This is a genomic window from Mycolicibacter longobardus (genome assembly GCF_002102265.1).
Taxonomy (GTDB): Bacteria; Actinomycetota; Actinomycetes; order Mycobacteriales; family Mycobacteriaceae; genus Mycobacterium; species Mycobacterium longobardum.
The window spans coordinates 112,895-155,773 of record NZ_LQPG01000030.1 but is presented as its reverse complement, the minus strand read 5'-3'; the positions used below and the strand labels follow the sequence as shown (position 1 = coordinate 155,773).

Sequence of the window (42,879 nt, the reverse complement as noted above, 5' to 3'; positions counted from 1 at the left end):
ACCTGTCGCTGGCCGGGTTGTGACCGCCCGGCGGTTGACTGCGACATCGACCACACGATTCCCCGTGGCGATGGTGGCGCCACCCATGGGTCGAATCTCAAATGTTATTGTCGCACACATCATTTGGTGAAGACGTTTTGGGGCTGGCGGGACCAGCAGTTGCCGGACGGGACGCTGATCCTGACTTCGCCGTCGGGGCAGACCTATGTCACCACCCCGGGCAGTTCACTGTTGTTTCCGCGTTTGTGTGTGCCCACCGGGGGCCTGCCGGCACCGCGACGGCCCTCGGATGCCCGGTGCGGTGACCGCACCGCGATGATGCCCCGTCGCCGACGCACCCGCGCCCAAGACCGCGCGGCCCGAATCAACTCGGAACGCAACCAGAATCGGCAGGCCCGCCAAGCGCGGCGGGCCAACCACGCCGCCTGGGCGCCATGGTCCCACCGATTGCCGGCCGGCATCGGTGACGACGACCCGCCGCCCTTCTAGCGGCGTGGGTCTCTTGACACTTTGACACAAAAATATAGTCTTTGTGTCATACGAGCCGAGGAGGCCCTCCGATGACGGCAGCGACCAGCGAAGTCACCAGCATCGACCCCGCCAACCGGGTTCGCCCAAAGGTGATGGCCCAATTCCGCAGGCACTCCGGCAGTATCTTGTCCGGTCTGTTCGGTGCCGCGGCGTTCGACGAGGTGGCACTGGTTCCGGTAGCCGCCGCGGTGGACAGGACCGGGCGCTTCGAAAGCAACTTCACCGACCGCGCCATCCGCAGCGGATTCTCTGCGCTGCTTGCGATCTGGGGCGATGCCGAAGACCGCGCGGCCGAGGGGGAGCGGCTCAAGCGGATGCACCGCGACGTGCACGGCCAGGGCAGAGGCGACTTCGCCGATGTCCGCTACAGCGCGCTCAACCCTCGCCTCTGGAACTGGATCGCGGTCAGCGGCATGTTCGTGACCCTCAATTCCTTCACTCCGGTGACCGGCATCGAATGGAACGACGCCGAGCGTGAGGCCGCCTACCAGCAGCTGGTCAAGGCCTTCCGTGCCCTCGAACTGCCCGGAAAGTCCGGAAAGTTTCCGGCGACCTACGCCGAGGCTGTCGCGTACTACGACGAGATGGTCCAGACCGAGCTGGCGGCCAACCCGTTCCTGGACCGGGTCACCGCCGGCCTGGTCCGGCTGCCGCTGCCCTCGGCGCTGCCGGCCCCGGTTCGGGCCGCCGCCGCGCCGCTGTGGTCGGTGGTCAGCGCCGGAGCCGGCCGGGTGGTGAAGATCTGTTCGTTCGGGATCATGCACCCCGGTGTCCGGAAGCTCACCGGCTTTCGCTGGGAACCCCGCCACGACGCGGAGTTCAACTTCTACACGCAGTTGTTGCAGGTGGCGTGGCGGGTGCTGCCGGATCGGGTCGTGCTGGTGCCGCTGGCCTACAACCGGCTGCAGTACGAAAAGCTGGTGAAGCTGCACCGCTCGGTGGCGCTGGAATCCTTCGCGCCGCCCGACGGCTGCCCGATGGGATGACACGCTGGTGCCGATGACATCGCGACGCAGTACCGCGAGCCCCGCCGAACAAGAGGCGGCCATCCTCAAAGCGGCCGCCGAAGAAGTCGGGCTGGTGGGGGTGGGGCGCGCCAGCCTTGATGTCATCGCCCGCCAGGCGGGGGTCAGCCGCAGCACCCTGTACCGGCGGTTCCCCACTCGCGAAGTGCTGATCACCGAACTGGGCCGGCGGGCCTTCGACAAGGCCATGGTCCAGCTGCGCACGGTCGCGGTGGACTCCGGGCCGCAGGATGCCGCGGTGGCCGCTTTCTGCGCCGGGCTACGGCTGCTCACCACCGACCCGGTGGTGCGCAAACTGCTCCGGCTGGACGCCGGTGTGCCGACGATGGCCGGGATGTACCAGGAAGCGGAGGTGTTCCTGGACAGCGCGTCGACGGCTATGGCCAAGGCGCTGCGTGCCGCCGGGGCCACCATGCCCGACGAAGACCTGGTGGCCGCCGCCGAATTGCATGTGCGACTGGCCGCTTCGATCGCTCAGGTGCCGACGTCGGTGCTCGACGCGCGCGACGAGGCGGCGGTTCGTGCCTACGCGAAGAAGTTCTTGGCGCCGCTGGTCTGGTAGCCGCTAGGGCGCGACTTGCCTGTCCTGTACCGGTTTCGGGGTGGCACCGAGAAGGATCGCCATTGCTGCTGAGGCCAGCAAGAAGGCCCCCACCACCCACAGTCCGGCGTGGGCGTCGCCGGTCAGATCGGTCAGCCAGCCGGTGACGTACGGGCCGCCGAAGCCGCTGATGTTGCCCAGTGAGTTGATCAAGGCGATGCCCCCGGCCGCCGCCGCGCCGGTCAGGAACGTCGAGGGCAGCGCCCAGAACACCGGCATGGCGCACATGATGGAGCAGGTGGTCAACGTGATCGCGACCATCGCCAGATACGGGTTGGACATGTACAGCGCCGCCGGAATGCTCACCCCGCCGACGATCGCGGGGATCGCCACATGCCAGACACGTTCTCCGGTCCGGTCCGCGTGACGCGCCCACGCCACCATCACGACGGCTGCCACCGCGTAGGGCACGGCCGTCACCAAACCGCGCCCGATGATGCTCAGGTGACTGCCGTACTGCTGCTGAAACCCCGCGACAATGGTCGGCAGGAAGAACCCGACGGCATACAACCCGTAGACGATCCCGAAATACACGAACGCCAGTGCCAGGATTCGGGGATGGCTCAGCGCCTTCTTCAGCGGCCAGGGTCGACCTGCCTCGGCCGCCGCGCGCTCGCCTGCCAATGTCGTTTCCAGCCACTGCCTTTCGTCGGCGTCGAGCCAGCGTGCCTGAGCAGGGCGGTCGGTCAGATAGAACCAGCACACGAACGCGAGAACTATCGCGGGCAGCCCCTCGACCAGGAACATGAAACGCCACCCGGCCAGACCGAAAACACCGTGCCCCCAGTTGATGATGAGCGCGGACAAAGTCGAGCCGACAGCCGTCGACACCGGTACCGCCACCATGAACAATGACACCGCCTGTGCGCGCTGCTTGGCGGGAAACCAGAACGTCAGATACAGGATGATGCCGGGGAAGAAGCCCGCCTCGGCGACCCCGAGCAGGAACCGCAGCACCGCCAGGGTGTGTGCGTTCGGAACGAAAGCGATTGCGGTGCTGACGATTCCCCAGGTCAACATGATGCGTGCCAGCCAGCGCCGGCCACCGAACCTGTGCAGCGCGATGTTGCTGGGTATCTCCAGGAACAGGTAACCGAAGAAGAAGATCCCCGAGACGAACCCGAACATCGTCGCGGTCAAACCGAGTTCGTCGTTCATGCCGTTGGGCCCGGCAAAGCCGATATTGACCCGGTCCAGGTAGTTGACGAAGTAGAGCAGCGCCAGGAAGGGGACAAGACGACGAGTCACCTTGGTGATCGTCGCCCGGCCCACCGGCGATCCAGCGGGCCAGGCCCGCCCGGTGCTCAGCCCTTGTCCACCTTGGCCATCGCCAGCACATCGAGTCGCTGGTCCAGCTCCGCCTCCGACAGCTTCTCACCGATCAGACCGCGGTCGATCACGGTCTGGCGAATGGTCTTGCGCTCCTTGAGGGCCTGCTTGGCCACCGCGGCGGCCTCCTCGTAGCCGATCGCGGAGTTCAGCGGCGTCACGATCGACGGGCTGGACTCGGCCAGCTCCCGCAGGTGTTCCTCATTGGCGACCAGTCCGACGATGCAGCGCTCGGCGAACAGCTTCGAGACGTTGGTCAGCAGCTTGAAGGACTCCAGCATGTTGCGGGCCATCATCGGGATGTAGACGTTGAGCTCGAAGGCGCCGTTGCCGCCGCCCCAGGCGATCGCCGCGTCATTGCCGATCACCTGCGCGGCGACCTGGGTGACCGCCTCGGGCAGAACGGGGTTCACCTTGCCCGGCATGATCGAGCTGCCCGGCTGCAGGTCGGGCAGCTGAATCTCGGCCAGCCCGGTCAACGGACCCGACCCCATCCAGCGGATGTCGTTGGCGATCTTGGTGAGCGACACCGCGATGGTGCGCAGCGCCCCCGACGCCTCGACCAGGCCGTCGCGCGCCGCCTGGGCTTCGAACGAGTTCGCCGCGGTGCGCAGCTCGGTGATCCCGGTCTCGGCGACCAGCACCTCGACCACCTTGGCGCCGAAGCCTTCCGGGGCGTTCAGGCCGGTGCCGACGGCGGTGCCGCCGATCGCCAGCTCACCGAGGCGGGGCAGCGTGGCCTGTACGCGTTCGATCCCGGCGGCGATCTGGCGGGCGTAACCGGAGAACTCCTGACCCAGCGTCACCGGGACGGCGTCCATCAGGTGGGTGCGGCCCGACTTCACCACGGTGCGCCACTGCGCGGCCTTGTCGGCCAGCGCGTCATGCAGCACCTGCAGGGCCGGAATCAGGTGGCGCACCGCGGCTTCGGTGGCCGCGATGTGGGTGGCGGTCGGGAAGGTGTCGTTGGACGACTGCGACATGTTCACATCGTCGTTGGGGTGCACCGTGACACCGTTGGCGGCGGCGATCGAGGCGATCACCTCGTTGGTGTTCATGTTCGAGCTGGTACCCGAACCGGTCTGGAACACATCGATGGGGAACTGGTCGTCGTGCTTGCCGTCGGCGATCTCGGCGGCAGCGGCCTTGATCGCCGCGGCCTTCTCCGGGTCCAGCAGGCCCAGGTCGGCGTTCACCTGCGCGCAGGCGCTCTTGAGCAGGCCCAGTGCCCGGATCTGAGTGCGCTCCAGGCCGCGCCCGGAGATCGGGAAGTTCTCGACGGCGCGCTGGGTCTGCGCGCGCCACAGCGCGGTCACCGGCACCCGGACCTCGCCCATGGTGTCGTGTTCGATGCGGTATTCGATCTCGCTCATAGGTTCTAAGTCCTCGGTTGACGGTCAGGGCAGGGGATAGGCGGCGTGGGCGTCGCCGGTGAAGTCGACCGCCGAATACTCGTTGAGCTTCGACAGCCGGTGGTACGCCTCGATCATCCGGACGGTGCCGGACTTGGAGCGCATCACGATCGACTGGGTGGTGCAGCCGCCGGGGTAGTAGCGCACGCCCGTGAGCAGGTCGCCGTCGGTGACCCCGGTGGCGCAGAAGAACACGTTCTCGCCGGAGACCAGGTGCTCGGTGGTCAGCACTTCATCCAGGTCGTAACCGGCATCGAGGGCTCGTTGCCGCTCGGCGTCGTCGGTCGGCGCCAACTGGGCCTGGATCGCGCCGCCCATGCAGCGGATCGCGGCGGCGGCGATGATGCCCTCCGGGGTTCCCCCGATCCCGGCGAGCATGTCGGTGCCCGAGTCGGGCCGGCACGCCGAGATGGCGCCGGCCACGTCGCCGTCGGTGATCAGCCGGATCCGCGCGCCGGTGGCGCGCACATCGTGAATGAGTTGACGGTGCCGGGGCCGGTCCAGGATGCACACGGTCATGTCCCGGGGGGACAGGCCCTTGACCTTGGCCACCGCGTTGACGTTGTCGGCGATCGGCTTGGTGATGTCCAGTACGTCAGCGGCCTCGGGGCCGACGGCGATCTTGTTCATGTAGAACACCGCCGACGGGTCGAACATCGCGCCGCGTTCGGCCACCGCCAGCACCGAGATGGCGTTGGGCATGCCCTTGCTCATCAGGGTGGTGCCGTCGATGGGGTCGACGGCGAAGTCGCAGTCCGGGCCGTCGCCGTTGCCGACCTCTTCGCCGTTGTAGAGCATCGGAGCGTGGTCCTTCTCGCCCTCGCCGATCACCACCACGCCGCGCATCGACACCGAGTTCACCAGTTCGCGCATGGCGTCGACGGCGGCGCCGTCGCCGCCTTCCTTGTCTCCGCGGCCCACCCACCGGCCGGCGGCCATGGCGCCGGCCTCGGTCACCCGCACCAGCTCCAAGGCCAGGTTGCGGTCTGGGGCTTCCCGTCGAGATGGTCCCGTCATGCCAGTCACGGCTGATCATTCTCCCAGAGCCGGATCGGCACTACCCAGCTGGGATACTGGCAGCGTGACCTCTGAGCCTCAGCCGACGCCCAAGCCGGCCAAACCGCGCCTGTTGCAGGACGGCCGCGACATGTTCTGGTCGCTCGTGCCGTTGGTGCTGGCCTGCGTCGCGCTGGCCGGTCTGGCCGGGACGTGCTCGTTCCGGCCGGGCGGAATCACCGCGGGACCGGCGCCGACTTACGACGCCGTCGCCGCGCTGAACGCGGATGCGCAGACACTGGGCTTCCCGGTCCGGTTGCCGCAGTTGCCCGAAGGCTGGCAGCCCAACTCCGGCAGCCGCGGCAGCATCACCGACGGGCGGACCGGCCCGTCGGGCCAGCGACTGCGTGCGGTGACCTCCCGGGTCGGCTACCTCGGCCCGACCGGCAGGTATGTCAGCCTGACCCAGAGCAACGCCGATGAGGTCGCCCTGGTCGCCGCGATTCAGCCCGGTCTGCACCCGACCGGTACCGAGGACGTCGACGGCACTCGCTGGGTGGTGTACCAAGGCGACGGCGACCCGGTGTGGACCACCCGGCTGGCGGCCAAGGCCGGCGCGGCCCAGCTCGCGATCACCGGCGCGGGCGGGCCTGAGCTGTTCCGGGTTCTGGCGGCGGCTACCCAATCGCAGGCACCGCTGCCGGCGACCCGGTAGGGGACTACTGCGCCGCCTGCTCGGCGCGTCCCGGCAAGTAGCGGGCGAGAATGCGCGGCAGTGGGATTCGCCGCCGCGCCTTCGGCTCGTCGTCGTGGGTCTGCAACTCCACACCGTGGTAGACGGCCAGGTAGACGTCGATGGTGGTGACGATGATGATCATCAGCACCGGCCCGATCACGATGCCCCAGAAACCGAACATGCCGATCCCGGCGAAGACGGCCAGCAGCATCAGCGCCGAATTGAGCCGGGCGTCGCGTGGCACCAGCATCGGGCGCAGGAAGTTGTCGATGTTGGTCACCACGATCAGGTGGAAGAAGAACACGAACAATCCGCCGGCGACGTTGCCGAACAGCGCCATGCCGATGCCGAACGGCATGGTCACGATGCCCCCGCCGAGCGGGATGATCGACAGTGCGGTCAGCAGGATCGCGAAGATGAAGAACGCCTGGTGAAACCCGGCGATGTAGATGGACGCGGCGCCGGCCACTCCCTGACAGAACGCGATGACGAACTGCCCGCCGACGGTGCCGCGCACCATCGAACCCATCTTGGCCAGATAAAGGTCGGTGACCTCGGGGCCGAGCGGGTTGAGCTGGCGGATCAGGGTCTGAACCTCCTCGCGGTGGGTCAACAGCGCGAGGAACACGTAGAGAAAGATGATCGCCGAGGTGATCGCGCCGACCACACCACCCACAGCGCCCTGCAGCACATGCAGCAGCAGCTCGCCGCCCTTCTGTGCCACGTTCACCATCGCCTCACGCAGTGAGTCCATGGTCAATTCCACGTGCACGAACGGCACTCGGGCCAGCAGGCCGTTGGCGAACTTCAGCGCCTTGTCACCCAGCGCAGTGGGGTCGGCGGCCTGCACCCACTCCGCCACGTCGCCGGCGGTGCGGGAGATCTGCACAACGGCCAAGAAGACCGACAGGCTGACCGGGACGATCACGGCGATCAGCGCGGCCAACAGCGTCCCGGTGGCCGCCAGGCCGGTAGGCACCCGTCGGCAGAGCGCGCGGAACAGCGGGGTGAACAGGTAGGCGCCCACCGCGGCCACCACGATCAGCACGAAGTAGGTGCGTAGGAAGTAGGCGCCGAATGCCAGCGCGATGACGGTGAACACCGCCAGGGCGCGTCGTTGGTTGAGGGTGAAGTCCTGGTTCACGGGCGTGGGTCGTTCCACTTGTCGGCGATGGCTCCCCACGGGTCTGCGAACGTCCTGCCGGTGCGGTGGTAGGGGGCGCGCATCCGCAGCACGACCCGGGCCAGTGGCGCGACCATGCGCAAAAAGTACCGCTGTACGCCGGTCCGCGCCGCCGTCTCGGCCAGCATGTCGGGCCACGAGTGGTGCTGGAAGCCCAGTGCCTCCTGGGCGCGACGGGAATCCATCCAGTCGGTGTTGAACCAGTCCTCGTCGCGGTCGGGGTTGCCCGGCAACCCGGGGGGCAGACCGTTGACCAAGCCCATCGCGGCGGCCATGGCCGGGGCGACGGCGCCCTGGACCTGACGGTGCGTGTCGTCGCCGCCGATCAACAGGGTCTCACCGACGACGGGTGCGGTGGTGGCCGCGACGAATGCGGACGCGACGTCGCGGACGTCGACGGTCTGCAACCGGCCGTCGGTGGGGAGCAGTTGCTCGAAATACAGGTTGTCGAGCTTCATGTAGGAGCCCGGGTCGACGGTGAGCACCCCGCCCAGCCGCAGGATCACCCAGTCCAACTCGGAGTCTCGAACCAGCTGCTCGGCCTGAACTTTGTGGTCGCCGTAGACGTCTGCCGGCTTGGTCGGGGTGTCGGCGGTCAGGACGCCGGAGACCGTGTACGGGTTGCGTGACCCGTACACCGCGATGCTGGAGGCCAGCACGAAGCGCGGCGGTTTGGCGAGGCTCGACGGTTCCGGCTGGGCCGCCGCCGCCAGCAGGTGCCTGGTGGCATCGACATTGACCTTTTGTGCCAGGTCACGGCGCGTGTAGATGAACGGCGGGATCACCGCGGCCAGGTGAATGATCGCCCGGGGCCGAACGGATCCGACCAGGGCGTCGACCGCCGCGGCATCGGTCAGGTCGGCGTAGCGCACCTGCACCGACGCGGGCAGGGCGGCAACGGCCTTGCGGTTGGCCGGAATGTCGAGGTCGGTCGCGACAACGGGCCGTCCGTCGGCCGCCAACTGTCGCACCACCGCCGAACCGACCAGACCGAATGCGCCGGTGACCAGAACCGTTTCCACCGAGTACCTCCTCAACTAGCGCGATCTTGCCGTGAAAGCGTGGTCTGCATAGCCGTTCGGAACAAACTGGCTCATGGCCCGGCCGCGGTGACGATCACGCAAAAAAGCTCAACTAGCAGCAGAAAAGCTTATTCTTGGCCCGAGCGAGTGGGTCTCGCGGATCGGCAGCGTCGGGATGAGAACGGCAACTACGTGCCGCACGTGCGGCACGGAACTACTGGCGAACGCACAGTTCTGTCACTCGTGCGGTTCGCCGATCACGGTTGCCGCGGCACCGGCTGAATTCAAGCAGGTGACGGTGTTGTTCGCCGACGTGGTGCATTCGATGGACATCGCGGCGGCGGTGGGCGCCGAGCGGCTGCGCGAGATCATGGCGCAATTGTTCGACCGGTGCGCGGCGGTGGTGCGGCGCTACGGCGGGACGTTGGACAAGTTCACCGGTGACGGGATCATGGCGGTGTTCGGGGCTCCGGTGTCGTTGGAGGACCACGCGTATCGGGGGTGCCTGGCGGCGTTGGAGATTCAGGCGGTGCAGGACGTTGCACTGCAGCTGCGGATTGGTTTGAACTCGGGTGAGGTGGTCGCCGGTGAGATCGGGTCGGGACCGGGTAGCTACACCGCGATCGGCGAGCAGGTCGGGATGGCGCAGCGGATGGAGTCGGTGGCACCACCCGGCGGGGTGATGCTCAGCGCGTCCACGGCGAGGTTGGTCGAAGACGTTGCCGTGCTGGGTGAGCCGGAGCTGGTGCGTATCAAAGGCGCCGTCGAGCCGGTGCGGGTGCGCCGGCTGCTCGGGTTGGCGCGGGATTCCGGTGTGTGCGGGCGCGCCGAATCGAGGCTGGTTGGCCGGCGCTGGGAGATGACGGCCGTGGCGGGGATGCTGGAACGCGCCGTCGACGGCGCCGGTGGGGTGGTCGGTGTGGTCGGGCCGCCCGGGATCGGCAAGAGCCGCCTGGCCCGTGAAGTCGGTGCTATCGCGGCAGGCCGTGGTGTCGAGGTGGTGACCGCGGTGTGTGAGGCGCACGCCAGGGACATTCCGTTCCACGTCGTCGCGGCGCTGTTGCGCGCGGCCACCGGGGTGGCCGATCTGGACCGCAGCGCCGCTCGGCAGGAGTTGCGAGCCAGATTCGTCGATGCCGATGAGCAGGATCTGTTGCTGTTCGACGATCTGCTGGGCATAGCCGATCCCGGCGTCAACCCGATGCAGATCGCACCGGACGCACGGCGGCGGCGGTTGACCGCACTGGTCGGTACGACGGCGCTGGCCCGGACGTCGCCGCGGGTCTATGTCATCGAGGACGCGCATTGGATCGACGACGTCAGCGAGTCGATGCTGGCCGACTTCATGGCGGTGATCCCGCGTACCCGATCGTTGGTGGTGATCACGTACCGCCCCGAATACCGTGGCGCGTTGTCCCGGCTGGCCGGTGCACAGAAGATATCCCTTGCCCCGCTGCCCGATTCGGAATCGGCTGTGTTGATCACCGAGTTGCTCGGCCGGGATTCATCGGTTGTCCCGCTGGTCGGCGTGATCGCCGAGCGCACCGCTGGTAATCCGTTCTTCGCCCAGGAGATCGTGCGTGATCTCGCCGAACGGGGAGTGTTGCAGGGACCGCGCGGCGGCTACCGGCTTCGCGAGGCGCCCGAGGCGGTCAGCGTGCCTGCCACTTTGCAGGCCACCATTGCCGCCCGGATCGACCGGCTGGCACCGGCCGCCAAGCAGACACTGCGCGCGGCGTCGGTCATCGGATCCCAGTTCGGCGCGGAGTTGTTGACCGATCTGGGAATCGACCCGTTGTTCGATGAGCTTGTGCAGACCGAGTTGATCGAACAGGTCAGGTTCACTCCGCGCGCCGAGTACGCCTTCCATCACCCCCTGGTCCGCACCGTCGCATACGAGTCGCAGCTCAAGGCCGACCGCGCCGTCCTGCACCGGCGTCTGGGAGCTGTCATCGAAGCGCATGACCCCGCCGCCGCCGATGCCAACGCCGCCTTGATCGCCGAGCATCTGGAAGCCGCCGGTGACTCGCGTGCCGCATATGCCTGGCATATGCGAGCCGGCGCCTGGTCGACCAATCGCGATATCTCTGCGGCGCAGGCGAGTTGGGAGCGGGCCCGCCTGATAGCTGATGCGTTGGCCGAGGATGGTCCGGACCGACAGGCGATGCGCATCGCTCCGAGAACGCTTATCTGCGCCAGCGGGTTCCGCAGCGGAATCGCTGTCGGCGGAGCCAGATTCGATGAACTGCAACAGTTGTGTTCGGCTGCTGGCGACAAGGCATCACTGGCCGTGGCGATGGCCGGGCTGGTCGGTGAACATTATTTTCACGACCGGATCCGCGCCGCATCGCAGGCGGCATCCGAACAGATGGCACTCCTCGAGTCGATCGGCGATCCGATGCTGATCGTTGGATTGGCTTGGACAGGGATGGTAGCCAAGATCGGCACCGGCGAGATGACAGATGTTCTGCGGTGGTCGCAACAAGTCATCGACCTCGCCGACGGCGACCCCACCAAAGGGAATTTCGTTGTCGGGTCACCGCTGGCGCTCGCCTGGGCGGCCAGGGGCTTGGCTCGGTGGACATTGGGCCGTGACGGGTGGCGGGAAGACTTCGACCGTGCCATCGCGGAGGCGCGCAGCGCCGACCCGCTGTCATACGCCATCTGCGTCGCGTTTACCTACAGCTTGGCGATTCTGGGCGGGGCGCTGTCGGTCGACGACAACGTGCGGTGGGAAATCGATCAAGCGCTGAGTGTGGCGGAGAGATCCGCAGATGACACCACTCTCGGCATAGCCAGACGGTGCCAGATAACCGCCCTGCTGCACCAGGACCCACCGGATGACGAGCGGGCGCTCGAGCTGCTGGCGCAGTTCCGCGAGATGTGCGCACAGGGCCGATTCTCGTTGTCAGAGCTTCGCGTCGCCGACACCTGGACGGGGCTGGCTTTGGGCAGGCGAGGGGATCACGATCAGGCGATACCGTTGGTTCGCGGCGCGCTCGACAACAGCTTTGCTGCCGGACAGCTCGGGTACTGCACCACGGCGACCGGAGTGCTGGGCACCCTATTGGTTGAGCGCGGTCACAGCGGCGATCTCGACGAAGCCCAAGGTGTCATCGACAGGCTGGCGGCCGCTCCGCTGCCCGATGACTTCGTGTTGCGTGACCTCACCCTGCTGCGGCTTCGGGCGTTGTTGGCCCAGGCGCGAGGCGATGCCGGCGGCTACCGGGGTTTCGCAGACCGCTACCGGGAGCTGGCTGCCGAACTTGGGTTTGAGGGTCATTTAGCGGCCGCCGAGGCGATGACATGACTGCCTGCATCGCGTGCGCGACCGAATTGCAGGCCAAGGCCAAGTTCTGCTTCGAATGCGGTGCGCCCGTCGCGGCGGATCTTCACCGACCCGCTGAGTACAAGCAGGTGACGGTGTTGTTCGCCGACGTGGTGCATTCGATGGATCTCGCGGCGGCGGTGGGCGCCGAGCGGCTGCGCGAGATCATGGCCGAGCTGTTCGATCGGTGCGCCGCCGTGGTGCAGCGCTACGGCGGGGTGGTGGAGAAGTTCATCGGCGACGCCGTCATGGCGGTGTTCGGTGCGCCGGTGGCGTTGGAGGACCACGCGTTGCGGGGGTGCCTGGCGGCGTTGGAGATTCAGCAGCAAGCTCAGCCACTGGCCGCGGAGGTGGCCCGCGCCGACGGTCTCAGCTTGGCGCTGCGGGTGGGGCTGAACTCCGGGGAGGTGGTTGCCGGGGAACTCGGCTCCGCGGTGCACAGCTACACGGCGATCGGCGAGCAGGTCGGTCTCGCGCAGCGGATGGAGTCGGTGGCGCCGCCCGGCGGTGTGATGCTCAGCGAGTCGACGGCCCGACTGGTGCAACACGTCGCCGCCTTGGGCGAGCCCGAGCTGGTTCGGATCAAGGGGGCCGCCGAGCCGGTGTCCGTGCGGCGGTTGCTGGGGGTGTCCCCGGAGCTCCGGCATACCCCCCGCCCGGATTCGACGCTGGTTGGACGGTCCTGGGAGGTGGGCGCGCTCAGAGGCATCCTGGATGAGTCGATCGCCGGGACCGGCTGCGTAGTGGGTGTCACCGGACCTCCCGGCATCGGTAAGAGCAGGATCGTCCGAGAGGTCAGTGCCCTGGCGCGGAGCCGCGGCGTTGAGGTATTCGCCGCCTACTGTGAGTCCCATGCGCGTGAGATCCCGTTCTACACGGCGACTTCGCTGCTGCGCACCGTGCTGGGAATAGAGCATCTCGACGACGAATCGGCGCGCGCCCGAATCGAGGAGCGTGCGCCTGATGCGGATCCGGAGGACCTGCTGCTGCTCGAAGATCTACTCGGCATTCGCGGCAGTGGGGTCGCGTTGCCTGCCATCGACCCCGACGCCCGGCGGCGCCGGGTGACGCGATTGGTCAACGCCGTCTCGCTGGCGCGCACCACCCCGGCGGTCTATGTCGTGGAGGATGCGCATTGGATCGACGAGGTCAGCGATGCGTTGCTGGCGGATCTGCTCGGCGTGACCCGGCAGACCCCATCGCTGGTGTTGATCACCTATCGGCCCGAATATCACGGGGCGCTGGCCAGCGTCGCGAGTTCGCAGACGATTCACCTCGGGCCCCTGAACTCCTCGCAGACAGCCGTGCTGGCCGCCGAACTGATCGGATCAGACCCGTCGGCGGCAGCGCTGTGCGGGCGGGTCGCCGATCGAGCCGCCGGTAACCCGCTTTTCGCCGAGGAGATGGTGCGCGATCTGGCCGAGCGCGGTGTGCTGACCGGGTCTCCCGGTCGTTATGCCTGCATGGTCGGTGATGCCGAGCTCGTCGTGCCGGCAACGGTGCAGGCCACCATCGCCTCCCGCATCGACCGGCTCGACCCGGCGGTCAAACGGACCCTGCAAACCGCCGCGGTGATCGGGTTGCGGTTCGACGCCGCGCAGTTGGCATCACTGGATGGTGAGGCACAGATCGCTCCTCTGCTCGCAGCGGAACTCGTCGACCAGGTGCGGTTCAGCCCGCAAGCCGAGTACGCGTTTCACCACCCTCTGATCCGTATCGTGGCCTATGAATCACAGCTGAAATCGCAGCGTGCAACACTTCATCGGCGGTTGGCCTCCGCCATCGAGCAAAGCCATCCAGATGCGCTCGATGAGAACGCCGCAATGATCGCCGAACATCTCGAGGCCGCCGACGACCTGCACGCCGCGTTCGGCTGGCACATGCGCGCCGGGGCGTGGGCGCAACACCGCGACATCCGCGCCGCGCGCGTCAGTTGGGAACGCGCCCGCGCAGTCGCCGACCGGTTGCCCGTCAACGATCCCGACCGTTCGTCGATGCGGATCTCCCCGCGAACCCTGCTGTGCGGCAGCACTTCCTGGGTCAGTGGCACCGTCGCCGACACCGGATTCGATGAGTTGCGTGAACTCTGTACGGCGTCCGGTGACCAGGTGTCGCTGGCGATCGGCATGGCCGGCTTGATGACAGCGCTGATATTCCACAGCCGGTACATCGACGCCTCACGCGTCGCGTCGGACTGCGTCCGCCTGCTTGAGTCGATCGGGGACCCCATGCTGATGGTCGCGCTCGCCATCGCGCCGGGCAATATCAAAGTGCAGGCCGGCGAGGCACTCGAGTGCCTGCGGTTGGCCGAACGCATCATCGAGCTGGCTGACGGCGACCCCACCAAGGGCAACCTGTTGATCGGATCGCCGCTGGTGATCGCGCTCATGTTCCGCGGCTCCTGCCGCTATTGCCTTGGGCTCCCGGACTGGAAAGAAGACCTCGACGAGGCGACGAAGATGGCTCACGACGTGGACGTGCGGACCTTCGTGTCCGCCGTATTGGCCAAGTACGGCTTCGCCGTTCATTCCCGGGTGTTGCTGCCCGACGCGGCAGCAGACCGGGATACCGCCGAAGCCCTGGCGATGGCCGAGCATTCCGGCGACGACTACGCGGTGGACACGGCCCTGCTGACCCGCGGGCTGGTCCTGGTCCATCAGGACGGTCCGCAACGTGAGGCCGGTATGGCGCTGCTCGCGCAGTACCGTGACGCGTATCGGCGGCACGGGTATGTACAAGGCAGCGTGCGGTTTTTCGACACCGAGCTGGCCCGGGAGAAGGCCCGCATCGGGGATTTCGACGGTGCCATCCAAACCGCGCGCGCTGCCGTTGACTACCTGTTCGATGTGGGTGACATGATCGCGCGCGGCGAGGCGGTCAGGGTCTTCGTGGAATCGCTGCTGCAGCGCGCGACCGCGGCAGACCTCGCCGAGGCGCAGGCCGCCATCGACCGATTGGCAGCCGTGCCTACCGATCCCGGGTACGCACTGCTCGAGATTCCGTTGCTGCGAATGCGCGCCTTGTTGGCGCGCGCCAAGGGCGACGAGGTCGGCTACCGCGACTTGGCTCACCGGTACCGCATGAGAGCCACCGAGGTCGGCTATGAAGGCCACATCGCGATGGCCGAGGACATGATGTGAGCGGCCTGCGGCTGTCGTGGCCCCTGACCGGCCGCTCCGAGGAGATGCAGACGCTCCAAACTGCCTTTTCGGCTCCGGATGTGTCCGGGGCGGTGGTCTGCGGCGCAGCAGGGGTGGGGAAGAGCCGGATCTGCCGTGAGATGCTGTCGGCCGCTGTGTCGCAGGGGTGCGAAGTGCGGTGGGCGATCTGCACATCTTCGGCGCGGAGCGTCCCGCTCGGTGTGTTCGCCGCGTGGGCACCGTCGGGTGTCGCCGATACGGTTCAGTTGCTGCGCGGGGTGATCGAGGCGCTGACGGCGGGCGCCGCGGTGGTGGGTGTCGACGATGTGCATCTGATCGATGATCTGTCCGCGTTTGTCGTGCATCAGATCGTGCAACGGGGCCTGGCGAAGGTGGTTCTGACCGTTCGTGATGGCGAATCGATTCCTGCTGCCGTGCAAGAGATCTGGGCGGCCGGGCGCTTTGAGCGGCTTGACCTGCAGCCATTGTCGCTCGACGAAACCGCCGGGCTGCTGTCGGCGACCTTGGGTGGCCCGGTGGATTCCGATGCGGCTCAACGGCTGTGGAAGCTCACCCGCGGCAATGTGCTGTATCTTCGCAACATCGTCGAACATGAGGTGGCCGACGGCCGAATCGTGCGGCAGCACGGGTACTGGCGCTGGATCGGGGATCCGGTCATCCCGCCCAGTCTCGCCGGATTCATCGAACCCCGTATCGGATCGTTGCCCGAGTCGGTCAGCGACGTGATCGATGTGCTGGCTGTCGGAGAGCCGATCGGCTTGGCGGCCCTGACGCGAATCACCGGTCCGGCCGCCGTCGAAGAGGCCGACATTCGCGGCCTGATCACGATCGAGACCTCCACTGGCGGTGCAGAGGTGCGGCTGGCGCACCCGCTCTACGGCGAGGTTCGCCGCAGTCGTGCGGCGACCACTCGGCTCCGGCGGTTGCGCGGGCTGGTCGCGGCCGAACTCGCCGCATCCGAGGACCGCGACGACATCGCGGCGGTGGTGCGTCGCGCCAGTCTGACCGTTGATTCGGACCTGGAGCCGGACGCCGAGCTGTACGCCCGGGCAGCCAGTGGCGCGGTCTGGCTGGCGGATCTGGCCCTCGCCAACCGGCTCGCGCAGGCAGCCATCCGAGCCGGAGCCGGACCGGAGTCGAGTTTTGTCTCCGCACACGCGCTGTCCTGGCTGGGCCAGGGCGAGCAGGCCGACGCGGTGCTGGCTGCGGTCCGGGGCAGCGACTTGACTGATCGCGACCGCGGCAGGCTGGCGTTCTTGCGGGCCAGCAACATGCTCTGGGCCCTTGGTGAGCCCGCGCGCGCGAAGGAGTTCATCGACGCCGCCGCGAGCACCGTGCCGCCGCAGGCCCGCAACTATGTCGACGCCTTTCTGGCGGTGTACTGGTTTGCGACGGATCAACTGGATTCGGCGCGGCGGGCTTTCGAGCATCTTGACCTGGAAGACCTGCCGCCCGTTGTGGGCGCGGAGATCGCCTGGGTGCGCACCGCCATTTTCGCGGATGCAGGGCGTGTGACGGAGGCCCTGGCCGCCGCGGAAGCAGGGTACGCCGTTGCGGTCCGTTCGTTGGACGCCCCGCACATGATGTTCAACATCGCCGACGCGCACGTCAGCGCCCTGGTGTTGGCGGGCCGGGTCAGCGACGCCGTTGATGTGGCTGAGCGGGTGCGTCGGCAGGCGGCCGATCTGCCGGGCGCGGCGCAGTTGCTCGGCGCTGCGGTGGCGGGCCGTGCGGCGCTGGGCGGCGGGCGCCTCGACACCGCAGGTCTTCTGCTGGAACAGGCGGCAGGGGGTTTTTCGGGCGGCGGCCACGTCACCGGCTGGGGATACCGCTATCGCGTTCCGCGCATCGCCGCGCTGGCCATGCGTGGTTCAGCCGCTGAGGCCGCCGCGGCGCTTGATGATCTCGACGGGCAGCGACGCCCGTTCCGGTTGCTCGACTATGAGCGCGGCCTGGCCCGCGCGTGGGTGGCCGCCGGCCAGGGCGCCGTCAGCGAGGCGATCGCCGTGGTGTTGTCGGCTGCAGAACGAGCCAGGGCTGACGGACAATTCGCGGCGGAGGTGATGTGCCTGCAGACCGCCACGCAGTTCGGCGACAGTTCGAGCGCACCGCGTCTGCGCGAGCTCGAAGAGATCGTCGAGGGGCCGCGCGTCGGCATCGCGGCCCGGTTCGCCGCCGCGCTACGCGAGGGCAGCGGACCTGAATTGGTCATGGTGTCCGAGGATTTCGAGCGCATCGGCGATCTCGTCGCCGCAGTCGATGCCATCGCCCAGGCCGCGCTCGCGTATCGCCGCCAAGACCTGCGGGGCACGGCGTTGGGATGCGCGACCCGCGCCGCCGTCCTGGCCGAACAATGCGGAGGCCTCTACACCCCCGCGCTCGATCAAGCCGCGGAGCCGTTGCCGCTGACCGATCGTGAACGCGAGATCGTGGCGTTGATCGGAGCGGGACTGTCCAACCGGGCGATCGGCGAGCGGCTGACGCTGTCCGTGCGCACGGTCGAGAGCCATATCTACCGAGCCATGGCGAAGACGGGCACCACCAGCCGCGACGAACTCGCCGCCCTGCAGCCCCGCAAGGCCACCACTCAGTAGTGCTGCCCGGGAGCCGGGCGGGATTGCAGTAGTGCGCTACTGATACCGCCGCGCCGATTGCGCGTCACAGTTCCGGTCAGCGAAATGCTCCGAGACGATAGCCAACGGTGAGGAACCGTTGGCCGCCCACCGAAGGAGATGGTTGTGCAGCTGTCGCTTCGTCCCTATGTCACGGCCGGCGTCGCCGTGATCGGTGCCGGCCTGATCCATGTCACTCCGCCGGCCGCGCCCGATATCGGCCAGCCCGTCGTCGAACTTGCCGCTGCCTGGGACGTCGTCGACTTGGTCGACCCCGTCGATGCGGCAGTCAACAGCCTCGGTGCCGGTGCCGGGCCGTTGGTGGACTCGGTTGCCGGCATCCTGACGCCTGATGCCGGAGCCTTGAGCCCAACGGTCGAGGCGGCGCTGCCGAGCCCCGCCGACGCGGACATCCCCCAATTCTTCGATCCCGCGTACTGGGAGCAATGGTGGAATCTGCTGTTGACCGGCGACCCCATCAACGCTTGGTTCGGGCTGATCAACGGCCTGGCGAGCATTCCGATTATCGGCCCTATTTTCAGTGTCGTAGGGATCGTCTCGTTCTTGTTGATGCTAGGTGGGATCTTGCCGCATCCCGCGGAAGCTGATGGATTGGCGACCGGCCTGCAAGATCTCCACGAAGCGACGCTGCCGGGTGACATCGATCCTGCCGAGCCTGCCGTGGCCACTGCCTTGGGGGACAGCGCGGGCCTTGACGACATGAGCGCGCTGTTCAGCGGTGCAGCTGGGCTGTTGGAACCTGTCGTTGTGCTCGAGGGTCCGAGTGCGGTGCTGGATCCCGGTGCCGTGCTGTCGATCATCCCGATTCTGGAACTGGATCCCGAACTGGACCACGTTCTGATGAGTCTCATGCCTTGATCACCGTTCGACACCGGGAACGCCAGGTGAAGGAGTCCCGATGTCTCGTCCAAAGTCTCAAGTGACCAAGGCCAGGTCGTACCGCCGTGCGTTCGGGGCGGGAACGGCCTTGGGCGTCTTCTGGCATTCGGGATGGCGCCGTTGGCCGGCTCGCCGGAGGCGAACGCTGACCCGTTCGGCTGGATCGACGATCTGGTGGATCCAGCCTGGGGACTGGAGATGTCGTCGACTGCACTGAGCCTGCAGGCGGTCGCATCGGACCCGTTTCAGGATCTATACGTGACGCTGCATCCGATGGGTCAGGACTTCCTTGACGATCCGAACAGCGCGTTGTTCCTACAGGTGATCAATGAGCCGTTTGACATCCTGTTCGGGCGGGATCTGATCGGCAACGGAGACGCCGGCGGGCGGCTCGGTCGCTGATACCAACTGCCGCTCGCCATCAGGGCGTCAACTCGGCGCTGTCGATATGGGCTTCCGCGCCAGGCGATTTCGCCGTATCGCGGTAGCCGTCGAGATCCATTCGGTGGTGCTGCGCCAAGGCCGGGCTGAAAGTGCAGTGGCGCACTGCTGAAGGCGTCGTCCCTGCTGCCGGTGAACAGGAGGGCCATGAGAGCGCGGCGCCGTCACCTGTTTGTACTCGGCCGGTGGCGCGGCAGCCGAAACGGCCGTTCCGTACTCGTGGCAGAACTTGAAGCTCGCCGGCAGCTCGGTGCCGCAGGAACCGCACACCACGTCGCTATCGTGTCACCGCTGACCCGTAGCCGGACACAGACTTCGCCGCAGAACCTCCCGTTAACGGCCCGGCGCTACTCCGGGTGGGGCTCGGCGACCACAGTCGCCAGGTGCGGATGCGCTTCGGCCTTGATCCGTGCGAAGAGCTCTTTGTAGTACGGCAGGCAGTCGGCCATGGCCTGTTCGGTCGTGAACAGCGGTTGGTAGCCGAGGTCGCGACGGGCCTTCTCGATCGAGAAATAGTTGTTCAGGTAAAGCCGTTCTACCGCACCGGGTTCCAACAGCGGCTCGGGCAGGCCGAACCGGAAGTGCATCCACTGCCAGCCCACCATCGCGTCGCGCACCATCCGGCCGGAAACCCGGAGCCGTGGCCAGTGCTCGCCGCAGGCTTCCATGACCGGCCGGGCGAACTCGAACATGTTGATCGGTTCACCGTCGTTGATGAAGTAGGCCTGGCCGGGTGCCGATCCGCCCGGCACCAGGTGTTCTGCGGCCAGGATGAAACCATGAATCAGGTTGTGCACGTAGGAGTTGTCGAGCTTAGCGCGCTTGCTGCCGATGAGGACTTTGACGTGACCGGCGACCACGCTTTCAAACAGCTTGCGGAACATGGTCTGGTCCCCGTCGCCCCAAATCCCCGACGGGCGAATCGAACAGGTCAGCATGCCGCCAACACCGTTTTCGCCCAGCACGAATTTCTCGGCGACCACCTTGGTCTCGGTGTAGAGGTCGTTGTACTTGGTGGTGTAGGCCATGGTCTCGTCGCCGCCCGAGATGGCCTTACCGCCCATCACGACGCTGTTCGACGCGGTGTAGACGAACCGCTTCACCCCGGCCAGCTGCCCGGCCTGAACCAGGTTCTTGGTGCCGTCGACGTTGACCGCAAAGCTGCGCCGCCGGATCTCGTCGGTGACTTTCGCGCCGCCCTGCAGATCGATGATCGCGGCGGTGTGGAACACGGTGTCGATGTCTGAGACCGCCGCGGCCACCGTCTCCGGGTTGCAGATGTCGCCTTCCACCTTCTCGAGGTTGGGGTGGTCGGCCAGCGGCGACGGCGCCCGGTCGAAGGACCGCACCTGGTAGCCGCGCTCAAGCAGCGTCTTGACGAAATTGGTTCCGACGAAGCCGGAACCCCCGGTCACCAGTACCCGGCCGAGCTCCGTTGTCAGTGATGGATCACGCTGTGTTGTCTGTGATGGATCACCCATCGGGCGAGCATAACTGAACGTGTTTCAGTTCTCGCGGGCTTCCGACGTGTAGGTCACACCCGACCGTCGTCGCCGGGTGCGGAGTCCAGCACGTCCTGTACGCGCTGCCGGGCACCGGCTAAGTGCTCTTCACACCGCTTGGCCAGCTGCTCGCCCCTTTCCCAGAGGCTCAGCGAAGCGTCGAGATCCAACCCGCCCTGTTCCAGCCGCTGCACCACATCGATCAGCTCGTCACGGCACTGCTCATACCCGAGCTCGCTAACGGGTGTCACCGGATCGGTTTGCTCAGCTGCCATCGCTGGGTCCTTCAAGAAGTCGCCCCTCACTCGTCGCCGCGACCGCTCCGTCAGCCACCCGGATGCGCAACCGGGTGCCGGCCGCCGCATCCTCGACCGACCGCAGCACGTGCGGCCCACCGGCGCCCACGGTCTGGACAACCGCATAGCCGCGCGCCAATGTAGCGGCCGGGCCCAGGGTAGCCAGCCGCGCCGACAGGTGCCCCACCCGTTCGGTCTGCGCGGCGATCAGCCGGGTGACGTCGCGGCGCACCGCCGCCAGCGCGCGCCGCACCTCTTCGCCGCGCTCGGTCAACGCGCGCAGCGGGTCGGCCAGCACCGGGCGGCTGCGCAACTGTGCCAGCATCCGGTCTTCACGGACCACCCAGTGGCGCACGGCCTGGGCGCTGCGCCGGCGCAGGTCGTCCACCAGCGCCTGCTCGGCGGCGGCGTCCGGAACGATCTTCTTGGCCGCGTCGGTGGGGGTGGCGGCCCGCAGGTCGGCGACCAGGTCACACAGTGGGTTGTCGGGCTCGTGACCGATCGCGCTCACCACCGGGGTGCGGCACGCCGAGATCGCCCGGCACAGGGTCTCGTCGGAGAACGGCAGCAGGTCCTCGACGCTGCCGCCGCCGCGGGCCAGCACGATCACCTCCACCTCCGGGTCGGCGTCCAAGTCGCGCAGCGCCTCGACCATCTGGGCGACGGCGGTGGGTCCCTGCACCGCGGTGTTGCGCACCGCGAAGCGCACCGCCGGCCACCGGGCGCCGGCCACCGTCATCACATCGTGTTCGGCGGCACTGGCCCGTCCGGTGATCAGGCCGATCGTGCCCGGCAGGAACGGGAGGGGTCGTTTGAGGCGGGGGTCGAACAATCCTTCGGCGTCCAGCAGCCGGCGCAGCCGCTCGATGCGGGCCAGCAGTTCACCGATCCCGACAGCGCGGATCTCGCTGAGCCGTAGTGAGAAGGTGCCGCGGGCGGTGTAGAAGTTGGGTCTGCCGCAGACCACCACCTGGGTGCCCTCGGTCAGCTTGACCGGCGCTCCGGCCACCAGCTCGGGGCTGCACGTCACCGTCAGCGACATGTCGGCGGCGGGGTCCCGCAGCACCATGAACACCGTGCGCACCCCGGGACGCAGGTTGATCTGGGTCAGCTGACCCTCCACCCACACCGATCCCAGCCGGTCGATCCAGCCCTTGACCCGGATGGCGACCGCGCGGACCGGGAATGGGTTCTCCGCGGATTCCCCCGGCGCTGGGGCGGTCACTTCGCGGTTGTGCGGGTGATCCTGTTGGCCAGCAGCGTCTGGAACGGTGCACGTGCCTTGGTGGCCCCTTCGTAGGCGAGCAGGGTCTCCAGCTCGTCGAGGCTCAGTGACGCCAGCCGGGCCCGCAACTGGGCCAGGGTCAGCGTGCCGTAGTCGAGTTCGTCGACCAGGTCGGGGACTGCCACGTCTGGGTCGGCATCCTTGGCCGATCCGGACGCGGAACCGGTGGGCGGGGTGGTGCCGTCGTCGCTGAACGAGTACAGGGCGAAGCGCCCCTCGGTGCGCTGTCCTGGGTCGTCGTCGAACACCGCGCCGGCTCCGTCGAGGGTGTCGTCGACGTCGTCGTCGAAGGTCGCCCACTCCGGCTGCTCGTCCTTGGGCGGAAAGAGCGACTCAAGGGTGGAGTCGCCCTTGTTGACCAGCTCAGCGACACCCTGCTGCCAGCGCATCACCGCGTGCGCGGCCTGACTGGCCAGCGTCATCGGGTAGGTCAGGATGGTTTGCGGCAGCTTCAGGGTCTCCTCGACCGCGACGGTTGCGGCGCCTACCAGAAGCCGGACTCCAAATGGTGCAGTTGCCATGGCCCCCAGCCTGCCTTACCTGGGCGGTCATCTCCAAGTATTGATGTGCCGGGTGCGAGCTGGCGGTCTCATGTCGGCAGACCGTACGCTGGTTGCCATGCCGCCGACCGTCGACTTGGGGATCCCTGGTAGTTCAGCCAGTTCAGGGACGCCGGTCGCCACCGCAGCCCACATCGGTAAGCGCGTGCTGCTGGCCGAGCCGCGCGGGTACTGCGCGGGTGTGGACCGGGCGGTCGAGACGGTGGAGCGGGCGCTGGAGAAGCACGGCGCACCCGTCTACGTCCGGCACGAGATCGTGCACAACAAGCATGTGGTGGACACCCTGACGAACAAGGGCGCGGTTTTCGTTCACGAGACCGACGAGGTGCCCGAAGGCGCGATGGTGGTGTTCTCCGCCCACGGCGTGGCCCCGACCGTGCACGAATCCGCTGCCGACCGCAGTCTGCGGGTGATCGACGCGACCTGCCCCCTGGTGACCAAGGTGCACAACGAGGCCAAACGGTTCGCCCGGGACGGCTACGACATCCTGCTGATCGGCCACGCCGGCCATGAGGAGGTCGTCGGGATCATCGGTGAGGCGCCCGACGACGTGCAGCTGGTCGACGGCTTAGATGCTGTGGCCGCGGTGACCGTCCGCGACGAGAACAAGGTGGTGTGGCTGTCGCAGACCACCCTCAGCGTCGACGAGACCATGCAGACCGTGGTGAAGCTGCGCGAGCGGTTCCCGAACCTGCAGGACCCGCCCAGCGACGACATCTGCTACGCCACCCAGAACCGGCAGACCGCGGTCAAGGCGATGGCCCCAGAGTGCGAGCTGGTGATCGTGGTGGGATCACGCAACTCCTCGAACTCCTGCCGGCTGGTCGAGGTGGCGCTGGGTGCCGGCGCGGGTGCCGCTCATCTGGTCGACTACGCCGAGGACATCGACCCGTCGTGGCTGGACCCGGAGGCCGGCCAGGTGCAGACCATCGGCGTCACCTCGGGTGCGTCGGTGCCGGAGATCCTGGTCCGCGGCGTGCTGGAGCGGCTGGCCGAGCATGGCTACGGGAAGGTGTACCCGGTGGCGACGGCCAACGAGACGCTGGTGTTCGCCCTGCCGCGCGAGATCCGGCCGGACCGCCGCTAGCGTCGATCGCGAGCGCGGCGTCAGCCGGGCGCGGCGGGTCGGCGCCATCGGGTCAGATGTCGTATTCCCAGGAGTCGGCCTCGCCGCGCGGTTGGCGGGGCCGGGTGCGGGGCTGCGGGCCGGATTCGTCGCCGGCGGCCTTCCGGTAACGCACCTGGGAGACGGGGTGGCGGGTGCCGTTGTCACGGCTCGGGGCACCCGCTGGTGCCTGCCGACGTCGGGGCAGCGGTTCGGACGCCTCAGCGGGCCGATACCCACGGGTGCGGGGATCCCGATTGGCCCGCGGCATGGGTTCACGCGGGGAGTCCTGGGGTGGACGCGGACGGCGCCGCGGCGGCTCATCCTGCCACTCGGGCACCGGTCGCCGTCGGGGTATGCGCTCGTCGTGGACGTCGGGGCGGGGCCGCCGCCGCAACGGCTCGTCGCGCAGCTCGGCTGCCGGGCGTCGCTGCCGCGGACGCTCCGCCGCCGGGCCGTCCATCGCCGGCCGGACGTGCCGGGAGCGGGTGGGGGCCGCGGCTTTGGCGGCGCCCCGGCGCTCGGTGGAGCGGGGACGGGACCGGCCCGAGGCGGCTTCCCGCGCAGCGCGACGGGACTCCGCGGTGGCTCGGCGGGGACGCCCGCCCGGGCGCTGCCCGCGTTCGGCACGTGAGGTCGACGGCTCGATGGCGTGGGCGGGGTTGCGGTTGAGCGCCGAGGTGAGCATGGCGCCGAGTTTGTCGGTGAGCGTGGAGCGGCGGGGCGTGTGGTCGTCGGCGTCGCGTGTCGCGGTGCCGGCCAGCATCCCGAGATACCAGCGAACCATTCCGATCAACAGCACGGCGGCCGCCGTGAACAGCATCAGCGGGAATCGTTCGATCAGTGGATAACCGCAGTTGATGACGATGGCCTTGAGCCCGGGAAAGCCCGCACCGCGGAACAGCCAGTATGCGGTCGGCACCGTGACGAACAGGATCAGCGGCGGCTGGATGACCGTCGTGAACACCGCCGATTGCTGCACCATGAGCACCGCCGCGACACAGCCCATCACGTACAGCGCGGAGAAGATGGTGGTCAGCTCCTTGTCGCCGGACCCGGCGTCGAACGCGACTCCGACCGCGGTCGCGACCACCGCCACCGCCACGGCGCTCCACCACGGCAAACCGGCGACGCTGGGAAGGATCGACCGGTGGTCAGCCGCCACCGCCGAGTTCTTCCGCTGTGCTGCCACACACTGACGGTACCGGCTGGCGATGGCAGGTGCGTACGGCGGCACGCCCGGCGAGGATCGTTAGACTTGGCTCCCTGTGAGCCTGAGCCTGGGAATCGTGGGGTTGCCCAATGTCGGTAAGTCGACCCTGTTCAACGCGCTGACCCGCAACGATGTGTTGGCCGCCAACTACCCGTTCGCGACGATCGAGCCCAATGAGGGCGTGGTGCCGCTGCCCGATCCCCGGCTCGCCAAGCTGGCGGAGATCTTCGGATCCGAGCGGATCCTGCCGGCGCCGGTGACGTTCGTCGACATCGCCGGCATCGTCAAGGGCGCCTCGGAGGGTGCGGGTCTGGGCAACAAGTTCCTGGCCAACATCCGCGAGTGTGACGCCATCTGCCAGGTGGTGCGGGTCTTCGCCGACGACGACGTGGTGCACGTCGACGGCAAGGTGGACCCCGAGGCCGATATCGAGGTGATCGCCACCGAGCTGATCCTGGCCGACATGCAGACCCTGGAGCGTGCGATACCCCGGCTGGAGAAGGAAGCCCGCAACAACAAGGACCGCAAGCCGATGCTCGACGCGGCCGTGGCGGCTGCGGCGATCCTCGACAGTGGACAGACCCTGTTCGCGGCCGGGGTGGACACCGCGCCGCTGCGCGAACTGAACCTGCTGACCACCAAGCCGTTCCTGTACGTGTTCAACGCCGACGAGTCGGTGCTCACCGACGAGGCGCGGGTGGCGTCTCTGCGTGAGCTGGTGGCCCCGGCCGACGCGGTCTTCCTCGACGCCAAGATCGAAGCCGAGCTCGCCGAGTTGGACGACGAGTCGGCAATGGAGCTGCTGGAGTCGATCGGGCAGACCGAGCGGGGTCTGGATGCCCTGGCGCGGGCCGGGTTCCACACCCTGAAATTGCAGACCTACCTGACCGCCGGACCGAAGGAGGCGCGGGCCTGGACCATCCACCAGGGCGACACCGCGCCCAAGGCGGCCGGGGTGATCCACACCGACTTCGAGAAGGGCTTCATCAAGGCCGAGGTGGTCTCCTACGACGATCTCGTGGAGGCCGGTTCGATGGCCGCCGCCAAGGCCGCCGGCAAGGTGCGTATGGAGGGCAAGGACTACGTCATGGCCGACGGGGACGTGGTGGAGTTCCGGTTCCAAGCAACGTCTGGACAGCAGAAGAAAGCCTAGCTGGGGCCATGGGAAGGCAAGAGGAAGCGCTGCGCGTCGCCGAGGAGCTGTTGGCGGATATCGAGCTAAAACGTCTCAAAGCCTCTGAGATTGTATTGAAGGCGAGCAGTGTGGCCCGACTCGTGGGGCACGAGGCCCTGACCGAGTTCCTCGCCTACGAGCGAAGCGGTTATCCTGCGGACGGTTCCGCGGAAAAGTGGATTGACCGGTCCGGACGATGGTCGATCGACAACGAAGGCAAGTTCTTCTTCCAGTCGATCGCGAAGATCGACGCCAATCTCGAAAGCAGGCGCCAGGCACTTGAGGCTCTGCGGGGCGGCGGCAACTATTCGGGCGATAATGCGGCAATCGCCGCCAGAGAGCATGACCAGCGCATCGGCACTGCTACGAGAGAGCTCGCCATCTGGTCCGGCATTAGTGGTCAGGTCGTCGCCACGATCTACGACATAGTGGTTGAGATCTACCACGCATTGCTGTTCAGCGAGCTGCAAGCAACGCTGTTCGCTGACACGCAAACGAAGGTGGATGGCTCACTCTCGGCCGCTAGCGGGTCAAGCCTCGACAAGATTGAGCGTGTTTCGGACCGGCTCCGGGACGGTGACCCGGAATCCATCAGCCAAGCCCTGACGACGTGTCGGCGGCTGATCGACTCATGCGCTGACCACGTTTTCCCCGCTCAGTCGGAGCCCTACGCGATTGGCGAGGAGGCCACGCTGCAAGTAGGACCGCAAAACGTCCTTAACCGCTTGCAGGCGTACACCCACCAGTGCGGTATCACTAAGAGTCGCCGAGACCGACTTCGGCGCACTGTCGCTGATCTTTACGGCCGGTGCTCTGCGGGAACGCACGCCGAGGTCACTGTGGATGAAGCTCGCTTCGTTTTCCTTCAGACCTACATCGCACTGGGGGAGATTCTGACCTTGGAGCGCAGCAGCGAGCCGCTGGATTCGTAAGGGGGTTGTGGGCGATGTTCCGCAACCACGTGGTGGAGTTCCGGTTCAACGTGTAAATGTCTGCTGATATCAGGCGGCCTATCCCGTCTGGCCGGTGATCCCGACCAGCACAATGGAGCGCATGGCTGACGAACGGAAGGTGGTCCGCCTGGTGCGGTGGACCCACGATCAGTTGGCGTGGGGGCAGGCGAACGTCGCAATTCACGGTCTCGGCGACGAACTTAAGAACCTGACGCCCGCTGATCCCGACCGGGTTGATGACGACCGGCAGGACTATCTCATCAGCGCGACCGAGGAGAAGTTCGCCGACGCGGTGTGGCGGGTCAACGACTATCTGGCCGACCTTCCACACGGTGCCGACCATGCAGCGCACGGGTTCGTGAGTGCACTGTCGAACCCACTCAGTGGGCCGGGCGGCAGCCATGAGTCACTAAGCGATGAGGACGACGACTGACCGGCGCTAGTTGCCCGTCATCAGGTTGCCGCCCGCGCCGCTCAGCGCGCCGATGGCCACCTGTTGGAGTGCGCCGGTGAGCCAAAGTCCGATCTTCTTAGCGCGGCTGCGTTCTTCCTGGGGACGCGACTCGTCGTCGGCGACGGCCTCGAACGCCGCGATCAGCCGCTCGATTTGCGTCTCAGGCGTCGGCCACTGCCCGGCGACCCGTAGGGCGGCGCTGGTCGGTTTGCCGACCACGATGTATCCGACGCCCGACGCCGTGCGGCCCTCTTCGAAATAGGGCTCGGTGTAGAGGAGGCGCAAGGCGCGCTGAACCGTGTCCTCATCGAATCCGGTTCGCGCTTTGATGGCGCTCACGCGCGGACCCCGGCCCTTCTCCTCGTAAAGCTCGACGGCTGCTTTGAGGACGGGCAGATCACGCGATTCCCAGGTGTCCGTCATGCGCGGGAGTATGCCGGACACCCCCGACAGTGACGGGTGCCTCAGCGGTCCCGGTGTGAGCCAAGTTGTCCACAGACGTCCCGGTAGTTGTCGCACCGCCGACGTACGATCAGCGCGGCAGCCTCATACGAACTGCCACCGAGACGCCGAGGCCCTGCCGGAGCGGACTCCGACAGGGCTCGACGTGTATTGGCGAATACCACCGACAGCCTAGAGGGTGAACGACCCTGCGTCGTAGGGGTTCGGTCACATCGGGGTCGATCAGGTCTGGTCGCGGCAACGCACCAGGAGGTCGACTCTTGCCCGACGATCCACCGTTACGCCGCTCCGTCCGCGACTTCTGCAAGCACTACGGGCTCAGCCGGAACCAATTCCTCGCCGCCCGGTCCAAGGCCAAGGTCAGGGCAAAGGACTGGGGCACGCTGCTGTCGGCCAACGACGAGAAGGCCCTGCTGGAACACGTCAGCGCAGACCGGCGCAGTGAGCAGGTCATTCGATCTATCCGCGAGCAGCCGAGGGTGACCAAGCGGCTCACCCTGCCGCCCAAGCCGCCGGTTGACTACGCCGCCGAGTTCGAGCGGATGTCGCGCGCTTTCGATCAGTGGCGGCACGTGCTGGGGGAGTTGGCGAAGGGGCACGTACCCGACGAACGGACTGGGCGGTGTAAACGCTGCCATGAAGAAGCTCCGTGCCGCACCCGACGCACGCTGAACCGGATCGACAACGAATTGGTCGAGCAGGTTGCCGTAGCCGACTCTGGCGATCCCGGCGATGGGTTCGATGCAGCGAACCAGCCCGCCGAGGTCCAGCCAGAACGCTCGCTGAGCGAGCTTTACGAGGCCCGCAACCGTTGTCGGCGGGCACTCGTTGAACTGACGATCGACCACATGATCGTGGACGACAAGGGCCACTGCACCCAGTGCCCCAAGGGCACCCCCTGCGACATCAACAACGCGATTACTCGCATCAATCGGGGCATCGCCAAACAGATCGAGACCTATGCCTGTATGAGCGACGGCGAGCGTGAGGCGGCGCTGGGCGAGCGTCCGATGAGGTACTACTACGACGAGGGCGACGATGATTGGGATGCGGTGTGACCAGCGGCTAGCTGAGCTTTTGCCACGTTTGACAATTCACCGACCCAAACGCTCCGTCTGTCGACAGGATAGTCACGGTGATTGGCCCGCCCTCCACGCCTTGGTCAATGACTGAGCTGGCGCTTCCGCTGAGATCGCGAGTCCGCGACCAAACGCAGACCTGACCGGCCACGGATGGTTGCGATACGTAGGTTCCTGGTTCGACCTCGGAGCTAACTCCGAACTTGCCGTCGCCTGGGATGGTGCTGCCCGTCGGGTGAGGAGCATTGGGGTCGGGGCCTTGATAGAGCGCGACGTTGGGGCAGAAGTTATCGTGGGCTGCTAGGTAGACAGCATTTGCACCTTCGTCGCTCAGATGGTGATCGGCGACGATCACGGGTACAGGGTCATAGTGAGTGCCCTTACGCCGCGCCAGGTCGCATAGGCTACGACCGTATTTGACGCTGGAACTATCACTAGCCTCGCCAGCGAATCGGAGCGTGATGTTCCGGACTTTCAGCGCTTGTAGGTAGCTGCCCTCGGGATCGGGATTGTGCGAGGTCGTGGTGGCTGCCTGATCTGCGGTCGGGTTATCTCCACACGCTGCCGAGCAGACGGCGACAGCTGCCACTAACAGCATGAGGATGGCCGATTTCATCGGCGAAGCTTACGCGATCACTGCGGACGCGCGGTGATCACCGCGCTTCGCCATCCGCCCAGACGTCGGGTCATCCACGCGGGCGGTGGTGTACCACAGCCCTCGCGCATCCGGCGTTCGGTGTCGATCGGGGAGACGAAGCCCCACGCCTGCCCGATCGAATGCGCCAGCACGTCAAAGGCCAACACCGCAGCGGCGAGCGAGTCGGGCTGGTGCTGGCCGGACTGCCAGGCCGTCGCTTGCGTCTCGAAGTCGGGCAGGTGACCGGCGACGCGGCAGGTACCGACTTCGAGGGCCTGCATCGACGTGAATCATCGAGCCGGGATGGCCGTGTTCGTAGCGACGAATCGGCTCACCGGTGACGTGGTCGATGTGGTTGAGGCGGTTGATTCGGCAGCGCACCAACACCGCATGCACCGTCGAGGCCGGCATCGCCAACTGGCCGGCGATCTGCACCGGTCCCAGGCGTTGACGCCACCGCAGGTGCACGATCTGGCGAGTTATCGCAGGTGGTGTCTTGGCGGGGCTGTGGTGCGGCCGCAATGAGCGATCAGCCATCCCGTCCGGACTTTTTGCGCAGTATCGAGCTGCCCACTTGGCAGCCGTGCGAGGTGAAACCATGAACAGTTTCGCCGCTGTTGCATAGCTGTCACGGGCACCGCCACCCGGTGGTGTCCACGGACGTTGTACCGCAGTGAGTTGATTTTGGCCTGGTCGTTGAGACAGGTGAAGGCCTCCGGTTGTGAAGTGGAGCTGTCTAGAAACCGCTTCATCAACCAGGAAGCCTTCGTGTCCACGCTAATGCCAGCACTGACCCCACGCGCCCGATTGAGGCTGGCTGAGTTGGTCGTCAATGGCGGCTTGACGTTACTTTCAACGGGTCGCGCGTTAAATCCTCGAAACATCGGGTGCGCAGCGGGCCGGTCGGCGGTTAGCTGTCGGTAGCTGCGGATGGTGGGAGGACCGGATGGTTGCGGATGATCGGCGATTGCGGCCGGTCTCGGATGATCCAGTCCGAGTCGAATACCGAACTGTGCACGGATATCTCCGGGCGTATCGGGTGGCCGGGGACGGGCCGCCGCTGCTGTTGATCCACGGGATCGGAGACAATTCGTCGACCTGGGAGCCGCTGATCCCGCTGCTGGCGCAGAAGTACACGGTGATCGCCCCGGATCTCCTCGGTCACGGGCTCTCGGATCAGCCGCGTGCTGACTATTCCGTCGCCGCGTTCGCCAACGGTATGCGAGATCTGCTGTCGGTCTTGAGTTTTGATCAGGTGACGGTCATCGGGCACTCCTTGGGCGGCGGGGTGGCGATGCAGTTCTGCTACCAGTACCCACAGATGGTTCAGCGGCTGGTGTTGGTGGCTGCCGGCGGTGTGACGCGCGGGGTCAACCCCGCCCTGCGGCTGGCGTCGCTGCCGGCCGCACCGCAGGCGCTGGCCGCACTTTCAGTGCCAGGATTGGAGACAGCGCTCCGGACGGTTCGGGGGCAGCTCGACAAGGTGGACCTGCCGGCGCTTCTGGTCGATCTGCCCGAGATTCTGCGGGTGCTCGGTGATTTGAGTTCGCCGAGCAAGCGGGCGGCGTTCGTGCGGACGCTGCGCGCCGTGGTGGATTGGCGCGGGCAGATGGTCACCATGCTCGACCGCAGCTACCTCACCGAACGGCTCCCGATCATGATCGTCTGGGGCACCCACGATCTGGTGCTGCCGTATTCGCACGCCAAGCTCGCACACGCCGCTATGCCGCATTCGCGGCTGGAAACCTTCGTCGATTCCGGTCATTTCCCGTTCCGTGAAGACCCGCTACGGTTCGCCGACCTCGTCGACGACTTCATAACCAGCACGGTGCCGCTGGATTTCGACCTGGAACGGTGGCGTCGGCTGCTCACCGACGGAGCGGCCGACCCAGCGGTGGCGGATCAGGATGAGGAGTTGCTCCGCGCGTTGAGAGACGCCCGCAGCGCCACCTGACCCGCGGCGTCTGGCGTCATGGCCGCCGCCAAGGTGCGCATGGAGGGCAAGGACTACGTCATGGCCGTGGTGGAGTTCTGGTTTAACGTGTAACGTTATTGACGTTAGTCGTTATACGATGGCGTGGTGATCAGATCGTTCGGCGACAAGAGCACCGAACGAATCTGGCACGAGCAGTACGTGAAGGGAATTGATCGACCGCTTCAGCGGGCGACGCTGCGCAAGCTCGAACTGATTCATGCGGCGAGCGACGTGGAGGATCTGCGGATCCCACCGGGGAACCGCTTGGAACGGCTGGTCGGGGACCGTCGCGGTCAGCACAGCATCCGGGTGAACGCCCAGTGGCGCGTCTGTTTCGTCTGGAGAGAAGGAGGTGCGGATGATGTCGAGCTCGTCGGCTATCACTGAGAACGATCTGATCGATCCGATCCACCCGGGGGAGATCCTCATGGAGGATTTCATCGAGGGCTTCGGCATCACTCAGAACAAGCTGGCGGTGGCGATCGGGGTGCCGCCGCGGCGCATCAACGAGATCGTCCACGGCAAGCGGGGGATCACGGCAGACACTGCCCTGCGGCTCAGCAAGTACTTCGGTACCTCGGCAGAGTTCTGGATGAATCTGCAAATGCACTACGAGCTTCGGATTGAGAGGCGTGCGCTGGGACAGAAGGTGGCTGCGATCGAACCGCTCCAGCGAGCATGACCGCCGTCGAGTCGGGAGCGATGGGGAAGCGCTCGCCCATATATCCGTTGAAGGGGCTGATCATGGCCGTCACCAGCGTCGACGGGGCTGACAGATCTTCCAAGCGAGCTGAGCACTCCGATGGAGTCCTAACCCTGATCAAGTTTCGTGACCGACTTGAACCAGCGAAGGTCGCCCTGGATTCGTAAGCCTGAGCGCTGAAACAGGAAATTTGGGGGAGTCGATGGCGAAAATTGACTTCGAGCTGGGCAAGCTCGGCGTGCGAGACTTGCTTCGGCTTGAACTTGCCATCACTGCGGAATTGCGCGGAAGAGGGCTGGTTCGAACGAACAACAAGCCGCTCGGTGATATTGCCGAGTGCGTCGTCTGGCGGGCACGAGGTGGTGTCTTAGAGCCCAACTCCACCAAGTCACACGACATCACGACCGTTGACGGCCGTCGGATCCAGGTCAAGGCAATGGGCGGTCGAGCAGCCGGTCCCGCCGCCAAGTTCAGCCCGTTCAGAAGCATTGATTTCGACAGTGCGATTTTTCTTGTGTTCGATGTCGACTGCGAGCTGGCCGAGGCCTACGAGGTTCCCGCCAAGTCCGTCTGTGAGCAAATTCGCTTCGTCGCTCACGTGAACGGTCGACAGCCAACTTTGCGTGAAGTCCGAGCGTTGGGAACCGATGTCGTAGACGAGATTCGGACGGCTTACTCTGGGCTCGACGTGGACGTGGTGTAGTTCCGGTTCAACGTGTAGTGGTTGGACAGTCCAAGAATTTTGGTGGCCTTGCCACCGCTTCGAATTCGTGGCCGATATGCGTCTTGCCTGAGACCTCAGCGCGACTGCAGCAATGGACGCTCGTCGTCATGGCGGTGGTCGAGGTGATCTATGTCGTGGCAGCGTCACTATGGATCTTGGTGGTGCTGGTGGCCTTAGGCATCGGCTGTCGCTTCATGGTGAAGTTCCGCAAGCGCCGACGCCGGATGAACGGGCTGTTCGATGTTGTGCGGGTACCCATTCAGCTTGGGGCGCAAGGTGTCATGTTGCTACGGCGGTGTGAGAACGTGGGCAGGTCTTATGGTGCTACGGCTCGCGACACGCTCGTGCCTCGACTACAGATGCTGATCAGTGAGTCGCGTTCAGGCCGTCGGGCGGCACTCTCCCCGGGGAGTGGACGACGGTAGACAGCGTGGCAGCTCCCACCTGGGATCCGGCTGGAGCAGTTGAAGGGATTGCCGCCGGTGGATGACCGACGCATAATGTAGGAACGTACCTACCATGAGGTGATTGGGATGTCGACGATCTCGGCACGTGAATTCAATCGCGATGTCAGTGCTGCCAAACGGGCCGCCGACCGCGGTCCGGTGGTGATCACCGACAGGGGCGAGCCCGCGTATGTGCTCCTGTCAATCAAGTCCTATCGGGAATTGCGCGACGACGACCGGGACCTGGTTGCCCGTTTGAGCATGGATGACGACATCGACTTCGAGCCGACGCCAGTTGAGTTGGGGTTGCGGGTGCCTGAGCTGTGAGATATCTGCTCGACACGAATGTGCTGAGTGAGCTGCGCAAGTCCAGGCGGCTGGCTGATCCGAGCGTGCGACGGTGGGTTGGGCAGCAGCGAGCTTCCGGCCTGTTCATAAGCGTCATCACCGTGATGGAGATCGAGGTCGGGATCCGGCGTCTGGAGCGGAGGGATCGTCAGCAATCCCAACGCCTCCGCGGTTGGCTGGAAAACGACGTGCTCGACGTGTTCTCCGCGCGCATTTTGCCGGTCGATCTCGCCGTTGCGCGGCACGCGACCCGACTGCACGTTCCCGATCCCAGCCCGGAGCGCGACGCGCTCATCGCCGCGACCGCCATCCTGCACGAATTGACCATTGTCACAAGGAATGTCGCAGATTTCGATGGCAGGGGCGTGCCGGTTGTAGATCCGTGGTCTGCTGCAGCAGAGTCGTAGACGGCCGCGCTTGTCACCACGTTTATCGGTGACGTGGTTTGGTGGAACCCGCTGGAAGGCCAGTCGCGGCGTTGCGCCTGATCGAGATCCGAGGGTTGCCCAGCCCACGTCCATCCACACCAAGAACGGGCGTCGCGCCGCCTTGCTGATCAGCGCCGACGACTTCGACTCGATCATGGAGACGCTCGAGATTCTGGGTGATCGCGAAGCGATGGAGGCCATCCGTGAGGCAGACGCCGATATCGCCGCTGGTCGTGTCTACCCGCTGGACGAGGTGGAGGCCGAACTCCGCGCGAAGGGCACCATCACTTAATGACCTACCGAGTCGAACTGACTCGACGCGCTCGGCGAAGTCTGTTCGAGGAGCTTCCCGAGGTCGTTGCCGCGGCGTGTTGGGAGTTCATTCGCGGTCCGCTCGCGGAGAGCCCTCATCGGGTCGGCAAGCGCTTGCGTGAGGAGTTGGCTGACCGCTGGTCGGCGCGGCGCGGCGCGTTTCGGGTCGTCTACGAGATTCATGAGGACGTTGTCGTTGTCCGGGTAATCGACGTACGACATCGCCGTGACGCTTGTCGGTGACGTGGCGCGGTGGAGTTCTCGTACCCATCGCCTTGACCTGGACGCATCGCCCGTCGGGCTTGTTGTTCGTACGGACGAGCTCGCGCCGCCGCAGCTCAGCGAGGATCGCGTCATCGAGGCGCAGGAGGTCGCCCACACTCAGCGCGGTGAGGTCGAGCGCGGAGGTGGCGAGTGCATGGCCCGCTGGCCGACCATCCGCGCCAGGTCGGCCAGCCGCTTGGAACGGAACCGGCCTCGTGAGGGGTTCACCCGGTATTCTCTCAGTATGACCAAGAAGATCGCCGTGAGCTTGCCGGACGAGCAGGTCGATTCGATCCGTCGCGCAGTCGATCAGGGACGGGCGGCGTCGGTGTCGGGGTTTATCAGCGCTGCTGTGGCCCGTGCGGAACGGGAGGACAGTCTCGCTCGGTTGCTGGACGACCTCGATCGCGAGCTGGGCTCGGTTGACCAGGATGATCTCGTCTGGGCGGACGAGGCGCTGGGCCTCTGATGGCGAAGAGTGCCAAGCTCACTGGGCTGACCTTGGACACCGGAGCACTGCTCGCTCTTGAACGTGGCGACTCACGGGTTCGTGCCTTGCTGCGGCGGGCGGTGGAGAACGGAATCGGGTTGGCGGTTCCGGCTGGGGTGGTCGCCCAGTCGTGGCGGGGAGGGCCTCGGCAGGCTCGGGTGGCTCGCCTGCTTGGTGACCCTCTGGTGCAGGTGCCGCCGCTCGACGACATGACGGCGCGGGCCGTTGGGCTGCTATGTGGGCGAAGTGGGCATCCGGACATCGTCGATGTCCATGTGGCGCTACACGCAAGAGATCAGGATCAGACCGTCGTGACCTCTGATCCGGCCGACCTGCGCGCCATTGATCCCGGACTCCGCTTGATCGTCGTCTGATGACGGCCACGTGGACATCCTGGGGCGTTGATGCACGGCGTCTGTCGGGCCGGGGAGCAAACCCTCAACCGTCGCGCATCGCCACGCCCCACAGCACCGTGTCGCGGTCGAGGGTGAGCGATGCCCTGATGCCCAGTTCGGACAGGATGTTCTCGGGAATCCACTGAATACCGATAACGCAGCGCGCCAGCATGTCGACCGTCGGTGTGTCAATCCTGATCTCACCGGACTTGATGCCTTCGGAGAGCAACGACTTCATCTCGCGAACGCGCGTGGTGTAAGACCACGCCGGCTCGGCGATACCGGGCGGGATCTGGCGCAACCACGCCAGCTGTATCCGGAATTCGTCGGGAAAACGGTGCAGGGCATTGATATTCAGCCAAGCGAGCGCGTCGAGCTTCTCGATCGGTGTGGACTTGGATCCCAGAACCTCGGCCCACCCGCCACCGACCTTGTGTCCGAACGACATCATGATCGACATCAGGAGTTCGTCCTTGGACCCGATGGCCCGGTACACGGTGCCGGTGCCCAGGCCCGCGGCCGATGCGATGTCGCGGATCGTCGTCATCTCATAGCCGCGGCGTCCGAACTCGGCCCGCGCCACCGCCCGGACGTAGGCGGCCTTGTCGTCCACCTCGTCCTCGTCGTCACCCCACGAGTTGATGATGCGGTCGGCGGCCGTGAACGCACCGGACCGGTCGAGTGAGTCGTCGGTCCGCACTTCGCTTGCGAGGCCCTGCAAATGGACGCGACACAGCAGGGTCGCGACCTGATCGGATGAGAATCGATGCCGGATGACGTCCAGTCCGACGTGGAGCATGGTCTGACAGATCCGGTCGGCCAGGGTAGGCAGATCGAGTTCGGGACGAATGTAGGAGCTCCACCGGCCGGCGCGCAGGATCTGCAGCATCGCCGCTTGGACGGCGGCGGGTTTGCGCCTGGTCAGCTCCATCAACTCGGGGTCGGCGCTCGGGCCCTCGAAGAACGACATCTGCAGCGCGGCGCGGTGCTCGACGGCGCAGCGTGCGATGGCACGACCGAGCTCGATGATCTGCTCGGGCACCGGCCGGGGGTCGGGCTCATCGAGCCTCGCCAGGGCGGCTTCTCCGATAGCGTCCAGGTCCGCGTGGTAACGCCGGATCAGCTCGACGAGGATGGCTTCCTTCGAGTCGAAGTGGTGGTAGAGGCTTCCGGCGAGAATGCCTGCGGCGTCGGCGATCTGTTGGAGTGAGGTACGCAGTCCCGACGCTGCGATGACCGAGTTCGCGGTCTGGAGAATCTCGGTGCGCCTGCTGGCGTCGGTGGACGACGCGCCGCGCGTGAGATCCCGCCCTTTCGGACCCACCGTCATCGACTCCCTCGTGGCCTCGGTGAGGTCTACCGCGCGCTGGTTTGGCGCGGCGGAAGACGCCCTGAGCGGCATAGTCTACCGAGGTCGCCGCGATCTTCGTGGCATTGCGCCGGGCGTTCCGCGATACGGCGGTGATTGACTGCGGCCCGGCGCCACCTCTACCGTGGACCAGATATTTGGTCGATCATGTGATCGGCATCCCCGGCGGAGGTATTCGGTGGTTGAGGACGATCGACTTGCCCGGCTCTCGGTCGTCGCCTCGGCGTTGGCCGGCCATTCGGTGGTCGTCACGCCGCAGGAACCCGATGCGCCGCCCTGGACGGACGGTCAGAGCATCTTCGTCGACGCCGCGGCTTCGCAGCGGGAGCTCCTGGAGGCGATTGCCGTTCAGGCCTCCCTGATCGCGGCGGGCAGTCTGGAGGCGGACATCGTCACGGCGCTGGGGCGCAAGCGCGCTGTGGCGAGGCGGTATCTCGCCGTCGAGGGGCACCGTGCTCTGCTGGCCAACGCCGACGTCCTGCCCGGGGCCCTGGCGTCGCTGGCCGATGTGGACGTGGCGAGCCGAAGCGACTCGCCCCTGGCGTCGCTGGCGATCGCGACCGGTCCGGCGCCCGTCGAGGACGCGCCCGCGCAGTTCGGTGTTATCCGGCCCAAGCGGTTGTTGGACGTCATCGGGCGTACGGCGAAAACGGTGGACCACGATCAAGTCGGCCACATCCCGCGGCGCGAAAGCGATAAGGAGCTCGAGGAGCTCGACGACGGCGAGTCACCCGGCGAGGATGGTCCGGATCTCTTCACCAGCCCGGTCGGTGGCGGCGGCTTCATCGGCAAGTGGCTCAAGAAGATGCTGGCGTCCACTCGCGCCGGCCGTTCGGGAGGGGGTCCGCCGGGAGCGGATTCGCCGACCCATCGCACCAATTCGGCCAACCGGGGCGGCCACGCCGTCGCGTCGTCGGCCGCGGTCGCCGCCGAGGAGGGCCCGGATGCCAAGGCCGGCGGCCGGACCTATCCGGAGTGGGACGTCAACCGTAAGAGCTACCGCCCGGACTGGTGCACCGTCCGCGAGATCGAAACGCCGGTAAAGACTTCCGCTTCGGCCGCCATCGACGACGCCATCGCGGTACGACGACCGCTAGCCCGGCTGGGGATGGCCCTGCACCGCCGCCATCGTCAGCCCCAGGGCGACGACATCGACATCGACGCCGCCGTGGCGGCCAGAGTCGAGGTGATGGTCGGCTCGGTACCGGATGAGTCGGTGTACCTCGACAGTCTGCGGCGCCGCCGCGACCTCTCGGTCCTGGTGCTGCTCGACGTGTCGGGATCATCGGCGGAGGCCGGCACCGTGGGCAAGACCGTGCACGAGCAACAGCGCGTCGCCGCGGCCAACCTCATGGTGGCACTGCATGACCTGGGCGATCGCGTCGCTCTCTACGCATACAATTCCCACGGTCGTTCGGCGGTCAACTTCCTGCGGATCAAGCGCATGGATGACCACCTCGACAGTCAGGTGCTGCGCAGGCTCAACAGCCTGAAGCCCTCGGCGTATTCACGGCTGGGTGCCGCCATCCGGCACGGAACCGCGGTGTTGGAGGAGCGTGGCGGCACCTCGCGGCGACTTCTCGTCGTGCTCTCAGACGGCCTGGCCTACGACCACGGCTACGAACGCGTCTATGGCGCGGCCGACGCACGTCGGGCGCTGACTGAAGCCCGCAGACGCGGCGTCGGCTGCGTGTGCCTGACCGTGGGGGCCAGCGTCGATGCCGCGTCGCTTCGAAGCGTCTTCGGCAGTACCGCTCACGCCATGGTGAGCCGGCCTGATCAGCTCACCGGTGTCATCGGACCGCTGTTCCGCTCGGCGGTCCGCGCCGCGGAGGTCAAACGTCAGGTCGTACGATCAGCCCCTTGAACCAAACATCTGTTCCACGATATGCTGCCATCCACTGCAACGACGCGGAAAGGGAAGGGTCGCCATGCCAATTCTCCGGAGAGACGATTCATGTCAGCCCGACCCGGCGGTAGCTGAGTGGTAGCGCAGGGGCTCGACCACCATCGCTCCGACGTGTGCCTGCCCGTGGACGAGCGCCCCTACTACCAGCCCGTCGGAAACGAGGCGATCGTCTTCAAGGCGGCCTACCGGCAAGGGCTTTCGCTGGTGCTCAAGGGTCCGACCGGCTGCGGAAAGACCCGGTTCGTCGAGGCCATGGCCCACGATCTCGGCCGGCCGCTGATCACTGTCGCGTGCCACGACGACCTGACAACCGCGGACCTCGTCGGCCGTTACCTGCTGCGCGGCGATGAAACGGTGTGGGTCGACGGGCCGCTGACCCGTGCGGTGCGCGAAGGTGCCATCTGCTACCTCGACGAGGTGGTCGAAGCTCGCCAGGACACCACCGTGGTCCTGCACCCGCTGGCCGACTACCGTCGGCAGCTGCCCATTGAGCGGCTGGGGGTGACGCTGGACGCCGCGCCCGGATTCGGGCTCGTCGTGTCGTACAACCCCGGCTACCAGAGCGTGTTGAAGGACCTGAAGGACTCCACGAGGCAGCGGATGGTGGCCATCGAATTCGGTTACCCCACGCCCGAGGTCGAGGAAGGCATCGTGGCCCACGAGGCGGGCGTCGCGCCCTCGGTGGCTGCGGAGTTGGTGCGCTTGGGGCAGGCGGTCCGCCGCCTGGAGACCGGCGGGCTTCGCGAAGTGGCCTCGACGCGCGTGCTTATCGCGGCGGGACGACTTGTCGCCGAAGGGTTGTCGATGCGAGACGCCGCGCTCGCGGCGATCGCGGGTCCGCTGACCGACGACGCGGTCGTCGGCCGTGGTCTGGCGGAGATGATCGACGTCTATCTGGCCGGATCCGGCCAGGGTGATCATTGACCTCACCCTGACCCGGAGTTAGGGTCGTGAACAAATATTAGGTAGCAAAAATTTCAAACCCTTTCCCTGAAAAGCGGATTCCAGGAGATCAGATGTCCTACGAAGGCACTGCTGAGCCCATCAAGGTCGGCTACCTGATGGACTTCACGCTGCCACCGGGCTTTCCCGAGGAACTGATGGCGTCCTTCACCCGGACCTTCGAGCTGGTCTTCGAAGAGGCGCAGCAGCAGGGCCTGATCGATCGGCCCATCGAGATGATCTACAAGGAAGTGGAGGGCCTCCCCAAAGGATCGGTGAAGGCGGTCATCGATGCCTACGGCGAACTTGTGGACGAGGGCTGCCTGGTGGTGTTCGGCCCGTTCATCACCGACAACTGCGTCCCGATGCGCGAGGCCATCGAGGAGCGCTTCCGCGTTCCCTCGGTGAGCGTGACCGGCACCGACGACTACCTCGGTGAATGGACGTTCTCATTCCCGCAGGGGTCGATGACCGACGAGCCGATCTTCATGGTGGACCTGGCGGCCAAGCGCGGGCTGACCGAGATCGGAGTGCTGGTCGAGCAGAGCCTCATCGGTGAGAGCTACCTCAAGAACCTCCGAAGTGCCTGTGCGCGCAAGGGTGTTCGCATTGTGGCCGAAGCCGCCATCGCCCAGACCGCACAGGACATCAACGCCGCCGTACAGACCCTCTACGAGGCGAAGGCACAGGCGATCATGCATCTGGGCTTCGGCTTCGGGATCGTGTTCATCAATCCCGCGCTGGAGGCCCTCGACTGGGACCCGCCCCGATTCACCAGCACCGCCTTCCAGAACGCCTGGGTCAACCCGATCATGTGGAAGGCGTTCATGGGCTGGATCGGAGTCGACCAGTACGACGAGGGGAACCCGGTGGGCCAGGCGTGGCTGGATCGCTACGCCAAGAGGTATGACGGCAGCCGCCCGGAGTACTGCGTCTCGGTGGTCAACCACGATGTCGCTGCGACGTTGGTGCGTGCCTTCTCCGACGCGCACCCGCTCAGTCCGCGCGGAGTCAAAGAGGCACTTGAGCGGGTCAAGATGATGCCCGCCGCCTCGGGCGCACCGGGAACCCGTGTGTCGCTGGGTAAGTGGACACGACGTGCGTGGATGGGCGCCGGGTATCTGGTAGCGCGACAGCTGGACGCCGACGGAGTGAATTCGCACCTAGTCGATCGCTTCGGAGAGGACTGAATCGATGACCATCAACAGCCCGGCGGTTGCGGAGCGAGGATCCCAACGCATCCCAGAACGCAAGATCAACTGGGGAGGGTGGGCCGGGTTCTTGGCCGTCGTCGCCTTCCTGTCCTTCTTCGCGTTGTCTTCACGCCGGTACCTGGATCCACGGATCGCCAATCCGAACGTGGAAGGCCGGCCGCGCCCGGTGCACTTCATATTCGGGTGGGACCATTGGATCTATCTGCACGAGGTCGGCACCGTGATCGCGCTGATCGCGCTGATCGTCATCTTCATCATCGGCTGGCGGCGTAATCCCGGCAGCCCCATCATGTTGATGTTCCTGTGCACCACGCTGATCGTGTGGCAGGACCCGATCATGAACTGGGCCCCGTTCGCCGTCTACAACCCGGAGCTGCTGCACTGGCCCGAATCGTGGCCGTTGGTCATGCTGTCGCCGACGGTCGAGCCGTTCCTGGTCTTCGGCTATGTCATGTTCTACTTCGCGCCGTACTTCCCGGCGGTGTGGATACTGCGGAGGCAACAGGCGAAGAGCGGTCCCGACGCCTTCGTCTCGCGGCACCCGTTGATCAGCCTCGGTCTGCTCGCGCTGGTCATCGGCTTCATCTTCGACGCGTGTCTTGAGATCTTTCTGGTGCGCACCGGCATGTACATCTACTCGCAGGTCATCCCGTTCGGTTCGGTGTTCGCCGGCACCACGTTCCAGTTTCCGCTGATCTGGGAATCGTTCTCGGTCTGCTTCGTCATGGTCCCCGCGGCGATCCTGTGCTACCGCGACGACACCGGCAAATCTGTCGCCGAGAAGCTCTCCGCCAAGGCGAAACTGTTTACCAGCAGGCCAAAGCTCGGCACTTTCCTGGTCATGTTCGTCATCATCAACATCTCCTACTTCGCCTACGGAGGATGGTTCGCCGCCATCAAGATCAGCCATGCCGCGACCTCCGTCGCCTGCCCGTGGCCGTATCCGGAGGCGAAGGTGTATGACCCGCAGGGCTATTACGAGAAGGCGGGTGCTGTCGGGCCGTATTCCGTTGGCAAGTGGGCCACCTGGCAGAGCGGCGTTCCGCACGGACGTCCCGACGTGGTGCCGCCGCCACCGGGGCAGGGAGCGTGCGCGCCCGAGAACGTACATGGCTGACACCCGCCGGGGCGCCGGCGCGCCACGTACGGTCGTCATCACCGGTGCTTCCCGCGGACTGGGCTTCGCGTCGACCGTGCGCCTCTACCGCGAGGGGTGGACGGTGGTCGCCGCGATGCGCTCACCCGAGCGGGGCATGCCCCTGCTCAGGCAGGCAACCGGAGCCGACGTCGACGACGAGCGACTGATCGGCGTCCAACTCGATCTCATGGACGGCGCCTCGATCACCGCTGCCGCCAAGGTGAT

43 protein-coding genes and 1 pseudogene (1 of these 44 running past the window's edge) are annotated in these 42,879 nt (G+C 66.4%); 29 read left to right on the top strand and 15 right to left on the bottom strand.

The window, feature by feature from the left end; translation table 11 throughout:
• The 3 genes from AWC16_RS16820 to AWC16_RS16810 form a co-directional block, all read left to right on the top strand.
• Positions 1-489: HNH endonuclease signature motif containing protein (locus tag AWC16_RS16820; protein WP_133055960.1), on the top strand; the 489-nt coding region annotated here is incomplete at its 5' end.
• Positions 490-560: 71 nt separating this feature from the next.
• Positions 561-1,517: an oxygenase MpaB family protein gene (locus AWC16_RS16815; protein WP_085265877.1), complete on the top strand. Its 957-nt coding sequence runs from the start codon at positions 561-563 to the stop codon at positions 1,515-1,517.
• Positions 1,518-1,530: 13 nt separating this feature from the next.
• On the top strand, positions 1,531-2,118 hold the full coding sequence (locus AWC16_RS16810; protein WP_085265901.1) for a TetR/AcrR family transcriptional regulator: 588 nt from the start codon (positions 1,531-1,533) through the stop codon (positions 2,116-2,118).
• Positions 2,119-2,121: 3 nt separating this feature from the next.
• Here the strand turns inward: AWC16_RS16810 and AWC16_RS16805 are convergent, their stop codons facing one another.
• The 3 genes from AWC16_RS16805 to glpX are packed head-to-tail and all read right to left on the bottom strand — an operon-like array spanning position 2,122 to position 5,915.
• Entirely contained in the window at positions 2,122-3,405 is a 1,284-nt protein-coding gene (locus tag AWC16_RS16805; protein WP_085265902.1) for an MFS transporter, read from the bottom strand.
• A gap of 56 nt (positions 3,406-3,461) precedes the next feature.
• A complete protein-coding gene (locus AWC16_RS16800) occupies positions 3,462-4,859 on the bottom strand; it encodes a class II fumarate hydratase (RefSeq protein WP_085265876.1) in 1,398 nt (465 codons plus the stop codon).
• Between the two features lie 24 nt (positions 4,860-4,883).
• Positions 4,884-5,915, bottom strand: a complete 1,032-nt coding sequence (glpX, locus tag AWC16_RS16795; RefSeq protein WP_207572343.1) for a class II fructose-bisphosphatase — start codon at positions 5,913-5,915, stop codon at positions 4,884-4,886.
• A gap of 64 nt (positions 5,916-5,979) precedes the next feature.
• Here glpX and AWC16_RS16790 point away from each other — a divergent pair, with 64 nt between their 5' ends.
• Complete coding sequence (locus tag AWC16_RS16790) at positions 5,980-6,609, top strand: DUF4245 domain-containing protein (RefSeq protein WP_207572342.1); 630 nt, start codon at positions 5,980-5,982, stop codon at positions 6,607-6,609.
• Between the two features lie 4 nt (positions 6,610-6,613).
• Here the strand turns inward: AWC16_RS16790 and AWC16_RS16785 are convergent, their stop codons facing one another.
• Together AWC16_RS16785 and AWC16_RS16780 are read right to left on the bottom strand one after the other, a co-directional pair.
• Positions 6,614-7,774 carry an AI-2E family transporter gene (locus AWC16_RS16785; RefSeq protein WP_085265873.1) on the bottom strand — a complete coding sequence of 387 codons (1,161 nt, stop codon included), beginning with the start codon at positions 7,772-7,774 and terminating at the stop codon, positions 6,614-6,616.
• Positions 7,771-8,835, bottom strand: a complete 1,065-nt coding sequence (locus tag AWC16_RS16780) for an NAD-dependent epimerase/dehydratase family protein (protein ID WP_085265872.1) — start codon at positions 8,833-8,835, stop codon at positions 7,771-7,773. Before AWC16_RS16780 ends, AWC16_RS16785 begins: the two co-directional genes overlap by 4 nt.
• A 175-nt stretch (positions 8,836-9,010) precedes the next feature.
• Between AWC16_RS16780 and AWC16_RS16775 the strand changes: the two genes are divergently transcribed.
• The 5 genes from AWC16_RS16775 (at position 9,011) to AWC16_RS16755 (ending at position 19,238) form a co-directional block, all read left to right on the top strand.
• On the top strand, positions 9,011-12,145 hold the full coding sequence (locus AWC16_RS16775) for an AAA family ATPase (RefSeq protein ID WP_085265871.1): 3,135 nt from the start codon (positions 9,011-9,013) through the stop codon (positions 12,143-12,145).
• Complete coding sequence (locus tag AWC16_RS16770; protein WP_085265870.1) at positions 12,142-15,303, top strand: ATP-binding protein; 3,162 nt, start codon at positions 12,142-12,144, stop codon at positions 15,301-15,303. Before AWC16_RS16775 ends, AWC16_RS16770 begins: the two co-directional genes overlap by 4 nt.
• A 44-nt stretch (positions 15,304-15,347) precedes the next feature.
• Positions 15,348-17,918 carry a helix-turn-helix transcriptional regulator gene (locus tag AWC16_RS16765; protein WP_207572346.1) on the top strand — a complete coding sequence of 857 codons (2,571 nt, stop codon included), beginning with the start codon at positions 15,348-15,350 and terminating at the stop codon, positions 17,916-17,918.
• Between the two features lie 144 nt (positions 17,919-18,062).
• The gene (locus AWC16_RS16760; protein ID WP_133055959.1) at positions 18,063-18,815 is read left to right on the top strand and encodes a hypothetical protein; all 753 of its coding nucleotides are present in this window, start codon (positions 18,063-18,065) and stop codon (positions 18,813-18,815) included.
• Positions 18,816-18,947: 132 nt separating this feature from the next.
• Positions 18,948-19,238, top strand: coding sequence for a hypothetical protein (locus tag AWC16_RS16755; RefSeq protein ID WP_085265868.1), 291 nt, complete (start codon positions 18,948-18,950; stop codon positions 19,236-19,238).
• A gap of 386 nt (positions 19,239-19,624) precedes the next feature.
• Here the strand turns inward: AWC16_RS16755 and AWC16_RS16750 are convergent, their stop codons facing one another.
• Genes AWC16_RS16750 through AWC16_RS16735 form a run of 4 tightly spaced genes read right to left on the bottom strand, consistent with a single transcriptional unit; the run spans position 19,625 to position 22,881 of the window.
• Positions 19,625-20,758: a 3-beta-hydroxysteroid dehydrogenase gene (locus tag AWC16_RS16750; protein ID WP_085265867.1), complete on the bottom strand. Its 1,134-nt coding sequence runs from the start codon at positions 20,756-20,758 to the stop codon at positions 19,625-19,627.
• Between the two features lie 53 nt (positions 20,759-20,811).
• Positions 20,812-21,054, bottom strand: coding sequence for an exodeoxyribonuclease VII small subunit (locus AWC16_RS16745; RefSeq protein WP_085265866.1), 243 nt, complete (start codon positions 21,052-21,054; stop codon positions 20,812-20,814).
• Complete coding sequence (gene xseA / locus AWC16_RS16740) at positions 21,044-22,300, bottom strand: exodeoxyribonuclease VII large subunit (protein WP_085265865.1); 1,257 nt, start codon at positions 22,298-22,300, stop codon at positions 21,044-21,046. Before xseA ends, AWC16_RS16745 begins: the two co-directional genes overlap by 11 nt.
• On the bottom strand, positions 22,297-22,881 hold the full coding sequence (locus tag AWC16_RS16735; RefSeq protein WP_085265864.1) for a lipid droplet-associated protein: 585 nt from the start codon (positions 22,879-22,881) through the stop codon (positions 22,297-22,299). The genes xseA and AWC16_RS16735 overlap by 4 nt, the downstream gene beginning before the upstream one ends.
• A 97-nt stretch (positions 22,882-22,978) precedes the next feature.
• On the opposite strand from AWC16_RS16735, the gene AWC16_RS16730 reads away from it, so the two are divergent.
• Positions 22,979-24,007 carry a 4-hydroxy-3-methylbut-2-enyl diphosphate reductase gene (locus AWC16_RS16730; RefSeq protein ID WP_085265899.1) on the top strand — a complete coding sequence of 343 codons (1,029 nt, stop codon included), beginning with the start codon at positions 22,979-22,981 and terminating at the stop codon, positions 24,005-24,007.
• A gap of 52 nt (positions 24,008-24,059) precedes the next feature.
• Here the strand turns inward: AWC16_RS16730 and AWC16_RS16725 are convergent, their stop codons facing one another.
• A complete protein-coding gene (locus AWC16_RS16725) occupies positions 24,060-25,217 on the bottom strand; it encodes a DUF6542 domain-containing protein (protein WP_085265863.1) in 1,158 nt (385 codons plus the stop codon).
• A gap of 76 nt (positions 25,218-25,293) precedes the next feature.
• On the opposite strand from AWC16_RS16725, the gene ychF reads away from it, so the two are divergent.
• The 3 genes from ychF to AWC16_RS16710 all read left to right on the top strand — a co-directional run bounded on the left by ychF (position 25,294) and on the right by AWC16_RS16710 (position 27,798).
• Positions 25,294-26,391, top strand: a complete 1,098-nt coding sequence (gene ychF / locus AWC16_RS16720) for a redox-regulated ATPase YchF (protein ID WP_085265862.1) — start codon at positions 25,294-25,296, stop codon at positions 26,389-26,391.
• 8 nt (positions 26,392-26,399) lie between these two features.
• Positions 26,400-27,344 carry an AbiTii domain-containing protein gene (locus tag AWC16_RS16715; protein ID WP_085265861.1) on the top strand — a complete coding sequence of 315 codons (945 nt, stop codon included), beginning with the start codon at positions 26,400-26,402 and terminating at the stop codon, positions 27,342-27,344.
• Between the two features lie 121 nt (positions 27,345-27,465).
• Entirely contained in the window at positions 27,466-27,798 is a 333-nt protein-coding gene (locus AWC16_RS16710; protein ID WP_133055958.1) for a hypothetical protein, read from the top strand.
• A 6-nt stretch (positions 27,799-27,804) separates the two neighbouring features.
• On the opposite strand, the gene AWC16_RS16705 is transcribed toward AWC16_RS16710, so the two are convergent.
• On the bottom strand, positions 27,805-28,242 hold the full coding sequence (locus AWC16_RS16705) for a hypothetical protein (protein ID WP_085265859.1): 438 nt from the start codon (positions 28,240-28,242) through the stop codon (positions 27,805-27,807).
• Between the two features lie 299 nt (positions 28,243-28,541).
• Here AWC16_RS16705 and AWC16_RS16700 point away from each other — a divergent pair, with 299 nt between their 5' ends.
• On the top strand, positions 28,542-29,339 hold the full coding sequence (locus AWC16_RS16700) for a hypothetical protein (RefSeq protein ID WP_085265858.1): 798 nt from the start codon (positions 28,542-28,544) through the stop codon (positions 29,337-29,339).
• A 7-nt stretch (positions 29,340-29,346) separates the two neighbouring features.
• Here the strand turns inward: AWC16_RS16700 and AWC16_RS23940 are convergent, their stop codons facing one another.
• The 3 genes and pseudogenes from AWC16_RS23940 to AWC16_RS16695 all read right to left on the bottom strand — a co-directional run.
• Positions 29,347-29,976 carry a DUF732 domain-containing protein gene (locus AWC16_RS23940; RefSeq protein ID WP_133055957.1) on the bottom strand — a complete coding sequence of 210 codons (630 nt, stop codon included), beginning with the start codon at positions 29,974-29,976 and terminating at the stop codon, positions 29,347-29,349.
• A gap of 17 nt (positions 29,977-29,993) precedes the next feature.
• Positions 29,994-30,278: a hypothetical protein gene (locus AWC16_RS23580; RefSeq protein WP_109561459.1), complete on the bottom strand. Its 285-nt coding sequence runs from the start codon at positions 30,276-30,278 to the stop codon at positions 29,994-29,996.
• Positions 30,205-30,612 (bottom strand): annotated as a pseudogene (locus AWC16_RS16695) (leucine zipper domain-containing protein); the annotation flags it as partial. The gene AWC16_RS23580 and the pseudogene AWC16_RS16695, both read right to left, overlap by 74 nt.
• Before the next feature lie 331 nt (positions 30,613-30,943).
• On the opposite strand from AWC16_RS16695, the gene AWC16_RS16690 reads away from it, so the two are divergent.
• The 10 genes from AWC16_RS16690 to AWC16_RS16640 all read left to right on the top strand — a co-directional run bounded on the left by AWC16_RS16690 (position 30,944) and on the right by AWC16_RS16640 (position 36,061).
• Entirely contained in the window at positions 30,944-31,951 is a 1,008-nt protein-coding gene (locus tag AWC16_RS16690; protein ID WP_085265857.1) for an alpha/beta fold hydrolase, read from the top strand.
• Positions 31,952-32,077: 126 nt separating this feature from the next.
• On the top strand, positions 32,078-32,359 hold the full coding sequence (locus AWC16_RS16685) for a type II toxin-antitoxin system RelE/ParE family toxin (protein WP_085265898.1): 282 nt from the start codon (positions 32,078-32,080) through the stop codon (positions 32,357-32,359).
• Positions 32,334-32,654 carry a HigA family addiction module antitoxin gene (locus AWC16_RS16680; protein ID WP_085265856.1) on the top strand — a complete coding sequence of 107 codons (321 nt, stop codon included), beginning with the start codon at positions 32,334-32,336 and terminating at the stop codon, positions 32,652-32,654. The genes AWC16_RS16685 and AWC16_RS16680 overlap by 26 nt, the downstream gene beginning before the upstream one ends.
• 223 nt (positions 32,655-32,877) lie before the next feature.
• Positions 32,878-33,378 carry a DUF6998 domain-containing protein gene (locus tag AWC16_RS16670; protein WP_085265854.1) on the top strand — a complete coding sequence of 167 codons (501 nt, stop codon included), beginning with the start codon at positions 32,878-32,880 and terminating at the stop codon, positions 33,376-33,378.
• A gap of 554 nt (positions 33,379-33,932) precedes the next feature.
• Positions 33,933-34,172, top strand: coding sequence for a type II toxin-antitoxin system Phd/YefM family antitoxin (locus AWC16_RS16665; RefSeq protein ID WP_085265853.1), 240 nt, complete (start codon positions 33,933-33,935; stop codon positions 34,170-34,172).
• Positions 34,169-34,600 carry a type II toxin-antitoxin system VapC family toxin gene (locus AWC16_RS16660; protein ID WP_085265852.1) on the top strand — a complete coding sequence of 144 codons (432 nt, stop codon included), beginning with the start codon at positions 34,169-34,171 and terminating at the stop codon, positions 34,598-34,600. Before AWC16_RS16665 ends, AWC16_RS16660 begins: the two co-directional genes overlap by 4 nt.
• Before the next feature lie 28 nt (positions 34,601-34,628).
• Positions 34,629-34,913, top strand: a complete 285-nt coding sequence (locus tag AWC16_RS16655) for a type II toxin-antitoxin system Phd/YefM family antitoxin (RefSeq protein WP_234812310.1) — start codon at positions 34,629-34,631, stop codon at positions 34,911-34,913.
• Positions 34,913-35,176 carry a type II toxin-antitoxin system RelE family toxin gene (locus AWC16_RS16650; protein WP_085265851.1) on the top strand — a complete coding sequence of 88 codons (264 nt, stop codon included), beginning with the start codon at positions 34,913-34,915 and terminating at the stop codon, positions 35,174-35,176. Before AWC16_RS16655 ends, AWC16_RS16650 begins: the two co-directional genes overlap by 1 nt.
• Before the next feature lie 265 nt (positions 35,177-35,441).
• Positions 35,442-35,666 (top strand): ribbon-helix-helix domain-containing protein, encoded by a 225-nt coding sequence (locus AWC16_RS16645; RefSeq protein ID WP_085265896.1) that lies wholly within the window; start codon positions 35,442-35,444, stop codon positions 35,664-35,666.
• Complete coding sequence (locus tag AWC16_RS16640) at positions 35,666-36,061, top strand: type II toxin-antitoxin system VapC family toxin (RefSeq protein ID WP_085265850.1); 396 nt, start codon at positions 35,666-35,668, stop codon at positions 36,059-36,061. The genes AWC16_RS16645 and AWC16_RS16640 overlap by 1 nt, the downstream gene beginning before the upstream one ends.
• A 64-nt stretch (positions 36,062-36,125) precedes the next feature.
• On the opposite strand, the gene AWC16_RS16635 is transcribed toward AWC16_RS16640, so the two are convergent.
• Positions 36,126-37,412: a TetR/AcrR family transcriptional regulator gene (locus tag AWC16_RS16635; RefSeq protein WP_085265849.1), complete on the bottom strand. Its 1,287-nt coding sequence runs from the start codon at positions 37,410-37,412 to the stop codon at positions 36,126-36,128.
• 217 nt (positions 37,413-37,629) lie between these two features.
• Here AWC16_RS16635 and AWC16_RS16630 point away from each other — a divergent pair, with 217 nt between their 5' ends.
• The 5 genes from AWC16_RS16630 to AWC16_RS16610 all read left to right on the top strand — a co-directional run.
• Positions 37,630-39,318 (top strand): nitric oxide reductase activation protein NorD, encoded by a 1,689-nt coding sequence (locus tag AWC16_RS16630; RefSeq protein ID WP_085265848.1) that lies wholly within the window; start codon positions 37,630-37,632, stop codon positions 39,316-39,318.
• A gap of 159 nt (positions 39,319-39,477) precedes the next feature.
• The gene (locus tag AWC16_RS16625) at positions 39,478-40,284 is read left to right on the top strand and encodes a CbbQ/NirQ/NorQ/GpvN family protein (protein WP_409370631.1); all 807 of its coding nucleotides are present in this window, start codon (positions 39,478-39,480) and stop codon (positions 40,282-40,284) included.
• A gap of 92 nt (positions 40,285-40,376) precedes the next feature.
• Positions 40,377-41,492 carry an ABC transporter substrate-binding protein gene (locus AWC16_RS16620; RefSeq protein WP_085265846.1) on the top strand — a complete coding sequence of 372 codons (1,116 nt, stop codon included), beginning with the start codon at positions 40,377-40,379 and terminating at the stop codon, positions 41,490-41,492.
• On the top strand, positions 41,473-42,633 hold the full coding sequence (locus AWC16_RS16615; protein ID WP_409370632.1) for a spirocyclase AveC family protein: 1,161 nt from the start codon (positions 41,473-41,475) through the stop codon (positions 42,631-42,633). Before AWC16_RS16620 ends, AWC16_RS16615 begins: the two co-directional genes overlap by 20 nt.
• Positions 42,626-42,879: the start of an SDR family oxidoreductase gene (locus AWC16_RS16610; RefSeq protein WP_085265844.1), read on the top strand. Its footprint extends 745 nt past the window's final position; only the first 254 of its 999 coding nucleotides appear in the window; its start codon is at positions 42,626-42,628; its stop codon lies beyond the right edge, outside the window. Before AWC16_RS16615 ends, AWC16_RS16610 begins: the two co-directional genes overlap by 8 nt.

What these genes read in the sequence shown, in the direction of transcription:
- AWC16_RS16810 (WP_085265901.1), top strand. Translation starts at nt 1,531, where the DNA reads ATGACATCGCGACGCAGTACCGCGAGCCCCGCCGAACAAGAGGCGGCC.
- AWC16_RS16650 (WP_085265851.1), top strand. Translation starts at nt 34,913, where the DNA reads ATGACCTACCGAGTCGAACTGACTCGACGCGCTCGGCGAAGTCTGTTC.
- AWC16_RS16715 (WP_085265861.1), top strand. Translation starts at nt 26,400, where the DNA reads ATGGGAAGGCAAGAGGAAGCGCTGCGCGTCGCCGAGGAGCTGTTGGCG.
- AWC16_RS16730 (WP_085265899.1), top strand. Translation starts at nt 22,979, where the DNA reads ATGCCGCCGACCGTCGACTTGGGGATCCCTGGTAGTTCAGCCAGTTCA.
- AWC16_RS23940 (WP_133055957.1), bottom strand. Translation starts at nt 29,976, where the DNA reads ATGAAATCGGCCATCCTCATGCTGTTAGTGGCAGCTGTCGCCGTCTGC.
- AWC16_RS16705 (WP_085265859.1), bottom strand. Translation starts at nt 28,242, where the DNA reads ATGACGGACACCTGGGAATCGCGTGATCTGCCCGTCCTCAAAGCAGCC.
- AWC16_RS16710 (WP_133055958.1), top strand. Translation starts at nt 27,466, where the DNA reads ATGGCTGACGAACGGAAGGTGGTCCGCCTGGTGCGGTGGACCCACGAT.
- AWC16_RS16775 (WP_085265871.1), top strand. Translation starts at nt 9,011, where the DNA reads ATGAGAACGGCAACTACGTGCCGCACGTGCGGCACGGAACTACTGGCG.
- AWC16_RS16735 (WP_085265864.1), bottom strand. Translation starts at nt 22,881, where the DNA reads ATGGCAACTGCACCATTTGGAGTCCGGCTTCTGGTAGGCGCCGCAACC.
- AWC16_RS16815 (WP_085265877.1), top strand. Translation starts at nt 561, where the DNA reads ATGACGGCAGCGACCAGCGAAGTCACCAGCATCGACCCCGCCAACCGG.
- AWC16_RS16635 (WP_085265849.1), bottom strand. Translation starts at nt 37,412, where the DNA reads ATGACGGTGGGTCCGAAAGGGCGGGATCTCACGCGCGGCGCGTCGTCC.
- AWC16_RS16800 (WP_085265876.1), bottom strand. Translation starts at nt 4,859, where the DNA reads ATGAGCGAGATCGAATACCGCATCGAACACGACACCATGGGCGAGGTC.
- AWC16_RS16645 (WP_085265896.1), top strand. Translation starts at nt 35,442, where the DNA reads ATGACCAAGAAGATCGCCGTGAGCTTGCCGGACGAGCAGGTCGATTCG.
- AWC16_RS16765 (WP_207572346.1), top strand. Translation starts at nt 15,348, where the DNA reads ATGCAGACGCTCCAAACTGCCTTTTCGGCTCCGGATGTGTCCGGGGCG.
- AWC16_RS16640 (WP_085265850.1), top strand. Translation starts at nt 35,666, where the DNA reads ATGGCGAAGAGTGCCAAGCTCACTGGGCTGACCTTGGACACCGGAGCA.
- AWC16_RS16745 (WP_085265866.1), bottom strand. Translation starts at nt 21,054, where the DNA reads ATGGCAGCTGAGCAAACCGATCCGGTGACACCCGTTAGCGAGCTCGGG.
- AWC16_RS16770 (WP_085265870.1), top strand. Translation starts at nt 12,142, where the DNA reads ATGACTGCCTGCATCGCGTGCGCGACCGAATTGCAGGCCAAGGCCAAG.
- AWC16_RS23580 (WP_109561459.1), bottom strand. Translation starts at nt 30,278, where the DNA reads ATGCAGGCCCTCGAAGTCGGTACCTGCCGCGTCGCCGGTCACCTGCCC.
- AWC16_RS16620 (WP_085265846.1), top strand. Translation starts at nt 40,377, where the DNA reads ATGTCCTACGAAGGCACTGCTGAGCCCATCAAGGTCGGCTACCTGATG.
- AWC16_RS16665 (WP_085265853.1), top strand. Translation starts at nt 33,933, where the DNA reads ATGTCGACGATCTCGGCACGTGAATTCAATCGCGATGTCAGTGCTGCC.
- AWC16_RS16690 (WP_085265857.1), top strand. Translation starts at nt 30,944, where the DNA reads ATGGTTGCGGATGATCGGCGATTGCGGCCGGTCTCGGATGATCCAGTC.
- AWC16_RS16755 (WP_085265868.1), top strand. Translation starts at nt 18,948, where the DNA reads ATGGCGCCGTTGGCCGGCTCGCCGGAGGCGAACGCTGACCCGTTCGGC.
- glpX (WP_207572343.1), bottom strand. Translation starts at nt 5,915, where the DNA reads ATGACGGGACCATCTCGACGGGAAGCCCCAGACCGCAACCTGGCCTTG.
- AWC16_RS16750 (WP_085265867.1), bottom strand. Translation starts at nt 20,758, where the DNA reads ATGGGTGATCCATCACAGACAACACAGCGTGATCCATCACTGACAACG.
- AWC16_RS16680 (WP_085265856.1), top strand. Translation starts at nt 32,334, where the DNA reads ATGTCGAGCTCGTCGGCTATCACTGAGAACGATCTGATCGATCCGATC.
- AWC16_RS16670 (WP_085265854.1), top strand. Translation starts at nt 32,878, where the DNA reads ATGGCGAAAATTGACTTCGAGCTGGGCAAGCTCGGCGTGCGAGACTTG.